General features: G+C 27.7%; 48 protein-coding genes and 5 tRNA genes (1 of these 53 running past the window's edge). 27 read left to right on the forward strand and 26 right to left on the reverse strand.

Annotation, left to right across the window (positions count from 1 at the left end):
- Positions 1-173 precede the first annotated feature (173 nt).
- The 9 genes from mnmG to D9V68_RS00045 all read left to right on the forward strand — a co-directional run bounded on the left by mnmG (position 174) and on the right by D9V68_RS00045 (position 8,758).
- Positions 174-2,060: a tRNA uridine-5-carboxymethylaminomethyl(34) synthesis enzyme MnmG gene (gene mnmG / locus D9V68_RS00005; RefSeq protein WP_158357121.1), complete on the forward strand. Its 1,887-nt coding sequence runs from the start codon at positions 174-176 to the stop codon at positions 2,058-2,060.
- A 122-nt stretch (positions 2,061-2,182) separates the two neighbouring features.
- Positions 2,183-3,004, forward strand: coding sequence for a F0F1 ATP synthase subunit A (gene atpB, locus D9V68_RS00010; RefSeq protein WP_158357123.1), 822 nt, complete (start codon positions 2,183-2,185; stop codon positions 3,002-3,004).
- Positions 3,005-3,040: 36 nt separating this feature from the next.
- Positions 3,041-3,280 (forward strand): F0F1 ATP synthase subunit C, encoded by a 240-nt coding sequence (gene atpE / locus D9V68_RS00015; RefSeq protein ID WP_158357125.1) that lies wholly within the window; start codon positions 3,041-3,043, stop codon positions 3,278-3,280.
- A 122-nt stretch (positions 3,281-3,402) separates the two neighbouring features.
- The gene (locus D9V68_RS00020; protein WP_158357127.1) at positions 3,403-3,894 is read left to right on the forward strand and encodes a F0F1 ATP synthase subunit B; all 492 of its coding nucleotides are present in this window, start codon (positions 3,403-3,405) and stop codon (positions 3,892-3,894) included.
- A 7-nt stretch (positions 3,895-3,901) separates the two neighbouring features.
- Complete coding sequence (locus D9V68_RS00025) at positions 3,902-4,435, forward strand: F0F1 ATP synthase subunit delta (protein ID WP_158357129.1); 534 nt, start codon at positions 3,902-3,904, stop codon at positions 4,433-4,435.
- Between the two features lie 11 nt (positions 4,436-4,446).
- Positions 4,447-5,985, forward strand: a complete 1,539-nt coding sequence (gene atpA / locus D9V68_RS00030; protein WP_158357131.1) for a F0F1 ATP synthase subunit alpha — start codon at positions 4,447-4,449, stop codon at positions 5,983-5,985.
- Between the two features lie 35 nt (positions 5,986-6,020).
- Positions 6,021-6,893 carry a F0F1 ATP synthase subunit gamma gene (atpG, locus tag D9V68_RS00035; protein ID WP_158357133.1) on the forward strand — a complete coding sequence of 291 codons (873 nt, stop codon included), beginning with the start codon at positions 6,021-6,023 and terminating at the stop codon, positions 6,891-6,893.
- Between the two features lie 24 nt (positions 6,894-6,917).
- Positions 6,918-8,315 (forward strand): F0F1 ATP synthase subunit beta, encoded by a 1,398-nt coding sequence (gene atpD, locus D9V68_RS00040; protein WP_158357134.1) that lies wholly within the window; start codon positions 6,918-6,920, stop codon positions 8,313-8,315.
- Positions 8,316-8,341: 26 nt separating this feature from the next.
- Positions 8,342-8,758: a F0F1 ATP synthase subunit epsilon gene (locus D9V68_RS00045; RefSeq protein WP_158357136.1), complete on the forward strand. Its 417-nt coding sequence runs from the start codon at positions 8,342-8,344 to the stop codon at positions 8,756-8,758.
- A gap of 50 nt (positions 8,759-8,808) precedes the next feature.
- Here the strand turns inward: D9V68_RS00045 and gyrB are convergent, their stop codons facing one another.
- From gyrB to dnaA, 3 genes are all read right to left on the reverse strand, one after another.
- Positions 8,809-11,214, reverse strand: a complete 2,406-nt coding sequence (gyrB, locus tag D9V68_RS00050) for a DNA topoisomerase (ATP-hydrolyzing) subunit B (protein ID WP_158357138.1) — start codon at positions 11,212-11,214, stop codon at positions 8,809-8,811.
- A 128-nt stretch (positions 11,215-11,342) separates the two neighbouring features.
- Positions 11,343-12,443 (reverse strand): DNA polymerase III subunit beta, encoded by a 1,101-nt coding sequence (gene dnaN, locus D9V68_RS00055; RefSeq protein ID WP_158357140.1) that lies wholly within the window; start codon positions 12,441-12,443, stop codon positions 11,343-11,345.
- 4 nt (positions 12,444-12,447) lie between these two features.
- Complete coding sequence (dnaA, locus tag D9V68_RS00060; protein ID WP_158357142.1) at positions 12,448-13,809, reverse strand: chromosomal replication initiator protein DnaA; 1,362 nt, start codon at positions 13,807-13,809, stop codon at positions 12,448-12,450.
- A gap of 411 nt (positions 13,810-14,220) precedes the next feature.
- On the opposite strand from dnaA, the gene rpmH reads away from it, so the two are divergent.
- The 4 genes from rpmH (at position 14,221) to mnmE (ending at position 17,889) form a co-directional block, all read left to right on the forward strand.
- Positions 14,221-14,364, forward strand: coding sequence for a 50S ribosomal protein L34 (rpmH, locus tag D9V68_RS00065; protein ID WP_009873975.1), 144 nt, complete (start codon positions 14,221-14,223; stop codon positions 14,362-14,364).
- Positions 14,365-14,377: 13 nt separating this feature from the next.
- A complete protein-coding gene (rnpA, locus tag D9V68_RS00070; RefSeq protein WP_158357144.1) occupies positions 14,378-14,722 on the forward strand; it encodes a ribonuclease P protein component in 345 nt (114 codons plus the stop codon).
- Between the two features lie 129 nt (positions 14,723-14,851).
- Complete coding sequence (gene yidC / locus D9V68_RS00075; protein ID WP_158357146.1) at positions 14,852-16,450, forward strand: membrane protein insertase YidC; 1,599 nt, start codon at positions 14,852-14,854, stop codon at positions 16,448-16,450.
- A 77-nt stretch (positions 16,451-16,527) separates the two neighbouring features.
- Positions 16,528-17,889, forward strand: coding sequence for a tRNA uridine-5-carboxymethylaminomethyl(34) synthesis GTPase MnmE (gene mnmE, locus D9V68_RS00080; RefSeq protein WP_158357148.1), 1,362 nt, complete (start codon positions 16,528-16,530; stop codon positions 17,887-17,889).
- A gap of 19 nt (positions 17,890-17,908) precedes the next feature.
- Here mnmE and D9V68_RS00085 read toward each other — a convergent pair.
- Positions 17,909-17,981 (reverse strand) — tRNA-Phe (locus D9V68_RS00085).
- Positions 17,982-18,258: 277 nt separating this feature from the next.
- Between D9V68_RS00085 and D9V68_RS00090 the strand changes: the two genes are divergently transcribed.
- The 3 genes from D9V68_RS00090 (at position 18,259) to efp (ending at position 21,906) form a co-directional block, all read left to right on the forward strand.
- Entirely contained in the window at positions 18,259-18,549 is a 291-nt protein-coding gene (locus D9V68_RS00090) for a co-chaperone GroES (RefSeq protein WP_158357149.1), read from the forward strand.
- Between the two features lie 48 nt (positions 18,550-18,597).
- Complete coding sequence (groL, locus tag D9V68_RS00095; protein WP_158357150.1) at positions 18,598-20,244, forward strand: chaperonin GroEL; 1,647 nt, start codon at positions 18,598-18,600, stop codon at positions 20,242-20,244.
- Between the two features lie 1,092 nt (positions 20,245-21,336).
- Positions 21,337-21,906, forward strand: coding sequence for an elongation factor P (efp, locus tag D9V68_RS00100; RefSeq protein WP_158357151.1), 570 nt, complete (start codon positions 21,337-21,339; stop codon positions 21,904-21,906).
- 18 nt (positions 21,907-21,924) lie between these two features.
- On the opposite strand, the gene dnaC is transcribed toward efp, so the two are convergent.
- The 3 genes from dnaC to rsmD all read right to left on the reverse strand — a co-directional run bounded on the left by dnaC (position 21,925) and on the right by rsmD (position 23,806).
- The gene (gene dnaC / locus D9V68_RS00105) at positions 21,925-22,665 is read right to left on the reverse strand and encodes a DNA replication protein DnaC (RefSeq protein WP_158357153.1); all 741 of its coding nucleotides are present in this window, start codon (positions 22,663-22,665) and stop codon (positions 21,925-21,927) included.
- Positions 22,665-23,162, reverse strand: a complete 498-nt coding sequence (dnaT, locus tag D9V68_RS00110; RefSeq protein ID WP_158357155.1) for a primosomal protein DnaT — start codon at positions 23,160-23,162, stop codon at positions 22,665-22,667. The genes dnaC and dnaT overlap by 1 nt, the downstream gene beginning before the upstream one ends.
- A 71-nt stretch (positions 23,163-23,233) precedes the next feature.
- Entirely contained in the window at positions 23,234-23,806 is a 573-nt protein-coding gene (gene rsmD / locus D9V68_RS00115; protein ID WP_158357157.1) for a 16S rRNA (guanine(966)-N(2))-methyltransferase RsmD, read from the reverse strand.
- Between the two features lie 145 nt (positions 23,807-23,951).
- On the opposite strand from rsmD, the gene ftsY reads away from it, so the two are divergent.
- Positions 23,952-25,109 (forward strand): signal recognition particle-docking protein FtsY, encoded by a 1,158-nt coding sequence (ftsY, locus tag D9V68_RS00120; protein ID WP_158357160.1) that lies wholly within the window; start codon positions 23,952-23,954, stop codon positions 25,107-25,109.
- Positions 25,110-25,243: 134 nt separating this feature from the next.
- A complete protein-coding gene (gene rpoH, locus D9V68_RS00125; protein ID WP_158357162.1) occupies positions 25,244-26,098 on the forward strand; it encodes an RNA polymerase sigma factor RpoH in 855 nt (284 codons plus the stop codon).
- A 132-nt stretch (positions 26,099-26,230) separates the two neighbouring features.
- Here the strand turns inward: rpoH and glmS are convergent, their stop codons facing one another.
- Entirely contained in the window at positions 26,231-28,060 is a 1,830-nt protein-coding gene (gene glmS / locus D9V68_RS00130) for a glutamine--fructose-6-phosphate transaminase (isomerizing) (RefSeq protein ID WP_158357165.1), read from the reverse strand.
- 69 nt (positions 28,061-28,129) lie between these two features.
- Positions 28,130-29,503, reverse strand: a complete 1,374-nt coding sequence (gene glmU, locus D9V68_RS00135; RefSeq protein WP_158357167.1) for a bifunctional UDP-N-acetylglucosamine diphosphorylase/glucosamine-1-phosphate N-acetyltransferase GlmU — start codon at positions 29,501-29,503, stop codon at positions 28,130-28,132.
- Positions 29,504-29,681: 178 nt separating this feature from the next.
- Here glmU and D9V68_RS00140 point away from each other — a divergent pair, with 178 nt between their 5' ends.
- Positions 29,682-30,494 carry a Cof-type HAD-IIB family hydrolase gene (locus tag D9V68_RS00140; RefSeq protein ID WP_158357169.1) on the forward strand — a complete coding sequence of 271 codons (813 nt, stop codon included), beginning with the start codon at positions 29,682-29,684 and terminating at the stop codon, positions 30,492-30,494.
- A 39-nt stretch (positions 30,495-30,533) separates the two neighbouring features.
- On the opposite strand, the gene metR is transcribed toward D9V68_RS00140, so the two are convergent.
- Positions 30,534-31,454 carry an HTH-type transcriptional regulator MetR gene (gene metR / locus D9V68_RS00145; RefSeq protein ID WP_158357171.1) on the reverse strand — a complete coding sequence of 307 codons (921 nt, stop codon included), beginning with the start codon at positions 31,452-31,454 and terminating at the stop codon, positions 30,534-30,536.
- Positions 31,455-31,585: 131 nt separating this feature from the next.
- On the opposite strand from metR, the gene metE reads away from it, so the two are divergent.
- Complete coding sequence (gene metE / locus D9V68_RS00150; protein WP_158357173.1) at positions 31,586-33,859, forward strand: 5-methyltetrahydropteroyltriglutamate--homocysteine S-methyltransferase; 2,274 nt, start codon at positions 31,586-31,588, stop codon at positions 33,857-33,859.
- Between the two features lie 96 nt (positions 33,860-33,955).
- Here metE and purH read toward each other — a convergent pair whose 3' ends face one another.
- The 15 genes from purH to murB all read right to left on the reverse strand — a co-directional run bounded on the left by purH (position 33,956) and on the right by murB (position 50,185).
- Positions 33,956-35,533, reverse strand: a complete 1,578-nt coding sequence (gene purH / locus D9V68_RS00155; RefSeq protein WP_158357175.1) for a bifunctional phosphoribosylaminoimidazolecarboxamide formyltransferase/IMP cyclohydrolase — start codon at positions 35,531-35,533, stop codon at positions 33,956-33,958.
- A gap of 171 nt (positions 35,534-35,704) precedes the next feature.
- Positions 35,705-35,995, reverse strand: coding sequence for an HU family DNA-binding protein (locus D9V68_RS00160; RefSeq protein WP_261979610.1), 291 nt, complete (start codon positions 35,993-35,995; stop codon positions 35,705-35,707).
- Positions 35,996-36,576: 581 nt separating this feature from the next.
- The gene (gene rpoC / locus D9V68_RS00165; RefSeq protein ID WP_158357179.1) at positions 36,577-40,809 is read right to left on the reverse strand and encodes a DNA-directed RNA polymerase subunit beta'; all 4,233 of its coding nucleotides are present in this window, start codon (positions 40,807-40,809) and stop codon (positions 36,577-36,579) included.
- Positions 40,810-40,889: 80 nt separating this feature from the next.
- A complete protein-coding gene (rpoB, locus tag D9V68_RS00170) occupies positions 40,890-44,918 on the reverse strand; it encodes a DNA-directed RNA polymerase subunit beta (RefSeq protein WP_158357181.1) in 4,029 nt (1,342 codons plus the stop codon).
- A 195-nt stretch (positions 44,919-45,113) separates the two neighbouring features.
- Positions 45,114-45,482, reverse strand: a complete 369-nt coding sequence (rplL, locus tag D9V68_RS00175) for a 50S ribosomal protein L7/L12 (RefSeq protein WP_158357184.1) — start codon at positions 45,480-45,482, stop codon at positions 45,114-45,116.
- 66 nt (positions 45,483-45,548) lie between these two features.
- Positions 45,549-46,046: a 50S ribosomal protein L10 gene (gene rplJ, locus D9V68_RS00180; protein WP_158357186.1), complete on the reverse strand. Its 498-nt coding sequence runs from the start codon at positions 46,044-46,046 to the stop codon at positions 45,549-45,551.
- Between the two features lie 264 nt (positions 46,047-46,310).
- The gene (gene rplA / locus D9V68_RS00185; RefSeq protein WP_158357188.1) at positions 46,311-47,006 is read right to left on the reverse strand and encodes a 50S ribosomal protein L1; all 696 of its coding nucleotides are present in this window, start codon (positions 47,004-47,006) and stop codon (positions 46,311-46,313) included.
- A gap of 2 nt (positions 47,007-47,008) precedes the next feature.
- Entirely contained in the window at positions 47,009-47,437 is a 429-nt protein-coding gene (gene rplK, locus D9V68_RS00190; RefSeq protein WP_158357190.1) for a 50S ribosomal protein L11, read from the reverse strand.
- A 29-nt stretch (positions 47,438-47,466) separates the two neighbouring features.
- Positions 47,467-48,012: a transcription termination/antitermination protein NusG gene (gene nusG, locus D9V68_RS00195; protein WP_158357194.1), complete on the reverse strand. Its 546-nt coding sequence runs from the start codon at positions 48,010-48,012 to the stop codon at positions 47,467-47,469.
- A 3-nt stretch (positions 48,013-48,015) separates the two neighbouring features.
- Positions 48,016-48,396 (reverse strand): preprotein translocase subunit SecE, encoded by a 381-nt coding sequence (secE, locus tag D9V68_RS00200; RefSeq protein ID WP_158357197.1) that lies wholly within the window; start codon positions 48,394-48,396, stop codon positions 48,016-48,018.
- A gap of 238 nt (positions 48,397-48,634) precedes the next feature.
- Positions 48,635-48,707 (reverse strand) — tRNA-Thr (locus tag D9V68_RS00205).
- A gap of 11 nt (positions 48,708-48,718) precedes the next feature.
- A tRNA-Gly gene (locus tag D9V68_RS00210) sits at positions 48,719-48,790 on the reverse strand.
- A gap of 37 nt (positions 48,791-48,827) precedes the next feature.
- Positions 48,828-48,909 (reverse strand) — tRNA-Tyr (locus D9V68_RS00215).
- A gap of 25 nt (positions 48,910-48,934) precedes the next feature.
- Positions 48,935-49,010, reverse strand: a tRNA-Thr gene (locus tag D9V68_RS00220).
- A gap of 110 nt (positions 49,011-49,120) precedes the next feature.
- Entirely contained in the window at positions 49,121-50,185 is a 1,065-nt protein-coding gene (gene murB, locus D9V68_RS00225) for a UDP-N-acetylmuramate dehydrogenase (RefSeq protein WP_158357199.1), read from the reverse strand.
- 110 nt (positions 50,186-50,295) lie between these two features.
- Here murB and metF point away from each other — a divergent pair, with 110 nt between their 5' ends.
- A complete protein-coding gene (gene metF / locus D9V68_RS00230) occupies positions 50,296-51,174 on the forward strand; it encodes a methylenetetrahydrofolate reductase (RefSeq protein ID WP_158357201.1) in 879 nt (292 codons plus the stop codon).
- Between the two features lie 13 nt (positions 51,175-51,187).
- Here metF and argE read toward each other — a convergent pair whose 3' ends face one another.
- Positions 51,188-52,333: an acetylornithine deacetylase gene (gene argE / locus D9V68_RS00235; RefSeq protein ID WP_158357203.1), complete on the reverse strand. Its 1,146-nt coding sequence runs from the start codon at positions 52,331-52,333 to the stop codon at positions 51,188-51,190.
- Positions 52,334-52,492: 159 nt separating this feature from the next.
- Between argE and argC the strand changes: the two genes are divergently transcribed.
- From argC to secB, 6 genes are all read left to right on the forward strand, one after another.
- Positions 52,493-53,497 (forward strand): N-acetyl-gamma-glutamyl-phosphate reductase, encoded by a 1,005-nt coding sequence (argC, locus tag D9V68_RS00240; protein ID WP_158357205.1) that lies wholly within the window; start codon positions 52,493-52,495, stop codon positions 53,495-53,497.
- Positions 53,498-53,517: 20 nt separating this feature from the next.
- Positions 53,518-54,291, forward strand: coding sequence for an acetylglutamate kinase (gene argB, locus D9V68_RS00245; protein ID WP_158357207.1), 774 nt, complete (start codon positions 53,518-53,520; stop codon positions 54,289-54,291).
- 29 nt (positions 54,292-54,320) lie between these two features.
- Positions 54,321-55,532: an argininosuccinate synthase gene (locus D9V68_RS00250; protein WP_158357209.1), complete on the forward strand. Its 1,212-nt coding sequence runs from the start codon at positions 54,321-54,323 to the stop codon at positions 55,530-55,532.
- Positions 55,533-55,606: 74 nt separating this feature from the next.
- On the forward strand, positions 55,607-56,986 hold the full coding sequence (argH, locus tag D9V68_RS00255; protein WP_158357211.1) for an argininosuccinate lyase: 1,380 nt from the start codon (positions 55,607-55,609) through the stop codon (positions 56,984-56,986).
- Between the two features lie 107 nt (positions 56,987-57,093).
- Complete coding sequence (locus D9V68_RS00260) at positions 57,094-57,534, forward strand: rhodanese-like domain-containing protein (protein WP_158357213.1); 441 nt, start codon at positions 57,094-57,096, stop codon at positions 57,532-57,534.
- A 128-nt stretch (positions 57,535-57,662) separates the two neighbouring features.
- Positions 57,663-57,671, forward strand: the 5' portion of a protein-coding gene (gene secB / locus D9V68_RS00265) for a protein-export chaperone SecB (RefSeq protein ID WP_158357215.1). It continues 435 nt past the right edge of the window; the window shows 9 of its 444 coding nt (coding positions 1-9); it begins with the start codon at positions 57,663-57,665; the stop codon falls past the right edge of the window.

Consider the following 57,671-nt stretch of genomic DNA (forward strand, 5'->3'; position numbering starts at 1 on the left):
TCTTTACTAATAATAATAATTAATATCATTATATTTTTTATTTTTTAATTTAAATCTAAAAGAAAATAATAAAGATCTTTTTTTAAGATCTTATGTTTAATCTTTAACATGTGTTATCTTTAATATAATATTAATATTATATAAATAATGTCTGATGTTTTAAAAGGTCTTGTATGTCGAACTTAAAAAATTTTGATGTCATTGTTATTGGAGCAGGACATGCTGGCACCGAAGCAGCTATGGCTTCAGCAAGAATGGGTTGTAGAACATTGTTATTGACTCAAAAAATTGCAGATATAGGTGTACTATCATGTAATCCAGCAATTGGAGGGATTGGAAAAAGTCATTTAGTTAAGGAAATAGATGCATTAGGTGGTGTGATGGCTGAAGCCATTGATTATTCGGGCATTCAATTTAGAGTCTTAAATTCCAAAAAAGGTCCTGCGGTAAGATCTACTAGAGCTCAAGCTGATAGAGTCCTGTATCATGAAGTTGTAAAAAAAATGTTAAAAAAACAAAATAATCTATTTATTTTAGAAGAGGAAGTTAAGGACTTAATTTTCAAAAATTATACTGTTTCAGGTGTTTTGACAAAAAATGAATGTAATTTTTATTCAAAGTCAGTTGTATTAGCAACAGGAACTTTTTTAGGTGGAAAAATACATATAGGTCTACATAGTTATTCTGCTGGTAGAATGGGAGATAAGTCTTCTATAGATTTATCTGTTCGTCTACGAGAACTATCTTTGCGAGTTAATCGATTAAAGACAGGAACTCCACCCAGAATTGATATTAATAGTATCAATTTTGATAATTTATTTGTACAGTATGGAGATGTTCCTATTCCAGTTTTTTCATTTATGGGTAATATTTCTAATCATCCCGAACAAATACCATGTTATATAACGCATACGAATGAAAAAACACATCAGATTATACGTGATAATTTAGATAAAAGTCCAATATATACAGGTTTTATAAAAGGTTCAGGACCCCGATATTGTCCATCTATTGAAGATAAAATTGTACGTTTTTCTGATAGAAATTCGCATCAAATATTTTTAGAACCTGAAGGATTATCTAGTATTAAAATATATCCCAATGGTATTTCAACTAGTTTGCCCTTAGAAATTCAGGAAAAAATAGTTAATTCTATCAAAGGTTTAGAAAGTGCCAAAATTATTAGTCCTGGATATGCTGTTGAGTATGATTTTTTTGATCCAAAAGATTTAAATCTTACTTTAGAAAGTAAGTTGATCAAGGGATTGTTTTTTGCCGGTCAAATTAATGGAACAACTGGTTATGAGGAAGCAGCTTCTCAAGGATTATTAGCGGGTTTGAATGCGGGATTAAATTCAATGAATATTGAAAGCTGGTTTCCTAGACGAGATCAAGCTTATTTAGGTGTTTTAATAGATGATCTTACTACACAAGGTACACAAGAACCATATCGAATGTTTACTTCACGTGCAGAATATCGATTAATTTTAAGAGAAGACAATGCAGATTTACGTTTAACAGAAATTGGTCGTAAATTTGGTTTGGTTAACGATTTAAGATGGAGTCGTTATAATGAAAAATTATTGAATATTGAAACAGAAACTAATCGTTTTAAAAAAATTAAGATTTATCCTAAATCGTCTGATGCTGATATTTTAAGCCAATCATATAATGTCAATGTGATGAAGGAAACAAATATAATTGAACTCTTAAAAAGACCAGAAATTACATGTAAAAGATTAGAATCTTTAGAAATTTTTAACGTGGAAAATTCTGATCCTGAAGCTATAGAACAGATAGAAAATACAATTAAATATGAAGGTTATATTAAACGACAATCTGAAGAAATTAATCGACATGTAAAAAATGAAAATACTTTTTTACCACCAATTTGTGATTATAGCAAAATCAAAGGATTATCTTATGAAGCTATTAAAAAATTAAATGATTATAAGCCAGTTTCTATTGGTCAGGCATCACGAATTTCTGGTATAACTCCAGCTTGTATATCAATTTTATTGATTTATTTAAAAAAGAAATCTTATGAACATATTTCATAATATTTTTATATTAAATTTATTTTTATTTAAAATAAATAATAATTTTTTAAAAGTAACTGTTTGCTGGATATATTTTTTTTATTGTATAATCTTTTTTAAAATTATAAAAAATGAGAAAATCTATGATTTTAGAAAAGATATCTAATCCTCAAAAATATATTAGTCATCATTTAAATCATTTGCAAATTGATTTGCGTACTTTTAAAATTGTCGAACCAGGAACATTTTCTTCTTATTGGACTGTAAATATTGATTCAATAATTTTTTCTCTTATACTAGGAAGTTTATTTTTAAGTATTTTTTACATAGTAGGTAAAAATATTACTAAAGGTGTACCGGGTAAATTGCAAGTTATAATTGAATTAATTTTTGAATTTGTCAATTCTAATGTAAAAAGTATGTATCAAGGTAAAAATTTTCTTATTGCACCTCTTTCATTAACGGTTTTTATCTGGGTTTTTTTAATGAATCTTATGGATTTAGTTCCAATTGATTTTATTCCATTAATTTCTGAAAAAATTTTTAAATTACCAGCTATGCGTATTGTTCCTTCTGCTGATGTTAATATTACATTATCGATGTCACTTAGTGTTTTTATTTTAATTTTATTTTATACTATTAAAATTAAAGGATACATAGGTTTTTTAAAAGAACTTACTTTACAACCTTTTAACCATCCTGTATTTTCTATTTTTAATTTTGTATTAGAATTTGTTTCATTATTATCTAAACCAATTTCCTTAGGATTGCGACTTTTTGGAAATATGTATGCAGGTGAAATGATTTTTATTTTGATTGCAGGTTTACTTCCATGGTGGTCACAATGTTTCTTAAACGTACCATGGGCCATTTTTCATATTTTAATAATTTCACTGCAGGCTTTTATTTTTATGGTGTTAACTATTGTATATTTATCAATGGCTTCTCAATCTCATAAAGATTGAAATCTATTGTGATTTTATTAAAAACTGGAGTTTATAATGGAAAATTTAAATGTTGACATGCTTTATATAGCAGTGGCTATAATGATTGGGTTGGCATCAATTGGAGCAGCAATTGGTATTGGAATTTTAGGTGGTAAATTCTTAGAAGGGGCTGCTAGACAACCTGATTTAATTCCTCTGTTAAGAACACAGTTTTTTGTCGTAATGGGATTAGTTGATGCTATTCCTATGATTGCTGTAGGTTTGGGTTTATACATGCTTTTTGCTATTTCATAATTCTTTTATTTGTGTGTGTTTAAAAAATAATACATATTATTTTTGGTTTTTAAAGAAAATCTTTACGTTTTTTTAGATAACGTAAAGATTAATTTTTCATTTAATAGAGAAGGTGCATTACTGTGAATATTAATGCGACAATTCTTGGACAAGCTATTTCATTTTTTTTATTTGTTTGGTTTTGTATGAAGTATATTTGGCCCCCTATTATTTTAGCTATTGAAACTAGGCAAAATGAAATTCAAGTATCATTAATCAATGTTAAAAAAGCTCAAGATGATTTATATGCGATTCAAAAAAAAATAGATAATGAAGTGAAAGAAGCTAAAAAAAGAGCTTCCAGTATTTTAAACGAAGCAAATAAACAAAAAGTATTGATTTTAGAAGAAGCTAGGAAAGATGCTTTGGAAGCAAGTAATAAAATTATTATGAATACTCAATCAGAAATTGATATTAAAATTATACATGCAAGAAAAAAATTACATAAAGAAATAGTAGACTTATCCATTTCTATAGCAGAAAAAATTATTAAGAAAAATATTTCTAAAAATGATAATCAAGATTTAGTGAACGAATTAATTATTTCTTTATCACAAGTAAAAAATTACAGGTAAAAAATTAATGTCAGTAGAAGATACTATTTCTAGACCTTATGCTCGAGCAATTTTTGAAACTGCCATTCAAACTAATTCTATTGAAGAATGGAAAAATATTTTAATTTTTATAAATACGATTGCTTCTTATGGAAAAATAAAAAATTTTTTATCTAGTTCTCTTTCACCTAAATATCTATCAACAGTATTTATTGAGATTAGTAGAGATATTATTGACGACAATGCAATAAATTTAATAAAATTACTAGCAGAAAATAAACGTTTTAAAATATTAAATAATATTTTAGAAAAATTTCTAAAATTAGAAGCATCTTATAAAAATATTATTATTATTGAATTAATTTCAGCATTTCCTTTGAAAGAAAAAGAAATTAAAAAAATACGTGAGAAATTAGAACAATATTTATTGAGAAAAACTAAATTGATATGTAAAGTCGATCCTAATATAATTAATGGTGTCATTATAAAATTTAATAATATGGTTGTTAATTTATCTGTTCAAAATTATCTTAAACAACTATCTGACGCTTTACATTCTTAAGAGAATAATATATGCGATTAAATTCTACAGAAATCAGTAAATTAATTAAAGAAAGAATAGCTCAATTTGATGTATTTAATCAATCATATAATGAAGGTACTATTATTTCTGTAAGTGATGGTATCATAAGAATTAATGGTCTTTCTAACGTGATGTTAGGTGAAATGATTGCACTTCCTGACGATCAATATGCTATTGCTTTGAATATAGAAAGAGATACAGTTGGTGCAGTAGTTATGGGGCCTTACATTAATGTTACTGAAGGAACTAAAGTACAGTGTACGGGGAGAATTTTAGAAGTTCCTGTAGGTTATAATTTATTAGGTCGAGTAGTAAATGCATTAGGTTCTCCGATTGATGGAAAAAATTCTATAAAACATGATATTTATTATCCAGTAGAAACAAATGCACCTGGAGTGATCGAACGTCAGTCAATTAATCAACCAATTCAAACTGGTTATAAAGTCATAGATGCAATGATTCCTATTGGTCGAGGACAACGTGAGTTGATTATTGGTGATAGACAAACAGGGAAAACTGCTCTTGCAGTAGATACTATTATCAATCAAAAAAAATCTGGCATTAGATGTGTGTATGTTGCTATTGGGCAAAAACTTTCCACAATTATTAATGTTGTTAAAAAACTAGAAGAAAATAATGCTTTATTTAATACAATTATAGTAGTTGCATCCGCTTCAGAAGCCGCTTCTTTACAGTATTTAGCACCATATTCCGGTTGTGCAATGGCAGAATTTTTTCGCAATCAAGGCAAAGATGCTTTAATTGTTTATGACGATCTTTCAAAGCATGCAATGGCTTATCGTCAAATTTCTTTATTATTACGTAGACCACCAGGTAGAGAAGCTTTTCCTGGTGATATATTTTATCTTCACTCTCGTTTATTAGAAAGAGCATCTCGTGTTTCTTCAGAATTTGTACAGAAGGTGAGCAAAAACAAAATTACTGGAAAAACAGGTTCAATTACAGCTTTGCCTATTATTGAAACACAATCTGGAGATGTTTCTGCTTTTGTTCCTACTAATGTTATTTCTATTACTGATGGCCAAATTTTTTTAGAATCAAACTTATTTAATTCGGGTGTTCGTCCCGCTGTAAACCCTGGTATATCTGTTTCTCGCGTAGGTAGTGCTGCACAAAGTAAAATTATTAAAAAATTATCTTCTGGAATTCGTACAGCGTTGGCTCAATTTCAAGAATTAGCAGCTTTTTCTCAATTTTCATCTGATTTAGATGATGCCACTAGAAAACAATTAAATCATGGTCAAAAGATTACAGAACTATTAAAGCAAAAACAATATTCAGCTATGTCAGTTGCTGAACAAGGACTCATACTTTTTGTGGCAGAAAATAATTTTCTTGATAATATTTCTGTACATGAAATCTCAAGATTTGAAAAAGAAATATTACTTTATGCTAAGAGTTATTATTCTGAACTTATAAATAGTATTAATAAAGAAGGTAATTTTAATACAGCTATAGAACAAGAATTTATACAATTAATTACTAATTTTAAAAAAAATCAATTTTAAATAAATATAATCAAGTAAGTTAAAAAGAGATAATAGTGACTAGTATAAAAGAGATAAAAGATCAAATATCTAGTGTAATTAACACAAAAAAAATTACTAAAGCCATGGAAATGGTTGCAGTTTCTAAAATGAGAAAAACTGAAGAAAGAATGAAATCTGGTCGTCCATATGCTGAGATCATCAGGAAAGTTATTGATCATGTTGTACAAGGAAGTTTAGAATATAAACATAGTTATTTAGAAAATAGAGATATTAAACGTATCGGAATCATTATAATATCTACTGATAGAGGATTATGTGGAAGTTTAAATACTAATCTTTTTAAACAAGTATTATTTAAAATTCAGAAGTTTGCTAAAATAAATATTCCATGTGATTTAATATTATTTGGTTTAAAAAGTTTATCTGTATTTAAAGCATGCGGAAGCAATATTCTTTCTCAGGTAACTCATTTAGGAGAAAATCCTAATGTATTAGAATTAATTAAATCTGTTAAAATTATTCTAGAAGAATATCAGCGTCAACATATTGATAAAATTTTTATTGCTTATAATAAATTTTATAATAAAATGTTACAACAGCCTAAAATTATTCAATTGTTGCCTTTATCAAGAATAAATCTTCAAAATGTTAGTAGTAAAAAATGGGATTATTTATATGAACCAGAATCTAAATTAATTTTAGATACTTTATTTAATCGATATATTGAATCTCAAGTATATCAAAGTATTTTAGAAAATATAGCAAGTGAACAAGCAGCCCGTATGATTGCCATGAAAACAGCAACAGATAATAGTGCTAATCGTATTAAAGAATTACAACTAGTCTATAATAAAGTTCGTCAAGCTAATATTACGCAAGAATTGACTGAAATTGTAGCAGGTGCATCAGCAGTTTCAATAGATTAAAAATTAGTTAGAGGTTTTAAAATAATGGCTCATGGAAAAATTATTCAAATTATTGGCGCCGTAGTAGATGTAGAATTTAATCAAGATTCAGTACCAAAAATATATAGTGCTTTAGAAGTTATAAATAATCAATGTAAATTGATTTTAGAAGTCCAACAACAATTAGGTGCAGGTGTCGTAAGAACTATTGCTATGGGTTCTTCTGATGGCTTGAAAAGAGGTTTGGTTGTTACTGATCTTAAACATTATATAAAAGTTCCAGTAGGAGAGGCAACATTAGGTCGTATAATTAATGTATTAGGTGAAACTATAGACAATAAAGGATTATTAAAAAATAAAAATAACACAGATATTGAATATTGGGAAATTCATCGCTCTCCTCCAAGTTATAAAGAACAAACTAGTTCCCAAGAAATTTTAGAAACTGGCATCAAAGTTATTGATTTAATTTGTCCTTTTTCTAAAGGTGGCAAAGTGGGATTATTTGGAGGGGCTGGTGTTGGTAAAACAGTAAACATGATGGAATTAATTCGTAATATTGCAATAGAACATTCTGGTTACTCAGTGTTTACTGGAGTTGGAGAAAGAACTCGAGAAGGAAATGATTTTTATCATGAAATGAATGATTCAAAAGTTTTAGATAAAGTTTCTCTTGTATATGGACAAATGAATGAACCACCTGGGAATAGATTACGTGTAGCTTTTACAGGTCTTACTATTGCAGAAAAATTTCGTGATGAAGGTAAAAATGTTTTATTGTTTATTGATAACATATATCGTTATACATTAGCTGGAACAGAAGTTTCTGCTTTACTTGGTCGAATGCCATCTGCAGTAGGTTATCAGCCAACTTTGGCAGAAGAAATGGGTTTACTTCAGGAACGAATTACTTCAACAAAAAAAGGTTCTATTACTTCCATACAAGCTGTATACGTCCCTGCTGATGATTTGACTGATCCTTCTCCCGCAACAACTTTTGCACATTTAGATTCTACAGTTACATTAAGTCGTCAAATAGCATCGCTAGGTATTTATCCTGCCATTGATCCTCTAAGTTCTACTAGTCGTCAATTAGATCCTTATATTGTAGGAGATGAACATTATAATACAGCTTTAGGAGTACAATCAATATTACAAAGATATCAAGAATTAAAAGATATTATTGCTATTTTAGGAATGGATGAACTTTCAGAAAAAGATAAATTATTAGTATCAAGAGCGCGTAAAATACAGAGATTTTTATCTCAACCATTTTTCGTTGCAGAAGTTTTTACTGGTTTTCCCGGAAAATATGTATCGTTAAAAGATAATATTCGTGCTTTTAAAGGAATTATAGAAGGAGAATTTGATACTTTTCCAGAACAAGCGTTTTATATGGTGGGTTCTATTGATGAAGTCATAGAAAAAGCAAAGACATTATAATTTTTTAAAAACATTTGGATGTATTTATGAATTTTTATTTAGATATAGTGAGTCTAAAAAAACGTATATTTTCTGGTTTTGTAAAGAAAATACGTGTATCTGGAAGTGAAGGGGAACTAGGTATTTATCCAGGACATGCTCAATTATTAAGTATAATTAAGCCCGGTGGAGTATATATTTCTCATATAGAAAATAAAAAAAAAGAATATATTTACGTGTCAGGGGGAATATTAGAAGTTCAACCCACTATTGTATTTATTTTAGCAGATGTTGCCATTCATGCTATAAATTTAGATAGAGAACGTATTTTACAAACAAAAAAAAACGCCGAAGAAGACATTAATAGAAAAAATACAAAAATTAAACAAGACGATATTTTATTAAAAATTTCTAAAGAAATAGCCAAATTACGCGTTTTGGAAATGATGGATAAATTTAAATGAATAATCATTGTTCGCGGCTGGTTTTTTCCTGCCGCAATTTTAAAATTTTTTTAAACGTCAATGTTTTCTGCTTTTAAAGCATTTTTTTGTATAAACATTCTTCTAGGTTCTACTGCATCCCCCATAAGAGTATGAAATAAATTATTAGCAGAGATTGCATCGTTAATAGTAACTTGTAACATATTTCTTGTTTCAGGATTCATAGTTGTATTCCATAATTGTTCTGGGTTCATTTCTCCTAATCCTTTATATCGTTGTATAAATAAACCACGTTTAGATTCTTTTATTAGCCATTCTAATGTATCTTTTATATTATCTATTCTATAAATTGAATCTCCTTTTTCTATAAATACTTCATTCATAAAATATTTTTCGAACATTTTTCCTAAATTAGTAATTAATAAATATTCTTCGCTTTTAAAAAATTTTTCTTTGAAGTCATGTTTAGTATAATATGCGTATCTAGATATTTTAATAGTTGGTTCAAATATGTTTTTATCAATATTTTTCTTAATTTCTGTTGAATAATAATTATGACTATTATTTTTTTTATTCAGTTTTTCTGCTAATGTATTTACCCAATCTTCGACTATTTTGAATTCGTGTAAATTAGATAAAAAAGGACAATAAATCAGTTCGTTAAACAATGACTCTGGAAAATAGTATTTATTTTTTTTCATCATTATTTTAATAAAATTATATTCAGATATCATTTTTTTAAAGATTTCAAGATTATTAATGTTTTTTTGAGAGCTATGTAAAACAATGTTTTTTAATGCACTTTGAATTTGATATTTATTCATTTCTTCATCATTTTTAATGTATGTTTCTTGTTTCCCTTTTTTTACTTTATATAGAGGAGGTTGTGCAATATATACATATCCTTTTTCAATTAATTCAGGTAATTGACGATAAAAAAAAGTTAGAAGTAGTGTGCGAATATGTGCACCATCTACGTCAGCATCTGTCATAATTATAATATAATTATATCTTAATTTATCTATGCTATATTCGTTTTTTCCGATTCCACAGCCTAATGCAGTAATAAGAGAAGCTACTTCTTGAGATAGAAGCATTTTTTCAAATGTGGATTTTTCTACATTTAGTATTTTCCCTTTTAGGGGAAGAATTGCTTGATTTTTTCGGTTTCTTCCTTGTTTGGCTGATCCACCAGCTGAATCACCTTCTACTAGATAAATTTCTGAAAATTTAGGATCATTTTCTTGGCAATCAGATAATTTTCCAGGCAAAGCACCTAAATCTAATATTGCTTTTTTTTTATTTATTTCTCTAGCTCTTCGTGCTGCTTCCCTTACCTTGGCAGCATTAATGATTTTTTGAATAATAGATTTTGAATCAGCTGGATTTTCTAAAAGATATTCAATAAGATTTTCATTAATCAATGATTCTATAACTGATCTTGCTTCAGAAGAGACTAATTTATCTTTAGTTTGAGACGAAAATTTTGGATCAGGTATTTTAATTGAGATAATTGCTGTTAATCCTTCACGTGTATCTTCTCCTGTGATAGTAGTTTTGTTTTTTTTATTATATCCTTCTCTTTCTATATGCATGTTTAATGTTCGTGTCATACCAGAGCGAAAACCAGCCAAATGTGTTCCACCATCTTTTTGTGGTATATTATTAGTAAAACATAATATATTTTCTTGATGAGTAGTATTCCACTGCATTGCAACTTCTAGTTCTATTTGATCTTTTGTAGATCGGAAATAAAAAACATGTGGATGAATAGGTATTTTTTTAGTATTTAAAAATTTAACAAATGCTTTAATACCGCCTTTATAGTGATAATAATTTTGTATATTAGTTCTATTATCTTTTAAATAAATTGCAATATTAGAATTGAGAAAAGATAGTTCACGTAACCTATTAGATAATAGGTCATATTGAAATGTTACATTATTAGTAAATATTTTATAACTCGGCCAAAATCTTATATATGTACCTGTAGTCTCAGTTGTACCAATGATAGAAAGAGGATTTTGTGGTTTTCCGTTTTGATATATTTGTTGATATTTTTTTTTGTTTTTGTAAATTATTAGTTCTAATTTTTCAGATAAAGCATTGACAACTGATATTCCAACACCATGTAATCCTCCTGAGATTTTATATGAAGAATTGTCAAATTTTCCGCCTGAATGTAATACTGTCATGATTACTTCTGCAGCAGAGATTTTTTCTTCAGGATGAATATCAGTAGGAATTCCTCTACCATCATCTTTTACTGAAACCGAGTTATCTGAGTGAATAGTCACTATAATTTCTTTACAATAACCTGATAATGCTTCATCAATAGAATTATCTACTATTTCAAAAACCATATGATGGAATCCACTACCATCATCTGTATCCCCAATATACATACCTGGTCTTTTACGAACAGCATCTAATCCTCTTAATATTTTAATATTAGAAGAGTTATATATATTCTTCATAACTTTTTCTGTTAATCCTTGTTAAATTAAAAATAATTATTAATCTTAGTGTATTTTTCTATGATAAAATAAACAGTCTGCAATAATTGGTAATTGTTTATTGTTTTATACAATTTAAATTAAAACAATTACCGTTTTAATAACATTACGACATATGCTATTGAAGTATCATTTTCAGCTTCTATTTGTATAGAGTTATTAATATCGTTTATATACAAAAATATATTTTCGCTAGTAATAGAATTTAATATATCTAATATATAATAAACATTAATTGATATTTCTACTTTGTTGCCAGAATAATTAATCATAAATGTATCTTGTGCTGTTTCTTCTTCTTGATTATCAGATAATACTGTAAATTGACCGTTTCTGATATGCATTTCTATCCCGCAAAATTTTTCATGTGATAAAATTGCAGCACGTGATAGTGATTGTTTTAATAATTTACTGTTAAAAACAATAGGATTGTTTTTTATTTTTAGTAATACACTTTGATAGTCAGGATATTCTCCTTCAATTAATTGTGCAGTAAAAATTAATTCTTCTATGTATATTCTAATGTTATTTTTTCCAATTAAAATACGTATTAATTGCGGTTGAACATTTAATAATCTATATAATTCAACAATTCCTTTTCTTGGAACAACTATAGAAAAAGGGATTATATCTTCTTTTAAAAAAGTTTGTGCTATTGCTAGACGATAGCCATCTGTAGCAACTGCATAAAAAAATGCACCCTTTTTTTCTAATAACATGCCATTAAGATAATATCGTACATCTTGTTTCCCCATTGAAAATTGAGTTTTTTCAATCATTTTTTTTAAAATATTTGAAGATATATAAAATTCTGAAACATGATAAAAATCATTATTATTTGGAAAGTTATCAGAAGGTAAAGTAGTTAATATATATATGCTGTTATGAGAAATAATATGCATTTTATTTTTTTTTAAATGCATTTTAATATTTGATAATTCCAATGAATTTCGACAAATATCTAATAGTTTTCGACCAGCAATTGTTGTACTTCCTGATATATTATTATTTGATATTTTAATATTAGATATTAATTCTATTTCTAAATTTGTTGTTGTTAATGACAAGATTCCATCTTTTATAGTGATTAATATATTTTCTAAAATGGGAAAAGAAGTATTTTTTGTAAGCAAGCGATTTATTTTTTGTAAATGTTTAATTAAAATAGTATTCTTAATTTTAAATTTCATATGATCACACTGATAAAGTTCTAATTAAATTTGAAAAATCTTTTTTAATATCGTGACTTTCTTCCTTTAATTGCTCAATTTTACGACAAGCATGTAGTACCGTTGTATGATCTCGTCCGCTAAAAGCATCTCCAATTTCGGGTAGACTGTGATTAGTGAGTTTTTTTGCCATTGCCATAGCCATTTGTCTTGGACGAGCCACTGAACGTGAGCGTCTTTTCGATAATAAATCAGTAACTTTAATTTTGTAATATTCTGCTACTGTTTTCTGAATATTATCAATTGTAATAATTTTATGTTGCAGAGCAAGTATATCTCGAAGTGCTTCACGAACAAATTCTACAGTAATAGGACGATGAGTAAAACGAGAATTAACAATAACACGATTCAGAGCACCTTCTAATTCACGTACGTTAGATCTTAAACGTTTAGCAATAAAAAAAGCTACTTCATTAGATAATAAAATATTATTTTCATCAGCTTTTTTGATAAGAATAGCTACTCTAGTTTCAAGTTCTGGTGGATCTATTGCTACTGTAAGACCCCAACCAAATCGTGATTTCAGACGTTCTTCAACGCCATTGATTTCTTTAGGATAGCGATCAGAAGTTAAAATAATTTGTTGATTTCCTTCTAATAGAGAATTAAAGGTATGAAAAAATTCTTCCTGTGAACGTTCCTTATGAGCAAAAAATTGAATATCATCAATTAGTAATGCATCAACAGAACGATAGTATAATTTAAATTTTTCGATAGCGTTGTTTTTTAATGCTTTTACCATGTCTTGTACAAAACGTTCAGAATGCATATAAATAATTTTAATATCATATTTATATGCTAAAATTCCATTTCCAATTGCATGAAGTAAATGAGTTTTCCCTAATCCTGTTCCACCGTATAAGAATAATGGATTATAAGAGTTACCTGGATTATGAGCTACTTGAAATGCTGCAGCTCGTGCAAGTTGATTAGATTTTCCTTCGATAAAATTCTCAAAATTATATTTTTTGTTAATATTAGAACGATAAGATGAATTTTTAAATACTGGTATCTTATCCCAGATTATTTTTTTTCGTTTATTAGAATTATCTAAAATATTTCTTTTGATTTTTTTTTCTTTATAATTTTGATATATTTCAAATTTTATTAATGGAGGATTAGAACCACATAAATCTTGTAGTATTTTTTTAAAAAAAATTAAATATTTATCTTGCACCCAATCTAAAACAAATTTATTTGGAGCATATATTTCTAAGATATTATTGTTTAGTTTGGCCTTCAGAGAGCGTATCCACATACTAAACTCTGTGGTTGGCAGCTCATCCTGTAACCGGTCAAGACACTGTTTCCAAAGACAAAGTGACACGGTAGACTCCAAGCGAACAAAATTAATAAAAAATAAAATTTGGAAAATTCTTGTTCTTTATACATTTATTTTGATATATATAATTTATATAAAATTATTTATATAAAATTATATTATTTTACATTAAAAGTTATACAATTTAAGGTTGGTGAGTATAACGAAAAGGATGTAATATATTGTTAAGATATTTTATTTATCTCAAGAAGTGATTTTTAGATGTAATATTGTATTTATAAATAAAAATATAGTTATCATACCAGAATACAATATTAAAAATATTTTTTCTGATGATTGTTTTTATAATAAACTATTTAAGTAAAGTTAATTGACTATATTCTTTAGAATAATTACTCTTAGTAAGAGTGATTTTATAAACAACATTTAATGAAAAATGATCAGGTGAATATTAAAATGAAAAGAACTTTTCAACCATCAATATTAAAACGTAATCGTTCACACGGTTTTAGAATTCGAATGGCAACAAAAAATGGTCGTTATATTTTATCACGCAGACGTGCTAAATTAAGAACACGTTTAACTGTTTCTAGTAAATAGAAGGTTAAGTATTGTGTTTAATTATTTTTTTACAAAACAATTACGATTAACAAACTCTATAAATTTTCGACATGTTTTTAGTAAACCTTTTAAACAAAATACTTCAGAAATAAGCATTCTAGGACGTGTAAATTTACTAGAGCATCCTAGACTAGGTCTGAGCATACCTCGTAAAAATATTAAGTACGCTCATAATAGAAATTTAATCAAGCGATTAATTCGGGAAACTTTTCGTTTATTACAACACAAGTTAATTTCAATGGATTATATAGTTATAGCAAAAAAAAATATTCTTTATTTAAATAATAAAAATGTAATAGATAAATTGAATAACTTATGGTCACATTATCATAGATAATTTTATTTTTTAAAATAAAAAAATATTTTATAAAAAATTTATCATTTTATATTTTTTTTAATATCATTTAAATGCAGATTGATGTGATTATTTACCTTTAAATGTTAAAGATAAAAGTGAATATTAATTATGGAAGTACAACGTAATTTTTTTATTTTTGCTTTTTTATTTGTTTCTTTTTTGCTTTGGCAAACCTGGCAAGGTCAATCATTTTTAAGTCATAAAAAAAATGAAACAACAAATCCAACATTTCATTTTATTGATGTAAAAAAAAACGCGAAAAAAATTTTTATTAAAAATGATGTAATTAGTTTAATTGTAAATATGTATGGAGGAGATATAGAAGAAGCTAATTTACTAACATATAAAAAAACACTGCATTCGTCTCAACCTTTCAAGTTACTTAAAACTAGATCTGATTTCATTTATCAAGCACAAAGTGGATTAATTGGAGAAGATGGTCCAGATAGTTCAGTACACAATACTAGACCATTATATTTTTCTGATAAAAAAATTTACGAATTAGACAATTCTGAAAAAGAATTGCGTGTACCCATAACATGGGTCAGTAAGAATGGTGTTGTTTATACAAAAACTTTTATTTTAAAATCTAAAAGATACGATATTCAAATAGAATATAATATTCATAATTTAAGTAAAAATGCTGTAAATATGAATATGTTTGGACAAATAAAGCAAACAATCAATTTACCTAAAAAAAATAAGATTTATAGTGGTAATTTTGCTCTTCAAACTTTTCGTGGTGCTGCTTATTCAAGCGTTGACAATAAATATGAAAAATATAAATTTGATTACATTTCTAATAATCAAAATTTACATGTTACTACTGAAAATGGTTGGATAGCAATGTTGCAACAGTATTTTGCTGTAGCTTGGATTCCTCAAAATTCAGGTCAGAATACAATATATACATCTCATTTAGATAATGGCATTGCTGCAATTGGCTATACATCTCCTTCAATTAATATTTTACCTAATTCTAAAGCAGTCATAAAATCAAAGTTATGGATTGGTCCTGAAATACAGAAGGAAATGAAATTGGTTGCACCAAATTTAGATCTAACAGTAGATTATGGTTGGCTTTGGTTTTTGTCTCAACCATTGTTTAAATTATTAACTATTTTATATAATATTATAGGAAATTGGGGTTTTTCGATTATTTTGATCACATTTATTATGCGAGCCATAACTTATCCTTTAACAAAAGCACAACACACTTCTATGGCAAAAATGCGGGCATTACAGCCTAAAATCAAAGACATAAAAGAAAAATTTAAAAATGATAAAAAACGTATTAGTGAAGAGATGATAAATTTGTATAAAAAAGAAAAAATAAACCCTTTAGGTGGTTTTTTGCCTATTTTTATTCAAATGCCAATTTTTTTATCTCTTTATTATATGTTAATAGGTTCTGTTGAACTACGTCATGCTCCTTTTTTATTATGGATTAATGATTTATCTGATCAAGATCCATATTATGTATTGCCTATACTAATGGGTATAACGATGTTTTTTATTCAAAAAACATCTTCTACTAATAATATTTCCGATCCTTTTCAAAAAAAGATAATGAATATTATGCCTGTTATTTTTACAGTATTTTTTTTATGGTTTCCTTCAGGATTAGTTTTATATTATATAATGAGTAATTTAGTAACTATTATACAACAAAAATTTTTCTTATCTTGTTTGCCAAAAACTAAATAGAAAAATATTATAACCATACAAGCAGGAGATTAGTTTTAAAATATTTTAATATCTAATCTACATTAAGAAAAAATTTTATGATTCATAATGAAACTATTGTTGCTCAAATCACTTCTCCAGGAAAGAGCGCCGTTGGAATATTAAGAATATCTGGTCCTCAAGCGAAAATTGTTGCTATAGAAGTTTTAGGGAAAATTCCTCGTGCAAGACTTGCTACTTATTCGACGTTTTTAGATGAACATAAAAAAGTACTAGATAAAGGTTTATCTCTCTGGTTTCCTAGTCCTCATTCATTAACGGGTGAAGACGTATTAGAACTACAAGGACATGGTAGTCCGTTAATAATGGATATTTTAATTAAAAGAATTCTATCTATTAATAATATTCGATTAGCTAAACCAGGAGAATTTTCTGAACGTTCATTTTTAAATGGAAAACTAGATTTGATTCAAGCAGAAGCTATAGATGATTTGATTAATGCAGAAACAGAGTCATCTATCCGTGCTTCATTGAATTCATTACAAGGACATTTTTCTCTTTTTATTCAAGATTTAATAAATATTATTATTAAATTACGTGTTAATATAGAATCTAATATAGATTTTTCAGAAGAAGAAATTGATATTAATATCAAGGATATAATTAATAAAGCATTTAGCGAAATACATCATAAGTTTTTAAAAATAAAACAAACTGTTATAGAAGGAAATTTATTAAAAGAAGGGAAAAAAATAGTAATTGCTGGTTTTCCTAATTCAGGAAAATCAAGTTTATTAAATATTTTATCATATAATGATAGAGCCATAGTAACTGATATACCCGGTACTACAAGGGATTTGCTTTATTCACATGTGAATATTAATAATATTGCTTGCGAGTTAATTGATACTGCTGGTTTGCGTGATACAGATAATGAAGTGGAACGTATTGGCATCGTTCGTGCATGGGAAGCAATTAAGAAATCTGATCACGTTCTTTTTGTAATTGATAAAACAATTGAAAAATCAAGACAAAAAAAAATATGCGCTGATTTTATAAAAAATCTTTCTAATAATAGCATTCAAGTAACTTTTGTTTTGAATAAAAATGATTTAGTAAATGAACCATTTAATTTTGAAAAAAAAGAAGGTTTGTCATTCATTAGCATTTCAGCACGTACAGGTCAAGGTGTTGATATATTACGCAAACATATTGTAAAAATTGAAAAAAATAAAAATAAAGAAAGTGTTTTTATTGCTCGTAGACGTCATGTTCATCAAATTGATTTAGCATACAATGAATTTTTACTAGCTGAAAAAAATTGGATATTTTTTCAAAATATTGAATTATTAGCTGAATCTTTAAATATAATAAATAGATTTTTAGGGGAAATAACCGGTCGGTTTAGTTCTGAAGATTTATTAAAACAGATTTTCTCTAGTTTTTGTATTGGAAAATAAATATTGAAACTACATATTATGCCCGGAGGCGGAATTGAACCACCGACACGGGGATTTTCAGTCCCCTGCTCTACCGACTGAGCTATCCGGGCTTTTTTATATCAAATATAATATATTAAATCATCAAATATAAAAGATTGTCAATGTTTTTTTATTATTAAAGCATTTCTATAAATAACTAGATAGTATTTTTATATTCATTCGTAATTAAATTACGAAACATTCAAAATGTAAATTTTTATAAATAAAAGAATAAAAAAATAATATTTGCCCTTGAAAGTTTTAATAAAGACCCCTATATTGAAAAGTAAGAGAATATGTAAAATTAAAAAAATAATTAAGCGAGATTATTCACAGAGGTATTGTTATATGAAAATTCGTCCGTTGCATGATCGTGTGCTTGTTAAACGTAAAGAAGTTGAATCAAAATCTGCAGGTGGAATCGTTCTAACAGGTTCAGCTGCAGGAAAATCGACTCGAGGAACAGTAACAGCTGTTGGTAAAGGTCGTGTTTTAGATAATGGAGATATTAAACCATTAGATGTTAAAGTTGGTGACGTTGTTATTTTTAATGAAGGTTATGGTGCAAAAACAGAAAAAATTGATAACGAAGAATTATTGATTTTAACTGAAAGTGACATTTTAGCAATTGTTGAATAGTAAACTATATGCTATATCCATTGAAAAATTTATTTAAGGGAATGTCAAATGGCCGCTAAAGATGTAAAATTCGGAAATGAAGCTCGAATTAAAATGCTTCGTGGAGTTAATGTATTAGCAGATGCAGTTAAAGTAACTTTAGGACCAAAAGGTAGAAATGTCGTTCTAGATAAATCTTTTGGAGCACCTAGTATTACCAAAGATGGCGTATCAGTAGCTCGTGAAATTGAATTAGAAGATAAATTCGAAAACATGGGAGCTCAAATGGTAAAAGAAGTTGCATCAAAAGCAAATGATGCAGCAGGAGATGGTACTACAACAGCAACATTATTAGCACAATCTATAGTAAATGAAGGTTTAAAAGCAGTAGCAGCTGGCATGAATCCAATGGATCTGAAACGTGGAATCGATAAAGCTGTTATTAGTGCCGTAGAAGAATTAAAAAATTTATCTGTACCATGTTCTGATTCTAAAGCTATTACACAAGTTGGAACAATATCTGCAAATGCAGATGAAAAAGTTGGAGCTTTAATTGCGGAAGCAATGGAAAAAGTTGGTAATGATGGAGTTATCACAGTAGAAGAAGGTACTGGTCTTCAAGATGAACTTGAAGTAGTTAAAGGTATGCAATTCGATAGAGGTTATCTATCTCCTTATTTTATTAATAAACCAGAAACAGGTATTGTTGAATTAGAAAATCCATATATCTTAATGGCTGACAAAAAAATATCTAATGTTCGTGAAATGTTACCAATATTAGAATCTGTTGCAAAATCAGGAAAACCGTTATTAATTATTTCAGAAGATTTAGAAGGTGAAGCTTTAGCTACATTAGTAGTTAATTCCATGAGAGGCATCGTAAAAGTAGCAGCAGTAAAAGCTCCAGGATTTGGAGATCGTCGTAAAGCCATGTTGCAAGATATTTCTATTCTTACTGGTGGATCCGTTATTTCCGAAGAATTAGCTATGGAACTAGAAAAATCTACTTTAGAAGATCTAGGACAAGCAAAACGAGTTGTTATTAGTAAAGATACTACGACAATAATTGGTGGTATTGGAGAAAAACATAACATTCAAAGTCGTATTAGTCAAATTCGACAAGAAGTTCAAGAAGCTACTTCTGATTATGATAAAGAAAAACTAAATGAACGTTTAGCTAAATTATCAGGAGGAGTTGCAGTATTAAAAGTAGGTGCTGCTACTGAAGTAGAAATGAAAGAAAAAAAAGCTCGAGTTGAAGATGCATTGCATGCGACTCGTGCTGCTGTAGAAGAAGGTGTTGTTGCCGGTGGAGGTGTTGCATTAGTTCGTGTAGCAGGAAAAATATCTAATTTACGTGGTCAAAATGAAGATCAAAATGTAGGTATTCGAGTTGCTTTACGTGCAATGGAAGCTCCATTACGTCAAATTGTTTCAAATTCAGGAGAAGAACCTTCTGTAGTTACTAATAATGTGAAAGATGGAAAAGGTAACTATGGTTATAATGCTGCTACGGATGAATATGGCGACATGATAGACTTTGGTATATTAGATCCTACTAAAGTTACACGTTCTGCTTTACAGTATGCTGCTTCTGTTGCCGGTTTAATGATAACAACAGAATGTATGGTAACTGATTTACCAAAAGAAGATAAATCTTCTGATTCCAGTGCTTCTCCAGCAGGAGGCATGGGTGGTATGGGCGGAATGATGTAAGAAAAATTTTTTCTATTATTTTAAATTAATTTAAAAATATCTTTCCTCAGATTTTTCTGAGGAAAGTCTTTTTTTTTAATTAACACAAATCATTTATTTTATTATTCTTTAAGTTTGTATTATAAACTGATTAAAGTGCTAAATAATTAAATATCATTTTCATTAAATTAGTTATAATAGATTTAATTTGATTGTTTAAAACTACAAAAAACATTGTTTTAGTAACTTCACGTAAAATATGAAGATAATATTATTTTCGTATAAAAAATCACTGAATTTTTTTTAGAATAATAGCATCATCATTAATATTTTTTAAAAATGTACTTTGATTCAGTAAACTTGAACTAGATTTTTTTAACTTTAATAAACTAATGCTTATATTATTGTTTATTTCTTGTAGATGATTAATATAAGTCGCTAAAATAATTTTAATAAAAGATTCAATAAATATTCAAAAAATATTAGAAGTTATTTTATAAATTATCACAATAAACGATTCGGTATAGATTCTTAATTGTTTTATATGATGAATATTACATAATGATTGAATTAGCTATAATAATTCATGATCTTTAGCAACAATATGGCTTTCATCTGAAAAAAATTACTTCATTCAATTTTTATCATTCTATATATTATAAGCTACTAGTCTAGTTTTTTTATTTCCATGATTTTGTTAACATAGGAAAAATTTTTTTAAAAAATATCTATAAATGATAGTACAGTTTATTTCAACAGTGAATAATGCTCGATCATTATTTTTTTGTAATAATGTAGGTAATACAATATTTTTTTATCTTTTATAGGATCTAAAATAGATTCTAAAGAATTTATATGTTTTTTCGTGCGTAATAACTTGTAATAAAAGTAGAAATTTTGAATTGTTTTCGTCATTCTTGAAATAAAATAACGTAGGATACGAAGCAGAATTTTTTTTTGATTAAGAATTGAGATATTTGGGAAAACTTTCTCTATTAAGCATTTTTAATAATTCTTTTGATTCTGCAATAGAATTTGATAGTTCACATAACCAGGCATCTTTTTTTCTAGTTATTTTTTTAGTTTCATACATTGTATAAAATAGAGGCTGATATGAGAGTATATCACAGCAATAATTTTCGTTCAGGCTGTAAAATTATATTTGAAAATGAACCGTGTTTAATAGAATCTAGTGAATTTGTTAAACCCGGAAAAGGTCAAGCTTTTGTTCGTGTAAAATTAAGAAAATTATTAACTAATCAACTAATAGAAAAGACATTTAAATCTACAGATTCTTTAGAAATAGCTGACATTATAGAATATATACTCTCTTATTTATATAATGATGGTCGCTTTTGGTATTTTATCAATAACAAGACTTTTGAAGAATTGTCAGTAGAAAAAAAAATTATTGGCGGTCATAAAAAATGGTTGCTAGAACAAGATACCTGTGTTGTAACTTTATGGAATAATCAACCGATTTCTATTACTCCTAATACTTTTGTAGGACTTGAAGTCATAGACGTACAAGCAACCTTGAAAGGTGATACTATTAATAGTTCTATTACTAAATTAGCAACATTAAGTACTGGTGCTGTTGTAAGAGTACCGTTATTTATTCAAGTTGGTTCGTTTATCAAAGTGGATACACGATCTGGTGAATATGTATCTAGAATTAAGTAAAAAATATAAAAATGTTTTTTAATATTCATTACCTTTTACATATTGTCTGTAACTGTCCCATTCAAAAGTTAACCATAAACTATTTCCTAAACGCATTCTATCAATAACTCTTTCACCCAATAAACTTTTCATACCTCTGTGATCTAAATTTGACAGCATCCCAGTGGAACGTTTAGAAGATGATCTTCGATCAACTATTTGATTGATAATTACTTTTTCATAACGAGATTCAGTTTGCATGCCAATTTCATCAATCATTAAAAGATCGACACTACTAAGATTATGTAATAAATTCTCTTCAGTAATATGACTAGTACCACTAAACGTTCCCTTCATATTAGACATTAAATCAGCAACTGTTACAAGTAAAATACTTTTTCCATGTAAAATTAAGTAGTTTCCTATCGCTGATGCTAAATGATTTTTTCCTGTTCCAGGTTTTCCTGAGAAAATAAAACTGGCAATATTTTCATTAAATTCTTCCGCGTATCTTCTTGATGCTTTTAGTACTTTTCTTTGTCCATCATGTTCAATTTTATAATTGTCAAATGAACAATTCATATATAGTTCTCGAATACCTGATCTTCCTAAAACACGTTGCATTTTCATTGCTTTATTTTCACGTAATATAGATTCGGAAGATAATCTACCTTGTTCTTGATTCCAAGCTAATAGATCTTCATCATTATCAAATTTGGGTTTAATATGATTAGGCATAAGACGTTGAAGACGTTTAAAGAATTCAGTATAAAATGTCATTATTTACCTCGAAAGCCGTTCGGTATAGTTTGATCAGGTTTTGGAATATATGTAATATCTCTTTTTTTTTGTAAAGTGTGATTATTTAAAGATCTGCTTTTTTCCAAACTTCTAGCTAATTTTTGTTGCCATTGTATATGATAAAAAAAACAACCTTCTGCTTGCCAATAAGAAATAAAGCATGTAAGTTCAGATTCTAGTATTTCTTCAGTTAAAATAATTCCCCATAATGCTGCTTGACGAATAAAATCTTTGTCTGGAGTCCATTTTGGATGCATTGCAAATTTTTTATCTATATTTTGTTTTTTTGTATTTTTGTATGATAAGTTATATTTAATATCAAATATTTTTTCAAAAAAAGAAGGCGTGATTGCATAAAATGCAGGAGCATTATTTTGTAGTACTGCTACTGCACCAGTATTAGATATTTCTAATATTTTAGTCGGGTTTTTACAAAATAAATCAAGATTTACATTATCAGAAATTAAAATTTTCATAAATATTTTTTTCCTTATCTAATTTTTAAATTTTTTTTGAATTTATGTATACTATTTAAAATATAAATTTTTTACACATTGAAAATATAGAGATAGCATTCTATTTTTCTTGTAATTTTTTTTTTATATAAAGTCCAGTTTTTTGATATTTGTAGACCTTGATTTTTTTCTTTTTCTATATAAATAAGAGAATTTTTTTTAATTGATTTATTACCTTCTAATAAAGTAAGAGTTTTGTTAATTAATCCTTGATGATAAGGTGGATCAATAAATACTATATCATATGGTTTTCTATTTTTTTTTATCCAATCTAGGGTGTTAGTATTTATAAGTTCAACATTAGATATATTTAATTCTCTTATATTTTTTTTAAGAGTAAAAAATGTTTTTTTTTCTATTTCTAAAAAAGTTGAGAATTGAGCATGACGGGATATAGCTTCTATTCCTAATGCACCACTACCTGCAAAACAATCTAAACATCGAGAGTTTTTAATATATTTAGATAACCATTCAAATAGCGTTTCTCTTATTTGATTAGTAGTTGGGCGTAAGTTCGGAAGATTATTAAAAGATATTTTTCTTCCTTTAAACTTACCAGAAATAATATAAACTTTGCCATTTTTTTTCAAACAATAATTATGCATTTTATTAGATTATTTGTGTTATTGATATAATTTATTTTATTATTAATAATAACTCAAATAAAAATTTTATTTTTTTAAATTTTTTCAAATATAATTAATTTCTTAAAAATATAGTTCTTACTTACAAAGTACAAGGTTAATAATTATGAAAGATGATAAAAAACATGGTTTTTTTTCTTGGTTGAGTTCTAAAATAACAAAAAAGAAAACGATAGATATTCAAGGAAATAATAAAGAACAAAAAAGAGAGCACTATGATAAAAAATCATATATTTCTAAAGATTTATCAAACAAAAAAGATGTTCTTGAAAAAGATAATTTAGAAAATGTTCATGATATTGAAAATAATTTAGATACTATTAATAATATACAAACAAGTTTTTTTTCACGTTTAAAAAAAAGTTTAAATAAAACAAAAAAATTTCTTGGAGACGGCATTAATAATATTTTTTTATCAAAAAAAATTGATAAAATTCTGTTTGAAGAATTAGAAGAAAAAATGTTACTTGCTGATATTGGGGTTTATACTACTGATCGAATTATTAATAATTTAATAAAAGACATAAAACGTAAAGATTTAAATAGTCCTGAAAAATTATATTTTGTATTAAAAGAGAATATGCATAGAATTTTAAAAAAAGTAGAGGTTCCTTTAAAAATATTAAATAATAAGCCTTTTATAATTTTAGTAACAGGAGTTAATGGTACAGGAAAAACGACAACAGTTGCTAAATTAGCAAAAAAATATAAGTCAGAAGGAAAATCTGTAATGTTAGCTGCTGCAGATACATTTAGAGCTGCTGCTATAGAGCAATTGCAAATATTAGGGAAATTAAATAAAATACCAGTAATAGCACAACGTTCTGGTTCAGATCCAGCAGCAGTAATATTTGATGCAGTGAAATCAGCAAAATCAAAAAAAATTGATGTTCTTATTATTGATACAGCTGGAAGATTACATAATAAATTACATTTAATAGAAGAATTACAAAAAATAGTTCGAGTAATCAAAAAAATTGATGTATCTGCACCACATGAAACAATGTTAATTATCGATGCTTGTAATGGACAAAACACAATACAACAAACAGATATATTTCATAAAGCATTAAATTTAACCGGTATTGTGATTACAAAGTTAGATGGAACAGCAAAAGGAGGAGTTATTTTTTCATTAGCCGATCAATTTAACATTCCTATTCGTTATATTGGAATTGGTGAAAAAATACGAGATTTAGGTGTTTTTAATAGTAAAGAATTTATTAAAGCTATATTTAGCTCAAAAGAACAACTTCTTAAATAGAATATATTGTTGTAATTAAATATAAATTAATTATTTTATATAAATCTTTGATTTATATTTTTAATTACAGTATGATGGATATGTCCCACATGTTTATAATTCAGTAAATATAATTCGTTAATGCGGGAATTAAAATGATCAATAAAGTACAGATTTTATCTGTAACACCACCAAGTAATTTAGATGCTTATATCAGAATAGCCAATCTTTGGCCGATGCTATCAATCGAAGAAGAAAAATCATTAACTAAACGCTTACGTTATAACAGCGATTTAGATGCCGCAAAAACTCTAATTTTATCCCATCTCCGTTTTGTTATTCACATTTCACGTAATTATTCAGGATATGGTTTACTTCAAGCTGATCTTATACAAGAAGGTAATATAGGATTAATGAAAGCGGTACGTAGATTTAATCCAGAAATAGGAGTTCGATTAGTCTCATTCGCTGTGCATTGGATTAAATCCGAAATACATGAATACGTATTACGTAATTGGCGTATCGTTAAAGTAGCTACTACAAAATCTCAAAGAAAATTATTTTTTAATTTAAGAAAAACCAAAAAAAGATTAGGATGGTTTAATGAAGAAGAAATTCAAATCGTTGCTAGAGAATTAGGCGTAAGTAGTGGAGATGTAAGAGAAATGGAATCTCGAATGTCTGCTCAAGATATTACTTTTAATCCATTGCCAGAAGAAGATTTTGATTGTAGAACTAATACTTCTATGCAGTATTTACAAGATAAAACATCTGATTTTGCAAATGGGGTTGAAAAAAATAATTGGCAAGAACATGCTTCGAATAAACTCAGTAATGCATTATTAGGTCTTGATAAACGTAGTCGTGATATTATTCATGCACGTTGGTTGGATAAAAACAAAAAAAACACTTTGCAAACTATAGCAAATAATTATGGAATTTCTGCAGAACGTGTTCGGCAATTAGAAAAAAATGCAATGAAAAAGTTAAAAATAGCTATAGAAACTTAATTGAAAATATAATTTTAAATATAACTAATGTTTATTAAAAAATATTTTTCAGAGTATGAGATTAAGTTCTTTTAAGTTGAAAACTCATACTCTTTAAAATTTAATAATTTTTTTATATCAAATGATTGTATTTTATTCAACTGTTACTGATTTAGCAAGATGTCTTGGTTGATCGATATCTCTTCCTTTACTTAATGCAACGTAATAAGCAAGTAGTTGTAGAGGGATAATATAAAAAATAGGTGCTATTAATTCTTCTACATAAGGCATTTTTATTACGTTCATGTTCTCTTCATAATCAAACTCCTGATCTGAAAAAACATAAGTTATACCTCCTCTTAAAGATATCTCTTTGATATTCTTTTTTATTTTATTTAATAATGAGTTTTTTGGAGCAATGATAATAATTGGTATATTTTGATCAATAAGTGCAAGAGGTCCGTGTTTAAGCTCTCCGGCTGGATAAGCTTCCGCATGAATATAAGAAATTTCTTTTAATTTTAAAGCTCCTTCTATTGCAATAGGATATGTGTCTCCTCTACCAAGAAATAATATATTTTTTTTATGAGAAATTTTATTAGCTAAATTTTTTATTAATTCATTTTTTTTTAAAATCTCTTCGATTCTAGTAGGTAAAATATTTAATGTTTGTATAATTTTATTCGAAATGTTATTTTTTTCTTTTTTTACATTAATGATTTTAGCAATTAACATGAGTAAAACTGTTAATTGAGTTGTAAAAGATTTTGTTGAGGCAACTCCTATTTCTAATCCTGCTTTAGTTAATATACAACAATCAGATTCTTTTACTAAAGATGAACTTTCCATATTACATATAGTTAAATTTCCTAAATATCCGAGATTTTTAGAGCATCTTAATGCTGATAATGTATCTGCAGTTTCACCTGATTGTGATAAAGTAATTAATAAACTTTTTTTTCTTAGAGCTAATTTTCTTGACGAAAATTCAGATGCTATTTCAACATCGCAAGGAATATTTGCAAGTGATTCAAACCAATATCTAGAAACCATAGCTGCATTATATGAAGTTCCACAGGCAACGATTTGAATATGTTCTGCATGATAAAATAAATTATTTTCTTTAAGTCCTAATTCAGAAAAATATATTTTACTATTATTTTTTAAACGGTTTTCTAAAGTTTTTCGAATGGATTCGGGTTGTTCATATATTTCTTTTTCCATAAAATGACGATATTTTCCTTTTTTTACTGACTTATATTCTGTATTAGATATTATTTCTTTTCTTTTTGTTATAGTACTATTTTTATTAAAAATATCGATTCTTTTTCTTGTAACGACAGCGATATCACCTTCTTCTAAATATATAAAACGTTTTGTTATATTTAGTAATGCAATTTGATCAGAAGCTATAAAATTTTCTTCTAATCCCAATCCTATAACTAATGGACTTCTAGATCTTACTGCTATTAATCGTGATGGATTGTTTTTATCTATTACAACCATACTATAATTTCCATATAATTTTTCTATACTATTTTGTATTGTTTTTTTAAGGGGATCTTTTTTTTTATTTTGTTCCCAATGTAATAGATGAGCAATTACCTCGGTATCAGTATCAGAATAAAATATATATCCTTTTTTTTGTAAAAAAAGACGTAATATAGAACTATTTTCAATAATTCCATTATGAACAACAATTATATTTGAAGAAATATGTGGATGAGTGTTTGCTTTTGAAACTTTTCCATGAGTGGCCCATCGAGTATGAGCCATACCAATATTACCTAATATTTTTTTTTTATATACCTTTTTTATTAATTCGTTAACTTTTCCAACACAACGAATTCTAATAATATTGTTTTTATAATCTATAATAGCTAATCCTGAAGAATCATATCCTCTATATTCTAATTTTTTAATGCCTTCAACAAGAAAATTAGTAATATTACGTTGTGTTACTGCAGCAACAATACCACACATATTGATACCTTTTTTAATTAAAATAGTATTTTTAAATAAAAATATTTTTTTTTAAATAGATTGTAAAAATTATTTTTTATAAAACTTACTAGGACGTATCCAGTTTTTTTTATATTTTTGTTCTTTTTTATTATAAACTAAACAAGAAGTATTAACATCTTTTGTTAAAGTTGTACCCGCTGCAATAGTTGTATCTTTAGCAATTGTAATAGGTGCTATTAATTGTGTATTAGAACCAACTAAAACATTGTCACCAATAATTGTTTTTAATTTATTCGCACCATCATAATTACATGTAATACTACCGGCTCCAATATTTACTTTAGCACCAATTTCAGAATTACCAAGATAACTTAAGTGTTTTACCTTAGATTTTATTTTTATAGTACTATCTTTTATTTCAACAAAATTTCCTATTTGAACATCTTTATCTAATAAAGTATTTGATCGTAAATGTGAAAAAGGACCTATAGTACAATTTTTTCCTATTTTAGCATTCTCTATAATTGTATAAGCTTTAATATTAGTTTTACTGTCAATAATACTATTTTTTATAATACATCCAGGACCGATGGTAACGTCATCACCTAAAATAATATTTTTTTCTAGAACAACTCCTGTATCTATTTCAATATTTTTTCCGTGTTTTAGTGTTCCTCTTAAAATAAAATGAGATGGATCTTTTAATGTAACTCCAGCCATAAGTAATGTATTGATTTGTTTCTTTTGAAAAATGTCTTCTAAAATAGACAGTTGTAATTTATTATTTACTCCTAATATTTCTTCAAAATTCGATGGTTGTACTGTTGTAATAAAATTATTTTCAAGATAAGATAAAGATATAATATCAGTTGCATAAAATTCTTTTTTTTTATTTTTATTATTAATTTTTCTCAACCATCTTTTTAAATCTTCACTATTAGCCATAAAAACACCGGAATATATTTCTTTAATATTTTTTTGTTCAAGAGTTGTATCTTGTTCTTCTACTATACCTATAACTTCTCCTTTTTGACGTAAAACACGTCCATATCCTTTAGGATTTTTTAGTTTTGCAGTTAAGAGACTAATCTTTGATTTTTTTTTAGAATTTTGTAATTTTTTTATTGATTCTACTGAAATCAATGGTACGTCTCCATATAAAACTACTACATCTTCATAATTTGACAGTGTTTGAACGGCTAATAGTATAGCTTGTCCCGTTCCTTGTGGGTTTTTTTGTATTACCCATTCCATAGGAATATTATCAATATTAGATGAAATAAGTTTTATATTACTATAAACTATTATAATTTTTTTAGGTTTTATAGATTTTGCTGTTTGAATTACATGTTCTAAAATTGTTTTTCCTCCTAAAGAATGTAATACTTTGGGGTAGTTAGATTTCATTCTACTTCCTTTTCCAGCAGCAAGTATTACTACAACAATTTCTTTTTTTAACATAAAAAATAGCCTTTTTTATAAAAATTTGATTAATATACTTATACTTAATAAAACTTTTTTATCGAGTATGATTAATTGACCAATGTAGATACTTTTGATAAGTAATTTTTTAATATATATATAATATATTTATCCTGGGATAAAATGTATTATAATATATCGTTGAGGTTATAATGCTATGCGTAGAATTATTGCAGTAGATTTAGATGGTACTTTACTTTCTTCAAAAAATACAATAACAGAATATACTAAAGAAATTATACAACTATTAGCAAAAAAAAATATTTTTTTTATTTTAGCCTCAGGTCGTCATCATGTTGATATAATAGAAATTAGAGATATCTTAAAAATAAGATCTTTCATTATTGCTTCTAACGGTGCTAAAATTTATGATTTAGATAATCAATTAATATTTAGTGATTGTTTGGACAAAGAAATTGCATCACAATTATGTAAAATAAAATATTTAGAAAAAGATATTATTACTCAGGTATACAAAAAAAATAGATGGTTTGTTAATAACAATAAAGTAAACAACAAATTTTGTTCAGCTTTATCATCATTACAATATGAGTATTTTACTCCTGATAAATTTGCATTTGATAATATTTGTAAAATATTCTTTACAAGTAACAATTTTGAAAAATTATATATTCTCGAAAAAAAAATTATAGATATTTGGGGTGAAAAAGTTAACATCAGTTTTTCAGTACCTGGTTGTTTAGAAGTAGTATCAGGAAAAACTTCGAAAGGTCATGGAGTAAGATTAATATCTCATTTACTAGGAATCCCTTTAGATAGCTGTATTGCTTTTGGAGATGGAATGAATGATTTAGATATGCTTACTATTTCTGGACAAGCATATATAATGAAAAATGCAGATTCATGTTTAAAAAATGCATTGCCAAATATTGAAATTATTGATAGTAATAATAATAATGGTGTAGCAAAACGTTTAGATGAAATTTTTATAAAACATAAAAAAATATGATAAATTTTTTATCCCATTAAAATAGAACGAAAAAATATTTTAAAAAAAATGTGGTTTTAGTAGACCACGAATAAATTTCAAATGATTACAAGCATGTAAACGTATAGAATGAATAAAAGTTTTTATAACTAATTCTTTTTCTTCACCATTACGTATTGCCGCATATAATCGTCTCCATATCCCGTTTCCTATTTTTTTTGTTACAATTAGACCTTGACGTTCAAAATTATCTACTACCCAATGAGGTAGTGCGGCAATTCCCATTTGAGCTGATACCATCTGAATTAAAAGAAATGTATTATTGACATTTTTAAAAATAGGTATTATACCAGCTGGTTGTAAAAAATGTTTCCATATATCTAGTCTATGTCTCTGAATCGGATAAGTCATTAATATTTCAGCTGCAAGATCTTCTGGAACGATGTTGTTTTTCTTTAAAACAAGGGGATGATGAGGAGATAATACTAAACGTACTTCGAAGTCAAAAATGGGTGCGTAAAATACGTTACTTCTTGGAAGTACTTCAGAGGTTAATACAATGTCTAGTTTACCTTGTTGTAGGGATGGTTGAGGACTAAAAATCATATCAGAATAAAAATCTATTTCTACTTTTGGCCATTTTTTTTGAAAAATTTTTAATGCTGGTGTTAACCATTGAATACAGCTGTGACATTCAATAGCTAATCGAATAATCATATGATGAGATATTGCGCATGATTTTATTGCTTTTTGTATTTTAGGTAGTATTTCCTCAGATAATTGAAGTAAAATTTTTCCTTGAATAGTAAATTTTATAGGATTGCTTTTTCTAATAAATAATTTAAATCCTAATTTTTTTTCTAATTCGTTACACTGATGAGATATTGCTGATTGTGTTTGATGAAGTTGAATGGCAGCGGAACTTAATGAACCATTATGTTTTAAAGCTTGCAGTGTTCGAAGATGTTTTATTTCAATCATGAGATTCCTTCATGTCTAGAATTAACTATTTATGCTTGCTAATTTCCCTTAATGCTAGAATTATAGAATATCTTTTTTGAATAAAGCAATTATAAATTTAATAAGTTAATTATAAAGAATAGGATATATAAATGAAAATTTTAAATCACACTCTCGGATTTCCAAGAATAGGTTTAAATCGAGAGTTAAAAAAAGCTCAAGAAAAATATTGGTCGGGTGATTTATTGCTCAAAGATTTGCTATTGATTGGATATGAATTACGAAAAAAGCATTGGCAAATTCAAAAAGAATCTGGAATTGATTATATACCAGTTGGAGATTTTGCTTGGTATGATCATGTATTAACTACTACTATGATGTTAGGGAATATTCCAGAAAGACATAATAGCCTTAATTCTATTGACATAGATTGTTTATTTCGTATTGCTCGAGGTTGTTCACCAGATATTCCTGCTTCAGAAATGACTAAATGGTTTAATACTAATTATCATTATATTGTTCCTGAATTTTATAAAAATAAAGTTTTGAAGTTTTCTTGGAAGCAGCTTTTAGATGAAGTAGATGAAGCATTATTATTAGGTTATAAAATTAAACCTGTTATTCTAGGTCCAATTACATATCTTTGGTTAGGAAAAGTAAAAGGAAAATCTTTTGATCGTCTCGATATTTTACAAGACATTATTCCTATATATAAACATGTTTTAAAAGAACTGTCTAATCGAGGTGTTGATTTTGTTCAAATGGATGAACCTGCTTTAGTTTTAGAATTACCACAAAAATGGAAGGATGCTTATTCTTACGTGTATAAAGAATTATATGGAGTGACAAAATTATTACTCACAACATATTTTGATAGTATAGAACATAATATTGAATTTATTCGTAATTTACCAATTGAAGGTATTCATATTGATTTAGTACATGGAAGTTATAACATAGTTGATTTTAATTCTAAAATACCATCAGAGTGGATGTTATCATTAGGTGTTATTAATGGCCGAAATGTTTGGCGTGCTGATTTAGTAAAATGGTTTGAATCTATTTCGAAAATTTCTAAAAATAATAGGCAATTGTTAATTGGTTCCTCTTGTTCTTTATTACATACTCCAATTGATTTAACTGCAGAAAAATATTTAGATAAAGAAGCAAAAAAATGGTTTTCTTTTGCCGTGCAAAAATGCACAGAATTAGCATTATTGTCAGATTCTTTAAACAATGACAATATTGATTCTATCAAAAAATGGAGTTTACCTATTCATAATCGTAGTTTTTCTCCAAGAGTACATAAAAATGAAGTAGAACAGCGTTTATCTGATATTTCAATCGATCAATATCGACGTTTAAATTCTTATGAATATCGTTCTGTGGAACAGAAGAAAAAATTTAATTTACCTATTTTACCCACGACAACTATTGGATCTTTCCCTCAAACTATTAAAATAAGAAAATTAAGACATGATTTTAAATTAGGATTGATAAATGAAGAAAAATATTCATTAGAAATTAAGAAAAATATTAAAAAAGTAATAAAAATACAAGAAGAATTGGATATAGATGTTTTAGTTCATGGTGAATTAGAACGAAATGATATGGTAGAATATTTTGGTGAACATTTAGATGGATTTATATTTACAAGTAACGGATGGGTGCAAAGTTATGGTTCACGTTGTGTAAAACCTCCCATTATTATTGGTGATATCAGTCGTCCTAAACCGATTACCGTAGAATGGTCTAAATATGCTCAGTCTATAACAAAAAAACCAGTTAAAGGTATGTTAACTGGACCAGTTACGATTTTATTTTGGTCTTTTCCTAGAGAAGATATTTCATTAAAAAAAATTGCAACACAAATTGCCTTAGCATTGCATGATGAAGTTTTGGATTTAGAAAAAGCAAAAATAGAAATTATTCAAATTGATGAACCAGCATTGCGAGAAGGTTTGCCTTTACAAAAAAGTTATTGGTCTGAATATTTATCCTGGGCGGTTAATGCATTCCGTTTAAGTTCTTCAGGTGTTAAAAATACAACACAAATTCATACACATATGTGTTATTGTGAATTTAATGATATAATGGATTCCATTTCTTTATTAGATGCAGACGTAATTACAATTGAGACAGCCCGTTCAGATATGGAATTATTAGAATCATTCAAAGAGTTTCACTATCCTAATGAAGTTGGTCCTGGGGTATATGATATTCATTCATCTAATATACCAAGTATAGAATCAATTAGAATATTACTAACTAAAGCTATGAAATATATTCCTATTAAACGTATCTGGGTTAATCCAGATTGTGGTTTAAAAACAAGAAATTGGAATGAAACTATGTTAGCTTTAAAAAATATGGTTTTAGCAACGCAACAACTTAGAAAAAAAATTCAAGATAATGTAATAGATTAAATTGATAAGTTTTAAATCATACAAATATTAAATCATCTTTTAGACTATTTTAAAAAATCTAAATGATGATTTAATAAATGTTATTTTATATATAGATTAATGCTTAAAATGACGTTTATTAGTAAAAATCATTGTTATATTATGTTCATTTGCCGCTTGAATAATTTCTTTATCACGTATAGATCCTCCTGGTTGAATTATACAGCTGATACCAACCGATGCGGCACTATCGACTCCATCCCTAAAAGGGAAAAAAGCATCAGAAGCCATAGTAGCACCAATAATGTTATGACTTTGATTTTTTACTTTGAGGTTGGCTAATTTAGTTGAATCAATTCTGCTCATTTGACCGGCACCTATTCCGATAGTAACTGTATTACGACCGTATACAATAGCATTTGATTTCACGAATTTAGATACTTTCCAACAAAAGATAGAATCCTGTAACTCTTGTTCTGTCGGAGAACGTTTAGTAACAAAGTTCCATGATTTATAATCTATTTTACAAGAATCATACTCTTGTACGAGTAATCCATTAGTAGTTCTTTTAAAATCTAATCCTGATTGTTTTTTATTTAATTTTCCAGTAATTAAAACTCTTATATTTTCTTTTTTTTGTAATATTTTTATTGCAAAAGTATTTATTTCAGGAACAATAATAACTTCTACAAAATGGTTTGTTACGATTTTTTCAGCTATTTTCTCATCTAATATACCATTGAAAGCAATTATACCACCAAATGCTGAAACAGGATCAGCATGATATGCTAATAAATATGATTCTAAAAGATTGCTACTTATTGCAACACCACATGGATTACCGTGTTTTACAATAACGCACGCGGGTTTGCTAAATTCTTTTACACATTCTAATGCTACATCAGCATCTGCTATATTATTATATGATAAAGTTTTTCCTTGAATTTGATGTGCATTACTCACTGTTCCAGTTTGTGATAAATTTTTTTCTATATAAAAAGATGCTTTTTGATGATGATTTTCTCCATATCTTAAATCTTGTTTTTTTATAAAAGAAAAGTTAATTTTTTTAGGAAATAAATTATTGATATGAGTTTTCTTAAAACTATTTTTTTCTACAAAATATTTTGAAATAATCTTTTCATAAGACAATGTATATTGAAATGCCTTTGATGCTAAATTAAATCTTGTTTCTATGTTCATACTATTTTTATTAATAGAATTGATAATAGAAAAAACATCACGAAGATCCACTATAACTATGACATGTTTGTAATTTTTTGCAGCTGCACGTACGAGTGTGGGTCCACCTATATCAATATTATTTATAATATCATCTATGTTGTTCTTTGGAGTATTTTGAATGTTTTTAAATGGATAAAAATTCACAATAACTATATCTATTGGATGAATATTATATAATTTCATAATGTCTTCATCTTCATCTCCTCTTCTTAAAATACCACCCATAATTTTTGGATGTAATGTTTTAACACGTCCATTCATTATTTCAGGGAATTTTGTATAATCTGCTATTTCTATAACTGGTATATTATTTTTTTTTAAAGTTTGAGCTGTACCTCCAGTTGAAAATAAATTAATCTTGTTTTTTATTAATATTTTTGCGATGGCTAAAATATTTGTTTTTTCTGAAACACTTATTAAAGCATTTTTTATAATACTACTTGATGACATAATGTATTTTCTTTGTTATAAAATATTAAATGTTTCATTATATAATATGAATTTTTTTCCACATCTAGAATGTTTTTATAGATATAATGACCGTTTGAAAAAATAAAATATTTGTGCCTTAGGGGCATAACAATGCCCCGCAAATATTTTTTTAAATATAATTATATGATATTATTTAATCGCATTTTTTAATGTTTTACCAGATGTAAAACTAGGAACTTTTGTGGCGGGAATTTGTATTTCTTTTCCTGTTTGAGGATTTCTTCCTGTACGAGAAGATCTTAAATTGACTTTGAAAGTACCAAAACCAACTATTTGTACAGATTCTCCTTTTTTTAAAGATTCAATAATAGTTGATAATGTTGCTTCTAAAGTGGATTTAGCTTGCATCTTAGATAAATTAGATTTTTTAGAGATAACATTAATTAATTGTGTTTTATTCATTATTTTTCCTTTTCTTATTTTAAATGTAAAACTTAATGATGCATTTAGATGCTATTTTGATAAATTCAAGTAGAAAAATTTATATTAACAAAATATTGTTTTATACATAAATTTTTCTATATATATTTGATATAAAAAGAAAAAATATATTTTTTATTGAAAGATACTCTATTCTTATAAAAATATGAAATTTTATGTAAAAATTTAGTAATATATAAATATTAAATATATATAATATATTGAATATTTCTTTAAAATACACTACACAGATACTGTATAAATACTTTAAAAGTATTTTCTCTTCAAAAAGATTAATCTTAATTTTAATATTATTGAAATACAATTGAAATTGAATAATTTTTTGTTAAGATAGTTTTATTTATATTAAATAATTTTATTATATAAAATATATTTTTATTTGAATAAAGAACAATGACAATCTCAAAAAATGTTATAACTTTATTTAAGGAGTTATTTTTTAAAGAATATAATTATATTTTAAACGATAATGTCTCATATTTTGATATTAAATGAAAAGTTGTTATCTTTTTACTTTGGCTGCTTTTAAGAGCAGCCATAATTTAGATATATATAAAATATTAAAGACAATCATTTTTCGTAAGAGTAGAATTTAATAATTCTGAAAGACTAGCAGAGGCTTCTTCGGCACTAATTTGAGAACTACTTACTGTTGGATTATTCTGTTTTTTTTGACGGCGGTTAAAACGTTCTTTATGATATGCATATCCCGTACCTGCAGGAATTAAACGTCCAACAATTACATTTTCTTTTAATCCTCTTAATTCATCTTTTTTTCCTGCAACTGCAGATTCTGTTAATACTCTTGTTGTCTCTTGAAAGGAAGCAGCGGATATAAAAGATTCTGTTGCTAGTGAGGCTTTAGTAATTCCTAATAAATCTCTTGAAAAAGTAGCTAATTTTTTCTTCTTTTTATCTAGAATACGATTTGATATTTTTACACGAGAAAACTCAACTTGTTCACCGTCTAAAAAATCAGAATCTCCTGATTTAACTATAGTGGCTTTGCGTAGCATTTGTCTTATAATTACTTCAATATGTTTATCGTTAATTTTCACACCTTGTAGACGATATACTTCTTGTACTTCATTTACAATATATCTAGTTACAGCTTGAACACCTCTTAATCTAAGAATATCATGTGGTGATTCTGGTCCATCAGATATAACATCACCTCGTTCTACTCTTTCTCCTTCAAAAACATTTAATTGTCTCCATTTAGGGATCATTTCTTCATACGCATCGCTACCATCTACTGGTGTGATAACTAATCTTCTTTTTCCTTTAGTTTCTTTTCCAAAAGATACGATTCCACTAATTTCAGCTAAAATTGCTAATTCTTTTGGACGTCTAGCTTCAAATAAATCAGCAACTCTTGGAAGTCCACCAGTAATATCTTTAGTACCTCCAGATTCTTGTGGAACTCTTGCTAAAGTATCACCAGAACTGATTTGAACACCGTCATCAAGCTGAACAATAGCTTTACCAGGTAAAAAATATTGAGCAGGCATGTCTGTTCCTGAAATAAGAACATCTTTTCCATTACTATCAATAATCTTTAATGCTGGTCTTAAATCTTTTCCAATCGACATTCTTTCTGCTGTATCTAATATTACTATAGAAGATAATCCTGTTAATTCGTCTGCTTGTCTCGTAATACTTTGACCATCTATCATATCTACAAAACGCACTAAACCATTAACTTCTGTAATAACTGGCATGGTGTGTGGATCCCATTTTGCCACAGTTTCTCCAGAATTAACTTTTTCACCGTCTCCTTTGGCCATGATTGCTCCATAAGGTACTTTATAACTTTCTTTTGTTCTACCAAAATTGTCAATAATATTCAGTTCAACATTTCTTGAAGTAATTACTATTTTACCAGCAGAATTAGTTACAGATTTTGCATTGTTAAGATTTATAATGCCTTGGTTTTTTATTTGAATGCTAGATTCGGCTGCAGCTCTTGATGCTGCACCACCAATATGAAAAGTTCTCATAGTGAGCTGTGTGCCTGGTTCTCCAATAGATTGAGCTGCAATTACTCCAATCGCTTCTCCTTTGTTTACTAAATGACCCCTAGCTAAATCTCTACCATAACAATAAGCGCATACACCAAAATCAGTATCGCAATTTACTACTGATCTTACTTTAACATTATCTATAGAATTATCATCTAAAAGATCACACCATTCTTCATTTAATAATGTATTTCTTCTGATTAATATATTATTAGTATTCGGACTTACAATATTTTCAGCAGTAACACGACCTAAAACACGTTCACGTAATGGTTCTTTTACATCTCCCCCTTCAATTAATGGAGTCATTAAAATTCCTTCATGTGTTTGACAATCGTCTTGTGTTACAACTAAATCTTGTGCTACATCTACTAAACGACGTGTTAAATATCCAGAATTAGCAGTTTTTAATGCAGTATCTGCTAGTCCTTTACGTGCTCCATGAGTAGAAATAAAATATTGTAATACATTTAAACCTTCGCGGAAATTAGCAGTGATCGGTGTTTCAATAATAGAGCCATCAGGTTTTGCCATTAATCCTCTCATTCCTGCTAACTGACGAATTTGTGCAGCAGAACCTCGAGCCCCTGAATCTGCCATCATAAATATACTATTGAAAGATACCTGTTTTTGTTTTTGTCCTTTTTTATTTATAACAGATTCTGTAGATAAATTTTCCATCATCGCTTTAGCAACGCGTTCATTAGCAGCTGCCCAAATATCAATTACTTTATTATATCTTTCGCCTGCTGTAACTAATCCAGATTGAAACTGTTCTTGTATTTCAGCAACTTCAATTTCTGCTTCGTTGATAATATTAGCTTTTTTTTCCGGTATTACCATATCATCAATACCAACTGAAGCACCAGATCTTGCTGCATAAGCAAATCCGGTATACATAATTTGATCAGCAAAAAAAACAGTAGGTTTAAGTCCTAAAATGCGATAACAAGTATTAAGCATTTTAGAAATGTCTTTTTTACCCAAAGTCTGATTAACAATACTAAAAGGTAATCCTTTAGGAATAATCATCCATAAAATAGCGCGACCTATAGTAGTATGAATGATTTTTTTTATTGGAGTAAAACTTTGATCTATATTTTTTTCATATTCTACTATTCGGACTCTTACTAGAGAATGCAATTCAGCAATGCCTAATCGATATACTTTTTCAGCCTCATTAGAACCATTTAATAACATACCTTCTCCTTTACCATTGATTTTTTCACGAGTCATATAATACAAACCTAAAACAACGTCTTGAGAAGGTACAATAATTGGTTCTCCGTTAGCCGGAGATAAAATATTATTAATAGACATCATTAAAGCTCTAGCTTCTAATTGAGATTCAAGAGTTAATGGTACATGTACAGCCATTTGATCTCCATCGAAATCAGCATTATAAGCGGCGCATACTAATGGATGTAACTGGATAGCTTTTCCTTCTATAAGAACTGGTTCAAATGCTTGTATACCTAGCCTATGCAAAGTGGGTGCTCGGTTTAAAAGAACTGGATGTTCGCGAATTACTTCATCAAGAATGTCCCAGACTACTGATTCTTCTCTTTCTACCATTTTTTTTGCTGCTTTAATAGTTGTTGCTAAACCACGAACTTCTAGTTTTCCATATATAAATGGTTTAAAAAGTTCTAATGCCATTTTTTTAGGCAAGCCACATTGATGTAAGCGAAGGTAAGGACCTACAGTAATGACTGATCGACCAGAATAATCTACACGTTTTCCAAGAAGATTTTGTCGAAATCGTCCTTGCTTTCCTTTAATCATATCAGCTAGTGATTTTAGAGGTCTTTTATTTGATCCTGTAATTGCTCTCCCTCTCCTTCCGTTATCTAGTAAAGCATCGACTGCTTCTTGTAACATTCTTTTTTCATTACGTACAATTATATCTGGAGCTGCTAAATCTAATAAACGTTTAAGACGATTATTTCTATTGATTACTCGACGATATAAATCGTTTAAATCTGATGTTGCAAATCTTCCTCCGTCTAATGGTACTAATGGTCTAAGATCAGGCGGCAATACTGGTAGCACAGTCAGAATCATCCATTCGGGTTTATTGTGAGATTGAATAAAAGCTTCTAATAATTTAATTCTTTTTGTTAATTTTTTCTTTTTGGTTTCAGAATTGGTATCATTTAATTCTATTCTTAATGTATTGCATTCTTGTATTAAATTAATATCTTTTAATAAAAATTGAATCGCTTCTGCTCCCATAGTTGCATGAAATTCATCTCCAAATTCTTCTAATGAATCTAGATATTGTTCTTCAGTTAGTATTTGACGTTTTTCAAGCGTAGTCATACCTGCTTCTGTAACAACATAAGATTCAAAATATAGTACTCTTTCAATATCTCTTAAAGGCATATCTAACAATAAACCTATTCTTGATGGTAAAGATTTTAAAAACCAAATATGAGCAGTAGGTGAAGACAGTTCTATATGACCCATTCGTTCACGTCTAACTTTACTTTGTGTTACTTCGACTCCACATTTTTCACAGATAACACCGCGGTGTTTTAATCTTTTATATTTACCACACAAACACTCATAATCTTTTACTGGACCAAAAATACGAGCACAAAATAATCCATCTCTCTCAGGTTTAAATGTACGATAGTTAATAGTTTCAGGTTTTTTTACTTCACCAAATGACCAAGATCTAATCATATCAGGTGAAGCTAATGAAATTTTAATAGCATCAAAATCTTCATTTTTAGTTTGGGATTTTAGAAATTTTAGTAAATCTTTCACGCATTAGCTCCCGTCGGAGTTAAACTTATTAAGGTAATAGATCTATAAATATTTTTTATAAGTTGTTAGCACTTCTACCTTTATTCGCTTTCTAGTTCAATATTAATACCTAATGATCTGATTTCTTTTAACAGTACATTAAAAGATTCTGGCATTCCAGGCTCCATTTGATGATTTCCATCTACAATATTTTTATACATTTTAGTTCTTCCATTTACGTCATCAGATTTTACAGTTAACATTTCCTGTAATGTATAAGAGGCTCCATACGCTTCCAGTGCCCAAACTTCCATTTCACCAAAACGTTGTCCACCAAATTGTGCTTTTCCACCTAATGGTTGTTGAGTTACTAAACTATAAGAACCAGTGGATCGAGCATGCATTTTATCATCTACTAAATGATTTAATTTCAACATGTACATATAGCCCACTGTAACAGGTCTTTCAAATTTTTCACCAGTTCTTCCATCAAAAAGTTTAATTTGTCCAGAAGTAGGCAAGTCTGCAAGCTCTAATAACTGTTTGATTTCATGTTCTTCTGCACCGTCAAATACTGGGGTGGCAATAGGAATACCGTTTTTTAAATTATTTGCTAGGCATAATATTTCTTCGTTAGAAAATGCATCTAAATCTACTTTTTGACGTAAATTTTTTCCTAAATCAAAAGCTTTTTGGATGAATTTTCGCAAATTAGATATTTTTTCTTCTTTTTTGAGCATTTTGTTTATTTTATCACCGATTCCTTTAGCCGCCATTCCCAAATGTGTTTCTAATATTTGTCCAATATTCATACGAGAAGGTACACCTAACGGATTTAAAACGATATCAACTGGCATACCATTTTCATCGTAAGGCATATCTTCAATGGGATTAATTTTAGAAATTACTCCTTTATTACCATGTCTTCCCGCCATTTTGTCACCAGGTTGAATTTGACGCTTAACCGCTAGATATACTTTTACTATTTTTAAGACACCAGGAGCAAGATCATCTCCTTGTGTTATTTTTCGGCGTTTGATCTCAATTTTTTTATCAAATTCTTCCTTTAATTCATTATGTTGTTTTTCAAGTTTTTCTATTTCTTTTTTTTGATCTTTTTCTGTTGTTTCTATCGAAAACCATTTTTCAAAAGATAGATTATTAAGCTTTTCTACCTCAATATTAAAAGATATAAGAGTTTTCTTTATATGAACGAATAAGCTGGATTCAAATATTTTGAATTCTTCAGTAAGATCTTTTTTTGCTTTTTTCAACTGCATATCTTCGATTTCTAAAGCTCTTTTATCTTTTTTGACGCCATCTCTTGTGAATATTTGTACATCTATTACAGTACCTGATACTCCATTAGGAACTCTTAATGAAGAATCTTTGACATCGGATGCTTTTTCGCCAAAAATAGCGCGTAATAGCTTTTCTTCTGGTGTTAATTGTGTTTCTCCTTTTGGAGTTACTTTTCCTACTAAAATATCACCTCCAGTAACTTCCGCTCCAATATAAACAATACCAGATTCATCTAGTTTAGATAGTGCAGCTTCTCCTACATTAGGTATATCTGAACTAATTTCTTCTGGTCCTAATTTAGTATCTCGCGATATGCATGATAGTTCTTGAATATGAATAGTAGTAAATCGATCCTCTTGTACGACCCTTTCTGATACTAAGATTGAATCTTCAAAATTGTATCCATTCCAAGGCATAAATGCTACACGCATATTTTGTCCTAATGCCAACTCACCTAAATCAGTAGATGGTCCATCTGCTAAAACATCACCTTTTTTAATTTTTTCGCCTAAATTGACACAAGGTTGTTGATTAATACAAGTGTTTTGATTAGATCGTGTGTATTTCGTTAAATTGTAAATATCTATTCCGGCTTCTTCTGAGTTCATTTCTATTTCATTGACTTTAATTACTATTCGAGAAGCATCTACGTATTGAATAAAACCACTTCTTTTGGCTACTGCCGTTACACCTGAATCTACTGCTACCGCTCGTTCCATTCCTGTTCCAACTAATGGTTTTTCTGCTCGAAGAGTAGGCACTGCTTGACGTTGCATATTGGCTCCCATTAAAGCCCTATTTGCATCATCATGCTCGAGAAACGGAATTAAAGATGCGCCAACCGATACGATCTGTTGCGTAGAAACATCCATATAATCAACTTGATTTTGATTAAATAGACTAGATTCACCTTTGTTTCTACAAGTTACTAAATCATCGATAAAAAAACCAGATTTATCAATATTAGTATTGGCTTGTGCAATAATATAGTTTCCTTCTTCTATGGCAGATAGATAATGTATTTCTTTAGTGACTAAACCATTCCGAACTTTACGATAAGGTGTTTCTAAAAATCCATACAAATTGGTTTGAGCATATACAGATAAAGAATTAATTAATCCAATATTTGGACCTTCTGGTGTTTCTATGGGGCATACACGTCCATAATGCGTTGGATGAACATCTCGAACTTCAAATCCCGCTCTTTCTCTAGTTAAACCACCTAGTCCTAATGCTGAAATGCGTCTTTTATGTGTGATTTCTGATAAAGGATTATTTTGATCCATAAATTGGGATAATTGACTAGAACCAAAAAATTCTTTAACAGCAGCAGATATTGGTTTGGCATTAATCATATCTTGTGGCATTAGAGTATCTAAATCACCAATAGACAATCTTTCTTTAACGGCTCTTTCAACTCTTACCAAACCAATTCTAAATTGATTTTCAGCCATTTCTCCTACTGATCTAACGCGTCGGTTACCTAAATGATCAATATCATCTACTTCTCCTTTTCCATTCCGTATATCAATTATTTTTTTTATAACGTCAATTATATCTTGTTTATTTAAAATACCCGAACCATGAATTTCTTTACGTAGAAGAGATCTATTAAATTTCATTCTGCCCACAGAAGATAGATCATATCTATCTTCAGAAAAAAATAAATTTTCAAATAAGTTTTCTGTTGCTTCTTTAGTAGGAGGTTCTCCTGGTCTCATTACTCGATAAATTTCTATTAAAGCGCTCATGCGATCATGAGCCGAATCTATACGTAATGTTTCTGAGATATATGGACCATGATCTAAATCATTAGTAAAAAGTGTTTCAATAGAAGAAAATCCTGATTTTTTTAACTTTTCTAGTATTTCTAAAGATAGTTCTGTATTAGCAAAAATAATTATTTCGCCTGTTTGTTTATCTGTATAGTTTTTAGATACAATTCTCCCTAAAATATATTCTATTGGAACTGTAATAGATTCTATTTGTTGATTTTTTAATTCTTGAATATGTCTAGCGGTAATACGACGACCTTTTTCTACATATATTTTTCCATTTTTTTTAATATTAAACGATGCAGTTTCTCCTCGAAGTCGTTCAGGAATTAGTTCTAATTGAATTTTTTTATCTTCTATTTTAAAAATATTCTTTTCAAAAAAAATGTCTAATATTTCTTCAGTATTATAATCAAGAGCACGTAAAATAATACTAACCGGTAGTTTTCTACGTCTATCGATTCTTACAAACAAATTATCTTTTGGATCGAATTCAAAATCTAACCAAGATCCCCTGTAAGGGATAATACGTGCATTATAGAGAACTTTTCCCGAAGAATGTGTTTTACCTTTGTCACTATCAAAAAAAACTCCAGGACTACGGTGTAACTGAGAAACAACTACTCTTTCTGTTCCATTTATAATAAATGTTCCGTTTTCTGTCATCAAGGGTATTTCACCCATATAAACTTCTTGTTCTTTAATATCTTTAACAGTAGCTTCTAATATATCACGTTCGTAAATAACAAGTCGTAATCTTACTCTTAATGGTGCTGAATAAGTAGCACCTCTTATTTGACATTCTTTTACATCAAATATTGCTTCTCCTAAACGATAACTCACATATTGAAGTTCAGAATTGCTATTATAACCACGAATAGGAAAAACAGAACGAAATGCTGCTTCCAATCCGTATTGACCTTCTAAATCTGGTTCGATAAATTTTTTAAAAGAATCTAATTGAATCGAAAGAAGATATGGTATATCTAAAACTTGGGGACGCTTACCAAAATCTTTACGAATACGTTTTTTTTCGGTATAAGAGTAAACCATGGGGTTCCTAAGCTCGCTGACAGATAAGTTAAAAATAAATTTATCTTTTTGTCTGAAGGGGAGACAGTTTTAATTTTTAGAGAATTTAATTGTTTTTTTGTAGACAATAATTTGAATTTATTTTAATCAAAAGGCTGGTGAATTAAAATCACCAGCCGTGCTTGAAAATTAATTAAATTATAATATTTAATATATTTATTTAATTTCGATTTCAGCACCAACATCTTCCAATGTTTTTTTAAGTGATTCCGCATCTTCTTTACTAATATTTTCTTTTAAAACTATTGGAGCTGATTCTACTAAATCTTTAGCTTCTTTTAAACCTAGACCAGTAGCACTGCGTACCGTTTTAATTACTGATACTTTATTTGGTCCAATAACTTTTAAAAAAATATCAAATTCTGTTTTTTCTTCATGTGAATCTTTTTCATGATTATTATTGGAATTAATAGGCATACTAGCAGAAACTCCAAACTTTTCTTCCATTGCGGAAATAAGATCTACAACATTCATAACAGACATTTCTGATACAGCTTCTAAGATTTGTTCTTTAGTAATAGACATAACAATAATTCCTAATAAAAATTAGAATTATTTTAGATGTTATTAATACATCAAAAATAATAACCTTTAAGAAGTTTCTTTTTTCTTTTTGATAGCGGATAATGTATAAATAAGTTTTCCTGCAATCGCCATCTTCAATATGAATAGAAGTTTTATTATTGCTTCTTTATAAGTAGGCATTTCTGCAAGTTTATTAATTTCTGTGATAGAGAGTAATTTTCCTTCAAAAGCAGCTCCTGTAATTTTAAAATTTGTATTTTTTTTTGAAAATTCCTGAAATAACCTAGCGCCGCTACCTGGATGTATCATAGAATAAGCTATAAAGGTAGAACCTTTTATTTTTTTTTTTAAACATTCAAAAATAGTATTTTTAATTGCTAATGATAGCAGAGTGTTTTGAACTACACTCATAGTCACTCCAATTTCACGTCCAGATTTTCTTAACTGATTTAATTTATTAACGCAAATACCTTGAGAGTCTGCAGTGATCATAGATAGTGCTGCATTAGATATTTTATGGATTTTAGATACAATTATTTTTTTTTGATTCAGATTTAATGCCATATATCGGATTATCCTTATTTATAGAGAAATAATTTTTCAACTAATATTGTGACAAAAATTTTTAATATAATAATATTTTTTTAAAATATAATTTATATGCTAGTGTACTATAACTATAAAAAATGATTGAATAGTAAATTTGTAGTATTAGAATCAGATTAATTCTTAGGTATATTAAACTAAAAATAATTTTAGATGCCGATTAAAAAAAGGGGATTCTATTATAGATAATTTTTTTTATAGCGTAAAGTAGAAATCATTTTATTAAAAAGATAAAGTAGATTGATCGACGATTAATCCAATTCCCATAGTTGTCGATAATACTATTTTTTTTATATATGTTCCTTTAGAATGTGGTGGTTTTGACTTTTTTATAGATTCCAAAAATACATTAAAGTTTTCTTTTATAGAATTTTTATCGAAATTGATTCTACCAATGGTAGCATGAATAATTCCATTCTTATCGTTACGATAACGGACTTGACCTGTTTTGGCATTTTTAACAGCTTCATAAATATTTGTAGTCACCGTACCCAACTTAGGATTAGGCATCAAACCACGAGGACCAAGTATTTGTCCTAATTGTGTTACGGATTTCATTGCGTCTGGTGAAGCGATAGCAACGTTAAAATTAACACCTTCTTTTTTAATTTTTTCAACTAAATCGTTCATTCCTATTAATTCGGCACCCGCATTTTTAGCCATTTGAACATTATCACCTTGCGTAAATACAGCTACTCGAACAGAACGTCCAATACCATTAGGTAATACTGTTGCTCCTCGAATATTTTGATCTGATTTTTTAGAATTTATGCCTAAATTAATAGAAATATCAATACTTTCATTAAATTTTACGTTAGATGATTCTTTTAATATACTGATAAGTTCATCAATGTGATATAATTTTTTGCAATTAATATTTTTTTTAATATTTTTCATTCTTTTAATAATTTTACTCATAATTATTCCTCAATAATTAAACCCATAGATTTAGCAGTTCCTTCAATAGATCGCATCATACTTTCAATACTAGAACCCGTCATATCATTATTTTTAATTGTTGCTATTTCTTTTATTTGAGAACGAGTAATTTTTCCTATTGTTTCTGATTTTGGTTTGCTAGATCCCAATTTAACTCCGGCCAATTTTTTCAATAAAATAGAAGCTGGAGGTGTTTTTGTAATAAAAGTAAATGAACGATCAGAATAAACTGTAATAATTACTGGGATAGGCAGTCCTTTTTCTATATTTTCAGTTTGTTTATTAAACAATTTACAAAATTCCATAATATTAACACCTTTTTGACCTAACGCTGGTCCAATAGGTGGACTAGGATTAGCCATTCCAGCTGAAACTTGAAGTTTGATATAGGATTGTATTTTTTTAGCCATTATTTATTTTCTCGTGTTATATAAAAATTTTAATTTTTTTCAACTTGTCTAAAATCTAATTCCACAGGAGTAGATCTGCCAAAAATGGAAACAGACACTTTTAGTCTACTTTTTTCATAGTCTACTTCTTCTACAATGCCGTTAAAGTCTGAAAAAGGACCATCATTTACACGAATCATTTCTCCCGGTTCAAATAAAGTTTTAGGTCTTGGTTTGTCACCAATTTGACGCAAGCGATTAATGATAATTTCTACTTCTTTATCGCTTATTGGTGATGGTTTATCTGACTTTCCTCCAATAAACCCTAAAACTCTTGGAACGTTTCTTATCAAATGCCAAGTTGAGTCTGTCATTATCATTTGAATTAAAACATATCCAGGAAAAAATTTATATTCACTTTTTCTACGTTGTCCGCCTCTAATTTCAACAACTTCTTGAGAAGGAACCATGACTTCTCCAAATAAATTTTCCATTTCATTTAATTTTACGTGTTCTCGTATTGATTGTGCTACGCGACCTTCGAATCCAGAAAAAGCTTGTAGTACATACCATCTTTTTTTTTGACTCTCATACATGTTTTAGAACCTTAAACTAATAATAAATGCTATTAAACGGAATATAATACTATCTAGTCCCCATAAAAGGAGAGACATAACAATGGTTACAGCAATAACAATAAACGTAGTATATAAAGTTTCTTTATATTTAGGCCATGTTATTTTTTGCATTTCATTTTTTGACATACTTATATAAAAAAATAAATTTTTTCCTTTTTTTGTAGATAGTATTATTTTAATAATACATAGAATTAAAAAAGATATAATTAATATTTGAACAAATATTTGTGTTTTATAAAAATAGTTTATAAAAAATAATAGAATAAAAAGTATATATATAGACAACCATTTCATTTTCTCTGAAATTTTATTTTTTTTTTGATTGCAATTTTTTTTATTCATAGTTTCTCCTACAAATTATAAAATAATATAGAAAAAATATGCCAATCTACTAAAAATTTTTTCTTTTTTAAATTAAGAAAAAAATAATAGAACTATTTTTTTTACAATAGATCGAGTATTTATGAAATAAATATAGAATATTTCAAAAAAAATATTTGGGTGAGATTTATGATAAATGGTTTGATGATAATTTAAAAAAAATGATAAATTATAAAGATAATAGATGAATTTTAAATTATGCTGATACCCAGAATTGAACTGGGGACCTCACCCTTACCAAGGGTGTGCTCTACCTACTGAGCCATATCAGCAATTTTATTTTAGCGGACAGCGGGAATTGAACCCGCGTCATCAGCTTGGAAGGCTGAGGTAATTGCCATTATACGATGTCCGCTTTGTATCCGTATTGCATAAGATTGTATGTTAATAATTGGTGGGGGAAGGATTCGAACCTTCGAAGTCAATGACGGCAGATTTACAGTCTGCTCCCTTTAGCCGCTCGGGAACCCCACCTGAAAAATAAATTTTTTATTGTATATGGTGCCGGCTACCGGAATCGAACTGGTGACCTACTGATTACAAGTCAGTTGCTCTGCCTGCTGAGCTAAGCCGGCTTGCTTTTTTTGAATTATTTTATAAGATTAATTATAAATAAGCTATATTATATTATTTTTGATTCGTATTGCAAGTTTTTTTATAAAAAATTAATTATTTATAGAATATATTATACTTTATTTTTTTTTAATTCAAAAATATCTGATGATTTTATTTTACCTATTGGTCCAATAAAATCTATTTCTGGTTCCAATGATATATTGAATTTTTTAAACACACAGGTATGTATTATTTTTGCTAATTTTACAATTTCTTGAGAAGTTGCATTTTTTTTGTTAATTAATACAAGTTGTTGTTTTTCATAAATCGCTGCATCGCCAATGTGAATATTTTTAAATTTATAATTTTCAATCAACCATCCTCCAGAAATTTTTATTAAACCATCTTTTTGAGGATAAAAGGGTATTGGATATAAAGATGCAAGTTTCTCTGCTTTTTTTTTTGTAATAATAGGATTTTTAAAAAAACTTCCAGCATTTCCAATTTTTTTGGGATCGGGTAATTTTTTTTTTCTTATTTTACATATGAGATTAAAAATATTGTGTGCAGTAATATTTGTTAGTGTGATATATTTTTGAAATGAAGAAAAAATAATTGGACGCCATGTTTTCACTATTTTTATACCAACACTAATAATACCATATTGATTACTATATTGATTTTTAAAAATACTATTTCGATAAGAAAATTTGCAAGAATTTTTATTAATTCTTGTAATTGTATGTTTTTTAAAACATAATATATCCACGTATTGGCAAAAGTCTTTAAATTCTAAACCATATGCGCCAATATTTTGAATAGCTGCAGATCCTATACAACCAGGAATTAAAGCTAAATTTTCTAATCCAAAAATTCCTAAATTTAAAGTGAATTTTACTAAATCATGCCATTTTTCTCCTGAAAAAATATGTATTAACCAAAAATTTTTTTTTTCTGTTATTTTAATACCTTTAATTCGATTAATAATTACTACTCCTGTATAGTTTTCTAAAAAAAGTGTATTGCTTCCTTCTCCTAAAATTATATAAGGAGTATTAGATATATTGCACATTTTTGAGATATTAATAAGATCTTTAATTGTTTTTGCAAAAATGATTTTTTTTGCTTTTACATCTATTGCAAATGTGTTTAAATCTTTTAATGATTGATTGCAAAAATGATTTTTTTTGTGCATAGAATATCAAAAATATTGTTTAGTTTTTTTACTATCAATAGATATTTTGATTATATTTATTGATATTAATAAAAATTTTTAATATGAAATTATTTTCATGGAGCTTTCAAATGAATGTTTTTTTTGAATATCATCGAGATATTATAAATCAAAAAATAGAAAATCTTCGTAATACAGTAAAATGTTCTTTTGAATTTTTTCCACCCAAGAATGTGATTGCAGAAGAAAAGCTTTGGTGTTCAGTTAAAAAATTAAGTAAATTAAAACCAAATTTTTTTTCTATCACTTATGGTGCAAATAGTGGCGAACGTGAAAAGACATATAATTTTGTAAAAAAGATACATAAAACAACAGGAATTCTCACATCTGCTCATTTGACTTGTGTTGATTCTACACCTGTTGAATTAAAAAAAATAGCAAAACATTATTGGGACAATAATATTACAAGTATTGTTGCGCTCAGAGGTGATACGTTAGAAAAACATTATAAACATAAAATGTATGCTTTAGATTTAGTCATATTATTGAAAAAAATTGCTAATTTTGATATTTCTGTGGCTACTTATCCTGAACTTCATCCAGAATCACAAAACATGACATGTGAGATTATTAATTTAAAGAAAAAAGTTGATGCAGGTGCAAATAGAGCAATTACTCAATTTTTTTTTAATATTCATAATTATTTATATTTCCGAGACAATTGTATTAAAAATAAAATCAACGTAGAAATTATACCAGGTATTTTGCCAGTTTTAAACTTTAAACAATTAAAGAAGTTTGCAGCTATGACAAACGTTCATATTCCTAAATGGATGTTTGAACTTTTCAACGGTCTTGATAATGATATTATGACAGAGAAAATTATAGGTGCTAGTATAGCTATAGATATGGTAAAAAAATTATCTTCTGAAGGAGTAAAAAATTTTCATTTTTACACTTTAAATGAATCTGATATTACTTATTCTATTTGTCATCTTTTAGGTTTATAAAAAATACGTCGATTTAAAAACAAAATGCATGTATTAATTTATTGATAATATTTTTTGTAGGTTTAATAAAAGACATGTCTAAATATTCATCAGGTTGATGTGCTTGCTCAATAGAACCAGGTCCCAATATTAAAGTTGGTGCAATTTTTTGAAGAAAAGGTGCTTCTGTACAGTAATTTACTGTTGTACATTTTGATTTGCATAATTTTTCTACTATTCTAGTAGTATTTTTTTTATAAGAACATTGATAGGAAGGAATAGAAGAATAGAGTTTTTTTATAAAAATACGATTATACCACCTTGTTATTATTGATTGTAAGTTTTCTTGAATTAATTTTTCTACTTGCAATAAAGTTAATCCTGGTATAGGTCGTATTTCTAAATTTAATGTACATATAGAACAAATCCGATTAATTGCGTCGCCTCCATGTATAGAAGACAAGTTCATAGTTGGATACGGAATAGAAAAATTTTTATGCTGATATTTTTGTTTTAAAAAATTTTTTAATAATAATAAGCGCTGAATAATACTATGCATGATTTCAATACTGTTAATACCATCTTCCGGATTACTAGCATGTCCAGTTTTCCCGATAACTTCAATCGAATAAGATATATGTCCTTTGTGTGCATTTATTAATTGTAAAGATGTAGGTTCTCCTATTATTATACATTCGGGTTTAATAGTGCTAGATTCTATAAAATACTTAGCTCCAGACATGTCTGTTTCTTCATTAGCTGTCGCAAGAATATAAATTGGTTTAGTGAGTTTTTTTGTATTTATAGAAGATATGACATCTAATATAAAAACAAAAAAACCTTTCATATCTATTGCTCCTAATCCATAAAATTTATTATCTTGTTCAGTTAATGTAAATGGATCTTTAGTCCATGTTTTTTCATCAAAATCTACTGTATCTGAGTGTCCAGATAATAGCAGTCCTCCTTGTCCTGAACCGATACGAGCTAACATGTTATACTTATCAGTATGAATAATCTGCTTAGTTTGTATTGAAAAATTTAAATCAGCAAAATAATTAGATAACAAATCAATAAAATTTTTATTACTTTTATCAAGGAGTATATTATCACTGCTAATTGTAGGGATTTTAATTAATGACCTATATATTTCAATAAAAGATGGTATTTTTCTTTTCATATAAAACACTTTAAAAATTTATTGTTGACATTCAAAATATTTTATTCATAAATAGACAATTGATCAATATATTAATAATATTAAATATATTTTTATTATAAAGTCAAATACATTATTTAATTTATAAATCGTAGTTTTTATTTAAGGTGTATTAACTTTATGTTGAATATATTAATTGTTGGTGCTAGTGGATATGCTGGTGCAGAATTAGTAAATTATATGAATCGTCATACTTTTGCCAGTATAAAAAAGATATTTGTTTCAAAAAATAGTATAGATATAGGTAAATCGTTTTCTGATGTTCATCAACAATTTAAAAATATTATAGATTTAAAATTTGAATCTATAAGCAATGCAAATCTAATTAAAAAAGATATTGATGCCGTTTTTTTAGCAACAGATCATCATGTAAGTCATTCTCTCGTTCCTTTCTTTTTGTCACCTAATTGTGTTGTGTTTGATCTTTCAGCTTCTTATAGATTAAGAAATAGTAGAGTGTATTTAGATTATTATGGTTTTGTTCATCAATATAAAGAACTTTTAGAACAGTCGGTATATGGATTAGCGGAATGGCAAGAAAAAAAAATTAAAAAAGCACAGCTAATTGCAGTTCCAGGATGCTATGCAACTTGTATTCAATTGGCGTTAAAACCGCTTATACAGGAAAAAATTCTTTGCGGTACAAATATACCAATTATCAATGCTGTAAGTGGTGTCAGTGGTGCTGGTAGGAAATCTAATGCAAATAACAGTTTTTGCGAAGTAAGTTTACAACCATATAATATTTTTACTCATCGTCATACTCCTGAAATTATAGAGCATTTAGGTATTCCAGTAATTTTTATTCCACATCTAGGTTCTTTTTCTCGGGGTATTATTACTACGATTACATGTAAATTAAAATATGATATCAAATCAGTTGATATATACAACATTTTTTATAATACATATCAAAAAAAGCCTTTAATTCGTATATCTGAGAAATTTTTACCCAGTATTAAATCAGTGGAAAATTCGCCATTTTGTGATATTGGTTTTGTTATTAAAGATAAATATATAGTAGTTGTGGCTGCAGAAGATAATTTGTTAAAAGGTGCTGCTGCACAAGCAGTACAGTGTTTTAATATTCGGTTTGGTTTTTCTGAAACAGAATCAATTATCTAATTAACAATGAGGTATTTATTATGAATCCTTTAGTTATCAAATTAGGTGGTGTTCTTTTAGAAAGTGATAAAGCTATGATGCGTTTATTTAAAGCATTAGTTGATTATCGACAATCTTATAAACGTCACGTATTAATAGTTCATGGAGGAGGTCGTTTAATTGATGATTTAATGAAGAAACTTTCTTTGCCAATACAAAAGAAAAATGGTTTACGTATTACTCCATTTGAACATATTAACATTATTACAGGCGCATTAGCTGGAACTGCTAATAAAACCCTTCTTGCATGGGCATTAAAATATAAAATAAATGCTGTAGGATTATGCTTAGCAGATGGTCAAAGTATTCATGTGGAAAAATTAGATGAAGATTTAGGGCATGTAGGAAAAGTAACACCAGGATCGCCTTTGTTTTTAACTAAACTATGCAAAGAAGGAATGTTGCCAATTATTAGTTCTATCGGAATTACTAATGACGGTTTATTAATGAATGTGAATGCTGATTTAGCAGCAACAGCATTGGCCACTACTTTACAAGCTAATTTAATTTTATTATCTGATATAAGTTCTGTATTAGATGGAAAAGGTCAAAGAATTCCAGAAATTAATAGTATTCAAGCTCAAAAATTGATTGCACAAGGAATTATTACTGACGGTATGATTATAAAAGTAAATGCAGCGTTAGAAGCAGTAAAAATTTTACATCGTTCCGTGGATATAGCTAGTTGGCAAAATACAGAAGAATTAAAGCTGTTGTTTAATGGTATAAATATTGGTACACGAGTTTTTAATTAATTTTACTATAAATATAGTAGGTGTAAACAATGATTCAGAAAAATATTAATAAAGTTGTTTTAGCTTATTCGGGTGGTTTAGATACTTCAGCAATCATTCCATGGCTTAAAGAAAATTATCATGTTGAAGTGATTGCTTTTGTTGCCGATATAGGACAATCTAAAAAAGATTTAAATGGGATCGAAAAAAAAGCGCTTAAGTCTGGGGCGTCTAGTTGTCATATTTTTGATTTAAAAGAAGAATTTATAAAAGATTATGTATATCCTATTTTAAAAACCGGTGCATTATATGAAGGTAACTACTTGTTAGGAACAGCATTAGCTAGGCCTATTATTGCAAAAAAACAAGTAGAACTAGCATTAAATATTGGAGCAGATTCATTATGTCATGGTGCTACTGGTAAAGGTAATGATCAAGTTCGCTTTGAAATGACTTATGCAGCATTAGCACCAAACTTGCATGTAATAGCTCCATGGCGAGAATGGAATCTTAATTCAAGGGAATCATTATTAAAATATTTACATGAAAGAAATATTCCTATAAAAGCAACACTAGACAAAATTTACAGTAAAGATGAAAACTCTTGGCATATTTCTACAGAAGGAGGATTACTTGAAGATCCTTGGAATCAATCTAATGAAGATTGTTGGGATTGGACAGTTAATCCTGAAGATGCTCCAGAAAAACCCGAATATATTTTATTAAAGATAGAAGAAGGTTCTGTAATATCGGTTAATCATGAAAAAATGAATCCATTACAGTGTGTAGAAAAATTAAATTATTTTGGTTCAAAGCATGGAGTTGGGAGAATTGATATTATTGAAAATAGATTAATTGGAATCAAATCTAGGGGATGTTATGAAACACCTGGTGGAACTATTATTACTACAGCTATAAAAGCAATTGAACAACTAGTATTAGATCGTGAAAGTTTTCAGTGGCGAGAAAAAATAGGATTAGAAATGTCTTCAGTTGTATATGATGGACGTTGGTTTTCTCCAATACGGCAATCTTTACAAGCTGCTGCTAATTCTTTAGCATCTCAAATCAATGGAGAAGTCGTATTGAAATTATATAAAGGAAGTGTAACAGCTGTTCAAAAAAACTCACCTAATTCGTTATATTCTATAGAATATGCAACTTTTGGTGAAGATGAAGTTTATGAACAATCAGATGCACATGGTTTTATTCGTCTTTTTTCTCTTTCTTCAAGAATACGTGCTAAAAATCAATTGAAATAATTTTAAAAAAGAAAAAAAAGACTTTTAACTATGGAAGTTAATATTATTTTTGCATTTTTTTATAGAGAAAATATATGACACTTTGGGGTGGACGATTCATTAATGAATCTCATGAGTTGTTTAAAAAATTTAATACGTCATTGTCTTTTGATTATGTTTTAGCAGAAGAAGATATAATTGCTTCAATTGCTTGGTCTAAAACTCTAATGAAGAGTGGTATTCTAACTAAAAAAGAACAAATGACAATAGAGTCTGCACTTCTTTTGTTATTAAGAGAAATTAAAGACAAAACTCAAAATATTATTTCAAGTAATTGTGAAGACATTCATAGTTGGGTTGAAGAAAAGCTTATTAATAAAATTGGGAAATTAGGTAAAAAATTACACACTGGTCGCAGTCGTAACGATCAAATTACTACTGATTTAAGATTGTGGTGTAGAAGTAAGATTTATATTTTATTAGAGAATATTATTGATTTGCAGAAACATTTTGTTTTAAGCGCTGAGTCAAATTATAATATAATTATGCCGGGATATACTCATTTACAACGAGCTCAACCTATTACTTTTTCTTATTGGTGTTTAGCTTACGTAGAAATGTTAAGAAGAGATGCTAGTCGGTTAGAAGATGTTTTAAAGAGATTAAATGTAAGTCCTTTAGGTTCTGGTGCTTTATCTGGAACAGCTTGGAATATTAATCGTGAAGAACTTGCTTTATCGATGGGTTTTGATTCTGCTACTAATAATGCATTAGATAGTGTTTCTGATCGAGATTATATTATTGAATTATTATCATCTGCATCAATTAGTATGATGCATTTATCGAGATTTTCTGAAGATTTAATTTTTTTTAATTCTGGTGAAGCTGATTTCATTGAACTATCTGATTTAATTACATCAGGCTCCTCTCTAATGCCGCAAAAAAAAAATCCAGATGCATTAGAACTCATTCGTGCTAAATGTGGGCGTGTTCATGGTTCTTTGATGTCTATTTTAGTGATATTAAAATCTCTCCCTTTATCTTATAATAAAGATATGCAAGAGGATAAAGAAGGTTTATTTGATGCAATAAAAACATGGAATGATTGTTTATGCATAGCAATGCTAGTATTAAAAAATATTAAAATTAAAAATAAATCGTGTCGTAAAGCTGCAGAAGAAGGATATTCTAACGCCACAGAAATTGCGGATTATTTAGTAAAAAAAGGAGTACCTTTTCGTGAAGCGCATAATATATCTGGTCAATTAGTACTTCGAGCAATTACTGAAAAAAAATCTTTAAATAATTTAGAGTTATCTATATTTAAAATTTATAGTAATCTTATTGAAGATGATATATATCAAAATATCACTTTAGAAGCTTGTCTTGAAAAAAGAATATCTCAAGGTGGTGTGGCACCATCTCAAGTTTATGAAGAAATTATCAAGGCGAAAAAAAGATTAAATATTTTTTAATGTTTTATTTTTTTTGTATTATTGTTAACTAGTATTTAAAATTTTTTAAATGCTAGTTAATAATATCACTAACAAAATTAATATATAAAATATAGGAAATATAATTTATGCGAGATGTAATGTTGTTCATTAGTGAAAATATTATACTTTTTATTATATGGTTTTTTTTTCTTGTTTTAGCAATATTTTTATCAATAAGAAATATATTTATTAAATCTAAAATTATTAATAATATTCAAGCAATTAAACTGATCAATCAACATCGTGCTATTATAATTGATACTCGTTCCTCAGATTTTTTTAACAAAGGTCATATTGTTAATTCTATTAATTTTCCATTAAACAAAATTTTTTTAAGCAACTTTAAAGAAATAGAAATATATAAATCTTCTCCTATTATTCTTATATTAAATGAAACATATAAATATAATAAATGTATTCAAGCATTTTTAAAATACGGATTTAATCATATTTATATTTTAAACAATGGTATACATTCCTGGAATTTAGAATATTTGCCACTAGTTACCAAAGAAAAAAAATCTTAACAATTATTTTATGAAGATATAAATGTATGATTTCTCTTGAATAAATTTATTTTTTATTACTTTAAAAAACTTTAATCAAATTAAAATTTTTTAACGAATATATACTTATTAATTTTTATGGATATATTATGTCAGAA

The organism is Buchnera aphidicola (Hyperomyzus lactucae), assembly GCF_005081705.1.
GTDB lineage: Bacteria > Pseudomonadota > Gammaproteobacteria > Enterobacterales > Enterobacteriaceae > Buchnera > Buchnera aphidicola_Y.

Coding starts and splice junctions, on each gene's coding strand:
- mnmG (WP_158357121.1), top strand. CDS start 174: ATGTCGAACTTAAAAAATTTTGATGTCATTGTTATTGGAGCAGGACAT.
- atpB (WP_158357123.1), top strand. CDS start 2,183: ATGATTTTAGAAAAGATATCTAATCCTCAAAAATATATTAGTCATCAT.
- atpE (WP_158357125.1), top strand. CDS start 3,041: ATGGAAAATTTAAATGTTGACATGCTTTATATAGCAGTGGCTATAATG.
- D9V68_RS00025 (WP_158357129.1), top strand. CDS start 3,902: ATGTCAGTAGAAGATACTATTTCTAGACCTTATGCTCGAGCAATTTTT.
- atpA (WP_158357131.1), top strand. CDS start 4,447: ATGCGATTAAATTCTACAGAAATCAGTAAATTAATTAAAGAAAGAATA.
- atpD (WP_158357134.1), top strand. CDS start 6,918: ATGGCTCATGGAAAAATTATTCAAATTATTGGCGCCGTAGTAGATGTA.
- D9V68_RS00045 (WP_158357136.1), top strand. CDS start 8,342: ATGAATTTTTATTTAGATATAGTGAGTCTAAAAAAACGTATATTTTCT.
- gyrB (WP_158357138.1), bottom strand. CDS start 11,214: ATGAAGAATATATATAACTCTTCTAATATTAAAATATTAAGAGGATTA.
- dnaN (WP_158357140.1), bottom strand. CDS start 12,443: ATGAAATTTAAAATTAAGAATACTATTTTAATTAAACATTTACAAAAA.
- rpmH (WP_009873975.1), top strand. CDS start 14,221: ATGAAAAGAACTTTTCAACCATCAATATTAAAACGTAATCGTTCACAC.
- yidC (WP_158357146.1), top strand. CDS start 14,852: ATGGAAGTACAACGTAATTTTTTTATTTTTGCTTTTTTATTTGTTTCT.
- mnmE (WP_158357148.1), top strand. CDS start 16,528: ATGATTCATAATGAAACTATTGTTGCTCAAATCACTTCTCCAGGAAAG.
- D9V68_RS00090 (WP_158357149.1), top strand. CDS start 18,259: ATGAAAATTCGTCCGTTGCATGATCGTGTGCTTGTTAAACGTAAAGAA.
- groL (WP_158357150.1), top strand. CDS start 18,598: ATGGCCGCTAAAGATGTAAAATTCGGAAATGAAGCTCGAATTAAAATG.
- efp (WP_158357151.1), top strand. CDS start 21,337: ATGAGAGTATATCACAGCAATAATTTTCGTTCAGGCTGTAAAATTATA.
- dnaC (WP_158357153.1), bottom strand. CDS start 22,665: ATGACATTTTATACTGAATTCTTTAAACGTCTTCAACGTCTTATGCCT.
- dnaT (WP_158357155.1), bottom strand. CDS start 23,162: ATGAAAATTTTAATTTCTGATAATGTAAATCTTGATTTATTTTGTAAA.
- rsmD (WP_158357157.1), bottom strand. CDS start 23,806: ATGCATAATTATTGTTTGAAAAAAAATGGCAAAGTTTATATTATTTCT.
- ftsY (WP_158357160.1), top strand. CDS start 23,952: ATGAAAGATGATAAAAAACATGGTTTTTTTTCTTGGTTGAGTTCTAAA.
- rpoH (WP_158357162.1), top strand. CDS start 25,244: ATGATCAATAAAGTACAGATTTTATCTGTAACACCACCAAGTAATTTA.
- glmS (WP_158357165.1), bottom strand. CDS start 28,060: ATGTGTGGTATTGTTGCTGCAGTAACACAACGTAATATTACTAATTTT.
- glmU (WP_158357167.1), bottom strand. CDS start 29,503: ATGTTAAAAAAAGAAATTGTTGTAGTAATACTTGCTGCTGGAAAAGGA.
- D9V68_RS00140 (WP_158357169.1), top strand. CDS start 29,682: ATGCGTAGAATTATTGCAGTAGATTTAGATGGTACTTTACTTTCTTCA.
- metR (WP_158357171.1), bottom strand. CDS start 31,454: ATGATTGAAATAAAACATCTTCGAACACTGCAAGCTTTAAAACATAAT.
- metE (WP_158357173.1), top strand. CDS start 31,586: ATGAAAATTTTAAATCACACTCTCGGATTTCCAAGAATAGGTTTAAAT.
- purH (WP_158357175.1), bottom strand. CDS start 35,533: ATGTCATCAAGTAGTATTATAAAAAATGCTTTAATAAGTGTTTCAGAA.
- rpoB (WP_158357181.1), bottom strand. CDS start 44,918: ATGGTTTACTCTTATACCGAAAAAAAACGTATTCGTAAAGATTTTGGT.
- rplL (WP_158357184.1), bottom strand. CDS start 45,482: ATGTCTATTACTAAAGAACAAATCTTAGAAGCTGTATCAGAAATGTCT.
- rplJ (WP_158357186.1), bottom strand. CDS start 46,046: ATGGCATTAAATCTGAATCAAAAAAAAATAATTGTATCTAAAATCCAT.
- rplA (WP_158357188.1), bottom strand. CDS start 47,006: ATGAGTAAAATTATTAAAAGAATGAAAAATATTAAAAAAAATATTAAT.
- rplK (WP_158357190.1), bottom strand. CDS start 47,437: ATGGCTAAAAAAATACAATCCTATATCAAACTTCAAGTTTCAGCTGGA.
- nusG (WP_158357194.1), bottom strand. CDS start 48,012: ATGTATGAGAGTCAAAAAAAAAGATGGTATGTACTACAAGCTTTTTCT.
- secE (WP_158357197.1), bottom strand. CDS start 48,396: ATGAATAAAAAAAATTGCAATCAAAAAAAAAATAAAATTTCAGAGAAA.
- murB (WP_158357199.1), bottom strand. CDS start 50,185: ATGCACAAAAAAAATCATTTTTGCAATCAATCATTAAAAGATTTAAAC.
- metF (WP_158357201.1), top strand. CDS start 50,296: ATGAATGTTTTTTTTGAATATCATCGAGATATTATAAATCAAAAAATA.
- argE (WP_158357203.1), bottom strand. CDS start 52,333: ATGAAAAGAAAAATACCATCTTTTATTGAAATATATAGGTCATTAATT.
- argC (WP_158357205.1), top strand. CDS start 52,493: ATGTTGAATATATTAATTGTTGGTGCTAGTGGATATGCTGGTGCAGAA.
- argB (WP_158357207.1), top strand. CDS start 53,518: ATGAATCCTTTAGTTATCAAATTAGGTGGTGTTCTTTTAGAAAGTGAT.
- D9V68_RS00250 (WP_158357209.1), top strand. CDS start 54,321: ATGATTCAGAAAAATATTAATAAAGTTGTTTTAGCTTATTCGGGTGGT.
- argH (WP_158357211.1), top strand. CDS start 55,607: ATGACACTTTGGGGTGGACGATTCATTAATGAATCTCATGAGTTGTTT.
- D9V68_RS00260 (WP_158357213.1), top strand. CDS start 57,094: ATGCGAGATGTAATGTTGTTCATTAGTGAAAATATTATACTTTTTATT.